Source organism: Roseovarius indicus, from assembly GCF_008728195.1.
Lineage (GTDB): Bacteria > Pseudomonadota > Alphaproteobacteria > Rhodobacterales > Rhodobacteraceae > Roseovarius > Roseovarius indicus.
The window spans coordinates 2,639,628-2,690,882 of sequence record NZ_CP031598.1; the positions used below are offsets into that span (position 1 = coordinate 2,639,628).

Annotated in this window: 75 protein-coding genes and 5 tRNA genes (1 of these 80 cut by a window edge); 54 read left to right on the plus strand and 26 right to left on the minus strand. The window is 59.3% G+C overall.

Features of this window, described 5'->3' with window-relative positions; all coding sequences use genetic code 11:
- From RIdsm_RS12375 to RIdsm_RS12385, 3 genes are all read right to left on the minus strand, one after another.
- A protein-coding gene (locus RIdsm_RS12375; protein WP_057816663.1) for an aromatic ring-hydroxylating oxygenase subunit alpha crosses the window boundary here: on the minus strand, positions 1-33 show its 5' end (the start). Its footprint begins 969 nt before the window's first position; 33 of the gene's 1,002 nt are visible here — the first part of the coding sequence; the start codon lies at positions 31-33; the stop codon falls past the left edge of the window.
- Positions 34-89: 56 nt separating this feature from the next.
- Complete coding sequence (locus tag RIdsm_RS12380; protein WP_057816739.1) at positions 90-548, minus strand: disulfide bond formation protein B; 459 nt, start codon at positions 546-548, stop codon at positions 90-92.
- Between the two features lie 93 nt (positions 549-641).
- Positions 642-1,256: an exopolysaccharide biosynthesis protein gene (locus RIdsm_RS12385; protein WP_057816664.1), complete on the minus strand. Its 615-nt coding sequence runs from the start codon at positions 1,254-1,256 to the stop codon at positions 642-644.
- Between the two features lie 130 nt (positions 1,257-1,386).
- Here RIdsm_RS12385 and RIdsm_RS12390 point away from each other — a divergent pair.
- Positions 1,387-1,472: transfer RNA gene (locus RIdsm_RS12390), tRNA-Leu, on the plus strand.
- Between the two features lie 142 nt (positions 1,473-1,614).
- Positions 1,615-2,577: a tyrosine-type recombinase/integrase gene (locus RIdsm_RS12395; RefSeq protein WP_057816665.1), complete on the plus strand. Its 963-nt coding sequence runs from the start codon at positions 1,615-1,617 to the stop codon at positions 2,575-2,577.
- Here the strand turns inward: RIdsm_RS12395 and RIdsm_RS12400 are convergent.
- The 16 genes from RIdsm_RS12400 to RIdsm_RS12470 form a co-directional block, all read right to left on the minus strand.
- Positions 2,574-2,798 carry a helix-turn-helix domain-containing protein gene (locus RIdsm_RS12400; protein ID WP_057816666.1) on the minus strand — a complete coding sequence of 75 codons (225 nt, stop codon included), beginning with the start codon at positions 2,796-2,798 and terminating at the stop codon, positions 2,574-2,576. The two genes, RIdsm_RS12395 and RIdsm_RS12400, sit on opposite strands and share 4 nt — an antisense overlap.
- 36 nt (positions 2,799-2,834) lie before the next feature.
- Positions 2,835-3,089 carry a hypothetical protein gene (locus tag RIdsm_RS12405; protein WP_057816667.1) on the minus strand — a complete coding sequence of 85 codons (255 nt, stop codon included), beginning with the start codon at positions 3,087-3,089 and terminating at the stop codon, positions 2,835-2,837.
- Between the two features lie 154 nt (positions 3,090-3,243).
- Positions 3,244-3,567, minus strand: a complete 324-nt coding sequence (locus RIdsm_RS12410; protein ID WP_057816668.1) for a hypothetical protein — start codon at positions 3,565-3,567, stop codon at positions 3,244-3,246.
- Complete coding sequence (locus RIdsm_RS12415) at positions 3,560-4,150, minus strand: hypothetical protein (RefSeq protein WP_057816669.1); 591 nt, start codon at positions 4,148-4,150, stop codon at positions 3,560-3,562. Before RIdsm_RS12415 ends, RIdsm_RS12410 begins: the two co-directional genes overlap by 8 nt.
- A complete protein-coding gene (locus RIdsm_RS12420; protein ID WP_057816670.1) occupies positions 4,147-4,473 on the minus strand; it encodes a DUF968 domain-containing protein in 327 nt (108 codons plus the stop codon). Before RIdsm_RS12420 ends, RIdsm_RS12415 begins: the two co-directional genes overlap by 4 nt.
- Complete coding sequence (locus RIdsm_RS12425) at positions 4,470-4,859, minus strand: recombination protein NinB (protein WP_057816671.1); 390 nt, start codon at positions 4,857-4,859, stop codon at positions 4,470-4,472. Before RIdsm_RS12425 ends, RIdsm_RS12420 begins: the two co-directional genes overlap by 4 nt.
- Positions 4,860-5,186: 327 nt before the next feature.
- Positions 5,187-5,882 carry a hypothetical protein gene (locus RIdsm_RS12430; protein WP_057816672.1) on the minus strand — a complete coding sequence of 232 codons (696 nt, stop codon included), beginning with the start codon at positions 5,880-5,882 and terminating at the stop codon, positions 5,187-5,189.
- A gap of 11 nt (positions 5,883-5,893) precedes the next feature.
- Positions 5,894-6,637 (minus strand): hypothetical protein, encoded by a 744-nt coding sequence (locus RIdsm_RS12435; RefSeq protein ID WP_057816673.1) that lies wholly within the window; start codon positions 6,635-6,637, stop codon positions 5,894-5,896.
- A 138-nt stretch (positions 6,638-6,775) separates the two neighbouring features.
- On the minus strand, positions 6,776-7,024 hold the full coding sequence (locus RIdsm_RS12440; protein WP_057816674.1) for a hypothetical protein: 249 nt from the start codon (positions 7,022-7,024) through the stop codon (positions 6,776-6,778).
- Complete coding sequence (locus tag RIdsm_RS12445; protein WP_143100352.1) at positions 7,024-7,356, minus strand: hypothetical protein; 333 nt, start codon at positions 7,354-7,356, stop codon at positions 7,024-7,026. The genes RIdsm_RS12440 and RIdsm_RS12445 overlap by 1 nt, the downstream gene beginning before the upstream one ends.
- Entirely contained in the window at positions 7,353-7,703 is a 351-nt protein-coding gene (locus RIdsm_RS12450; RefSeq protein WP_143100351.1) for a hypothetical protein, read from the minus strand. The genes RIdsm_RS12445 and RIdsm_RS12450 overlap by 4 nt, the downstream gene beginning before the upstream one ends.
- Positions 7,704-7,714: 11 nt before the next feature.
- On the minus strand, positions 7,715-7,864 hold the full coding sequence (locus RIdsm_RS30115; protein WP_160325848.1) for a hypothetical protein: 150 nt from the start codon (positions 7,862-7,864) through the stop codon (positions 7,715-7,717).
- Positions 7,865-7,952: 88 nt separating this feature from the next.
- Positions 7,953-8,237: a hypothetical protein gene (locus RIdsm_RS12455; protein WP_057816677.1), complete on the minus strand. Its 285-nt coding sequence runs from the start codon at positions 8,235-8,237 to the stop codon at positions 7,953-7,955.
- Entirely contained in the window at positions 8,234-8,467 is a 234-nt protein-coding gene (locus RIdsm_RS12460) for a hypothetical protein (protein WP_057816678.1), read from the minus strand. The genes RIdsm_RS12455 and RIdsm_RS12460 overlap by 4 nt, the downstream gene beginning before the upstream one ends.
- A gap of 14 nt (positions 8,468-8,481) precedes the next feature.
- Positions 8,482-8,766: a hypothetical protein gene (locus RIdsm_RS12465; RefSeq protein ID WP_057816679.1), complete on the minus strand. Its 285-nt coding sequence runs from the start codon at positions 8,764-8,766 to the stop codon at positions 8,482-8,484.
- A gap of 214 nt (positions 8,767-8,980) precedes the next feature.
- A complete protein-coding gene (locus tag RIdsm_RS12470) occupies positions 8,981-9,382 on the minus strand; it encodes a helix-turn-helix domain-containing protein (RefSeq protein WP_143100350.1) in 402 nt (133 codons plus the stop codon).
- Positions 9,383-9,396: 14 nt separating this feature from the next.
- Here RIdsm_RS12470 and RIdsm_RS12475 point away from each other — a divergent pair, with 14 nt between their 5' ends.
- The 28 genes from RIdsm_RS12475 to RIdsm_RS12595 all read left to right on the plus strand — a co-directional run bounded on the left by RIdsm_RS12475 (position 9,397) and on the right by RIdsm_RS12595 (position 30,609).
- Entirely contained in the window at positions 9,397-9,603 is a 207-nt protein-coding gene (locus RIdsm_RS12475) for a hypothetical protein (RefSeq protein WP_057816681.1), read from the plus strand.
- Positions 9,604-9,706: 103 nt separating this feature from the next.
- Positions 9,707-10,177 carry a hypothetical protein gene (locus RIdsm_RS12480; RefSeq protein ID WP_143100349.1) on the plus strand — a complete coding sequence of 157 codons (471 nt, stop codon included), beginning with the start codon at positions 9,707-9,709 and terminating at the stop codon, positions 10,175-10,177.
- A complete protein-coding gene (locus RIdsm_RS30120) occupies positions 10,174-10,341 on the plus strand; it encodes a hypothetical protein (protein ID WP_160325851.1) in 168 nt (55 codons plus the stop codon). Before RIdsm_RS12480 ends, RIdsm_RS30120 begins: the two co-directional genes overlap by 4 nt.
- The gene (locus RIdsm_RS12485) at positions 10,342-11,508 is read left to right on the plus strand and encodes a DNA-methyltransferase (protein WP_057816683.1); all 1,167 of its coding nucleotides are present in this window, start codon (positions 10,342-10,344) and stop codon (positions 11,506-11,508) included.
- Entirely contained in the window at positions 11,505-11,633 is a 129-nt protein-coding gene (locus tag RIdsm_RS30715; RefSeq protein ID WP_268874589.1) for a hypothetical protein, read from the plus strand. The genes RIdsm_RS12485 and RIdsm_RS30715 overlap by 4 nt, the downstream gene beginning before the upstream one ends.
- Positions 11,634-11,648: 15 nt before the next feature.
- Complete coding sequence (locus RIdsm_RS12490; protein ID WP_143100348.1) at positions 11,649-11,972, plus strand: hypothetical protein; 324 nt, start codon at positions 11,649-11,651, stop codon at positions 11,970-11,972.
- Positions 11,969-13,024: a DNA polymerase III subunit beta gene (locus tag RIdsm_RS12495; protein WP_057816685.1), complete on the plus strand. Its 1,056-nt coding sequence runs from the start codon at positions 11,969-11,971 to the stop codon at positions 13,022-13,024. The genes RIdsm_RS12490 and RIdsm_RS12495 overlap by 4 nt, the downstream gene beginning before the upstream one ends.
- Before the next feature lie 154 nt (positions 13,025-13,178).
- Complete coding sequence (locus RIdsm_RS12500; protein ID WP_082647401.1) at positions 13,179-14,357, plus strand: DNA cytosine methyltransferase; 1,179 nt, start codon at positions 13,179-13,181, stop codon at positions 14,355-14,357.
- Entirely contained in the window at positions 14,354-14,791 is a 438-nt protein-coding gene (locus RIdsm_RS12505; protein WP_057816687.1) for a VRR-NUC domain-containing protein, read from the plus strand. Before RIdsm_RS12500 ends, RIdsm_RS12505 begins: the two co-directional genes overlap by 4 nt.
- Entirely contained in the window at positions 14,784-15,161 is a 378-nt protein-coding gene (locus RIdsm_RS12510) for a hypothetical protein (protein ID WP_057816688.1), read from the plus strand. The genes RIdsm_RS12505 and RIdsm_RS12510 overlap by 8 nt, the downstream gene beginning before the upstream one ends.
- Positions 15,158-15,616: a helix-turn-helix domain-containing protein gene (locus RIdsm_RS12515; protein WP_057816689.1), complete on the plus strand. Its 459-nt coding sequence runs from the start codon at positions 15,158-15,160 to the stop codon at positions 15,614-15,616. The genes RIdsm_RS12510 and RIdsm_RS12515 overlap by 4 nt, the downstream gene beginning before the upstream one ends.
- Complete coding sequence (locus RIdsm_RS12520; RefSeq protein ID WP_074939773.1) at positions 15,609-18,023, plus strand: DEAD/DEAH box helicase family protein; 2,415 nt, start codon at positions 15,609-15,611, stop codon at positions 18,021-18,023. Before RIdsm_RS12515 ends, RIdsm_RS12520 begins: the two co-directional genes overlap by 8 nt.
- A complete protein-coding gene (locus RIdsm_RS12525) occupies positions 18,010-18,945 on the plus strand; it encodes a DUF7146 domain-containing protein (RefSeq protein WP_074939770.1) in 936 nt (311 codons plus the stop codon). Before RIdsm_RS12520 ends, RIdsm_RS12525 begins: the two co-directional genes overlap by 14 nt.
- A gap of 167 nt (positions 18,946-19,112) precedes the next feature.
- Positions 19,113-19,247, plus strand: a complete 135-nt coding sequence (locus tag RIdsm_RS30720) for a hypothetical protein (RefSeq protein ID WP_276509279.1) — start codon at positions 19,113-19,115, stop codon at positions 19,245-19,247.
- Between the two features lie 76 nt (positions 19,248-19,323).
- Positions 19,324-19,896: a transcription termination/antitermination protein NusG gene (gene nusG / locus RIdsm_RS12530; RefSeq protein WP_057816692.1), complete on the plus strand. Its 573-nt coding sequence runs from the start codon at positions 19,324-19,326 to the stop codon at positions 19,894-19,896.
- Between the two features lie 736 nt (positions 19,897-20,632).
- A tRNA-Gly gene (locus RIdsm_RS12535) sits at positions 20,633-20,708 on the plus strand.
- Positions 20,709-21,401: 693 nt separating this feature from the next.
- Positions 21,402-21,737: a P27 family phage terminase small subunit gene (locus RIdsm_RS12540; protein WP_143100346.1), complete on the plus strand. Its 336-nt coding sequence runs from the start codon at positions 21,402-21,404 to the stop codon at positions 21,735-21,737.
- Complete coding sequence (locus tag RIdsm_RS12545; RefSeq protein WP_057816694.1) at positions 21,715-23,481, plus strand: terminase large subunit; 1,767 nt, start codon at positions 21,715-21,717, stop codon at positions 23,479-23,481. The genes RIdsm_RS12540 and RIdsm_RS12545 overlap by 23 nt, the downstream gene beginning before the upstream one ends.
- Positions 23,482-23,490: 9 nt before the next feature.
- Entirely contained in the window at positions 23,491-25,455 is a 1,965-nt protein-coding gene (locus RIdsm_RS12550; protein WP_057816695.1) for a phage major capsid protein, read from the plus strand.
- A gap of 81 nt (positions 25,456-25,536) precedes the next feature.
- The gene (locus tag RIdsm_RS12555) at positions 25,537-25,734 is read left to right on the plus strand and encodes a hypothetical protein (protein ID WP_201455570.1); all 198 of its coding nucleotides are present in this window, start codon (positions 25,537-25,539) and stop codon (positions 25,732-25,734) included.
- Positions 25,734-27,071, plus strand: a complete 1,338-nt coding sequence (locus RIdsm_RS12560) for a phage portal protein (RefSeq protein ID WP_057816697.1) — start codon at positions 25,734-25,736, stop codon at positions 27,069-27,071. Before RIdsm_RS12555 ends, RIdsm_RS12560 begins: the two co-directional genes overlap by 1 nt.
- Entirely contained in the window at positions 27,068-27,922 is an 855-nt protein-coding gene (locus tag RIdsm_RS12565) for a hypothetical protein (RefSeq protein WP_057816698.1), read from the plus strand. The genes RIdsm_RS12560 and RIdsm_RS12565 overlap by 4 nt, the downstream gene beginning before the upstream one ends.
- The gene (locus RIdsm_RS12570) at positions 27,922-28,248 is read left to right on the plus strand and encodes a head-tail connector protein (RefSeq protein WP_057816699.1); all 327 of its coding nucleotides are present in this window, start codon (positions 27,922-27,924) and stop codon (positions 28,246-28,248) included. Before RIdsm_RS12565 ends, RIdsm_RS12570 begins: the two co-directional genes overlap by 1 nt.
- The gene (locus RIdsm_RS12575) at positions 28,163-28,846 is read left to right on the plus strand and encodes a hypothetical protein (RefSeq protein ID WP_217625293.1); all 684 of its coding nucleotides are present in this window, start codon (positions 28,163-28,165) and stop codon (positions 28,844-28,846) included. The genes RIdsm_RS12570 and RIdsm_RS12575 overlap by 86 nt, the downstream gene beginning before the upstream one ends.
- A 35-nt stretch (positions 28,847-28,881) precedes the next feature.
- Positions 28,882-29,454, plus strand: coding sequence for a hypothetical protein (locus RIdsm_RS12580; RefSeq protein ID WP_057816701.1), 573 nt, complete (start codon positions 28,882-28,884; stop codon positions 29,452-29,454).
- The gene (locus RIdsm_RS12585; RefSeq protein ID WP_074939767.1) at positions 29,451-29,780 is read left to right on the plus strand and encodes a phage head completion protein; all 330 of its coding nucleotides are present in this window, start codon (positions 29,451-29,453) and stop codon (positions 29,778-29,780) included. Before RIdsm_RS12580 ends, RIdsm_RS12585 begins: the two co-directional genes overlap by 4 nt.
- The gene (locus tag RIdsm_RS12590; protein WP_057816703.1) at positions 29,777-30,190 is read left to right on the plus strand and encodes a DUF3168 domain-containing protein; all 414 of its coding nucleotides are present in this window, start codon (positions 29,777-29,779) and stop codon (positions 30,188-30,190) included. Before RIdsm_RS12585 ends, RIdsm_RS12590 begins: the two co-directional genes overlap by 4 nt.
- Positions 30,190-30,609: a hypothetical protein gene (locus tag RIdsm_RS12595; protein ID WP_057816704.1), complete on the plus strand. Its 420-nt coding sequence runs from the start codon at positions 30,190-30,192 to the stop codon at positions 30,607-30,609. The genes RIdsm_RS12590 and RIdsm_RS12595 overlap by 1 nt, the downstream gene beginning before the upstream one ends.
- On the opposite strand, the gene RIdsm_RS12600 is transcribed toward RIdsm_RS12595, so the two are convergent.
- Positions 30,606-30,872 (minus strand): hypothetical protein, encoded by a 267-nt coding sequence (locus RIdsm_RS12600; RefSeq protein ID WP_057816705.1) that lies wholly within the window; start codon positions 30,870-30,872, stop codon positions 30,606-30,608. The genes RIdsm_RS12595 and RIdsm_RS12600 overlap by 4 nt on opposite strands.
- Positions 30,873-30,881: 9 nt before the next feature.
- On the opposite strand from RIdsm_RS12600, the gene RIdsm_RS30125 reads away from it, so the two are divergent.
- The 19 genes from RIdsm_RS30125 to RIdsm_RS12690 all read left to right on the plus strand — a co-directional run bounded on the left by RIdsm_RS30125 (position 30,882) and on the right by RIdsm_RS12690 (position 46,540).
- Positions 30,882-31,055, plus strand: a complete 174-nt coding sequence (locus RIdsm_RS30125) for a hypothetical protein (RefSeq protein ID WP_160325852.1) — start codon at positions 30,882-30,884, stop codon at positions 31,053-31,055.
- 3 nt (positions 31,056-31,058) lie between these two features.
- Positions 31,059-31,502, plus strand: coding sequence for a phage tail tube protein (locus tag RIdsm_RS12605; protein ID WP_057816706.1), 444 nt, complete (start codon positions 31,059-31,061; stop codon positions 31,500-31,502).
- Complete coding sequence (locus RIdsm_RS12610) at positions 31,502-32,041, plus strand: gene transfer agent family protein (protein ID WP_057816707.1); 540 nt, start codon at positions 31,502-31,504, stop codon at positions 32,039-32,041. Before RIdsm_RS12605 ends, RIdsm_RS12610 begins: the two co-directional genes overlap by 1 nt.
- Before the next feature lie 32 nt (positions 32,042-32,073).
- Positions 32,074-34,302, plus strand: a complete 2,229-nt coding sequence (locus RIdsm_RS12615) for a phage tail tape measure protein (protein ID WP_160325853.1) — start codon at positions 32,074-32,076, stop codon at positions 34,300-34,302.
- Entirely contained in the window at positions 34,299-34,919 is a 621-nt protein-coding gene (locus RIdsm_RS12620) for a hypothetical protein (protein ID WP_143100345.1), read from the plus strand. Before RIdsm_RS12615 ends, RIdsm_RS12620 begins: the two co-directional genes overlap by 4 nt.
- A complete protein-coding gene (locus RIdsm_RS12625) occupies positions 34,916-35,428 on the plus strand; it encodes a DUF1833 family protein (RefSeq protein WP_057816710.1) in 513 nt (170 codons plus the stop codon). The genes RIdsm_RS12620 and RIdsm_RS12625 overlap by 4 nt, the downstream gene beginning before the upstream one ends.
- Positions 35,429-35,502: 74 nt before the next feature.
- Positions 35,503-35,829, plus strand: a complete 327-nt coding sequence (locus RIdsm_RS12630) for a hypothetical protein (RefSeq protein ID WP_236553236.1) — start codon at positions 35,503-35,505, stop codon at positions 35,827-35,829.
- Positions 35,829-38,495: a phage tail protein gene (locus tag RIdsm_RS12635; protein WP_143100343.1), complete on the plus strand. Its 2,667-nt coding sequence runs from the start codon at positions 35,829-35,831 to the stop codon at positions 38,493-38,495. Before RIdsm_RS12630 ends, RIdsm_RS12635 begins: the two co-directional genes overlap by 1 nt.
- Before the next feature lie 54 nt (positions 38,496-38,549).
- A complete protein-coding gene (locus RIdsm_RS12640) occupies positions 38,550-39,374 on the plus strand; it encodes a hypothetical protein (protein ID WP_143100342.1) in 825 nt (274 codons plus the stop codon).
- Positions 39,374-39,802: a hypothetical protein gene (locus RIdsm_RS12645; protein ID WP_057816714.1), complete on the plus strand. Its 429-nt coding sequence runs from the start codon at positions 39,374-39,376 to the stop codon at positions 39,800-39,802. The genes RIdsm_RS12640 and RIdsm_RS12645 overlap by 1 nt, the downstream gene beginning before the upstream one ends.
- An 8-nt stretch (positions 39,803-39,810) precedes the next feature.
- On the plus strand, positions 39,811-42,348 hold the full coding sequence (locus RIdsm_RS12650; protein WP_143100341.1) for a hypothetical protein: 2,538 nt from the start codon (positions 39,811-39,813) through the stop codon (positions 42,346-42,348).
- A 12-nt stretch (positions 42,349-42,360) separates the two neighbouring features.
- Positions 42,361-43,179 (plus strand): hypothetical protein, encoded by an 819-nt coding sequence (locus RIdsm_RS12655; RefSeq protein ID WP_057816716.1) that lies wholly within the window; start codon positions 42,361-42,363, stop codon positions 43,177-43,179.
- Positions 43,180-43,246: 67 nt separating this feature from the next.
- Complete coding sequence (locus RIdsm_RS12660; RefSeq protein ID WP_057816717.1) at positions 43,247-43,561, plus strand: hypothetical protein; 315 nt, start codon at positions 43,247-43,249, stop codon at positions 43,559-43,561.
- The gene (locus tag RIdsm_RS12665) at positions 43,558-43,836 is read left to right on the plus strand and encodes a hypothetical protein (RefSeq protein ID WP_057816718.1); all 279 of its coding nucleotides are present in this window, start codon (positions 43,558-43,560) and stop codon (positions 43,834-43,836) included. The genes RIdsm_RS12660 and RIdsm_RS12665 overlap by 4 nt, the downstream gene beginning before the upstream one ends.
- A 49-nt stretch (positions 43,837-43,885) precedes the next feature.
- Complete coding sequence (locus RIdsm_RS12670) at positions 43,886-44,497, plus strand: holin-associated N-acetylmuramidase (protein ID WP_057816719.1); 612 nt, start codon at positions 43,886-43,888, stop codon at positions 44,495-44,497.
- On the plus strand, positions 44,488-44,919 hold the full coding sequence (locus RIdsm_RS12675; RefSeq protein ID WP_057816720.1) for a hypothetical protein: 432 nt from the start codon (positions 44,488-44,490) through the stop codon (positions 44,917-44,919). The genes RIdsm_RS12670 and RIdsm_RS12675 overlap by 10 nt, the downstream gene beginning before the upstream one ends.
- Positions 44,906-45,505: a holin family protein gene (locus tag RIdsm_RS12680; protein ID WP_057816721.1), complete on the plus strand. Its 600-nt coding sequence runs from the start codon at positions 44,906-44,908 to the stop codon at positions 45,503-45,505. Before RIdsm_RS12675 ends, RIdsm_RS12680 begins: the two co-directional genes overlap by 14 nt.
- Positions 45,502-45,810, plus strand: a complete 309-nt coding sequence (locus tag RIdsm_RS12685) for a hypothetical protein (protein WP_143100340.1) — start codon at positions 45,502-45,504, stop codon at positions 45,808-45,810. Before RIdsm_RS12680 ends, RIdsm_RS12685 begins: the two co-directional genes overlap by 4 nt.
- Before the next feature lie 106 nt (positions 45,811-45,916).
- A complete protein-coding gene (locus RIdsm_RS12690; RefSeq protein ID WP_143100339.1) occupies positions 45,917-46,540 on the plus strand; it encodes a hypothetical protein in 624 nt (207 codons plus the stop codon).
- 100 nt (positions 46,541-46,640) lie between these two features.
- On the opposite strand, the gene RIdsm_RS12695 is transcribed toward RIdsm_RS12690, so the two are convergent.
- Together RIdsm_RS12695 and RIdsm_RS12700 are read right to left on the minus strand one after the other, a co-directional pair.
- Positions 46,641-47,489, minus strand: a complete 849-nt coding sequence (locus tag RIdsm_RS12695; RefSeq protein WP_057816724.1) for a DHHA1 domain-containing protein — start codon at positions 47,487-47,489, stop codon at positions 46,641-46,643.
- A gap of 13 nt (positions 47,490-47,502) precedes the next feature.
- Positions 47,503-47,685 carry a hypothetical protein gene (locus RIdsm_RS12700; RefSeq protein ID WP_057816725.1) on the minus strand — a complete coding sequence of 61 codons (183 nt, stop codon included), beginning with the start codon at positions 47,683-47,685 and terminating at the stop codon, positions 47,503-47,505.
- A gap of 146 nt (positions 47,686-47,831) precedes the next feature.
- Between RIdsm_RS12700 and RIdsm_RS12705 the strand changes: the two genes are divergently transcribed.
- From RIdsm_RS12705 to RIdsm_RS30135, 4 genes are all read left to right on the plus strand, one after another.
- On the plus strand, positions 47,832-48,299 hold the full coding sequence (locus RIdsm_RS12705; RefSeq protein WP_057816726.1) for a hypothetical protein: 468 nt from the start codon (positions 47,832-47,834) through the stop codon (positions 48,297-48,299).
- An 8-nt stretch (positions 48,300-48,307) separates the two neighbouring features.
- Entirely contained in the window at positions 48,308-48,469 is a 162-nt protein-coding gene (locus tag RIdsm_RS30130; protein ID WP_177228374.1) for a hypothetical protein, read from the plus strand.
- A 13-nt stretch (positions 48,470-48,482) separates the two neighbouring features.
- Positions 48,483-48,686, plus strand: a complete 204-nt coding sequence (locus RIdsm_RS12710) for a hypothetical protein (protein WP_057822136.1) — start codon at positions 48,483-48,485, stop codon at positions 48,684-48,686.
- 358 nt (positions 48,687-49,044) lie between these two features.
- Positions 49,045-49,206 carry a hypothetical protein gene (locus tag RIdsm_RS30135; RefSeq protein ID WP_177228374.1) on the plus strand — a complete coding sequence of 54 codons (162 nt, stop codon included), beginning with the start codon at positions 49,045-49,047 and terminating at the stop codon, positions 49,204-49,206.
- 107 nt (positions 49,207-49,313) lie between these two features.
- Here RIdsm_RS30135 and RIdsm_RS12715 read toward each other — a convergent pair.
- From RIdsm_RS12715 to RIdsm_RS12730, 4 genes are all read right to left on the minus strand, one after another.
- Positions 49,314-49,387 (minus strand) — tRNA-Gln (locus tag RIdsm_RS12715).
- A 1-nt stretch (position 49,388) separates the two neighbouring features.
- A tRNA-Asn gene (locus RIdsm_RS12720) sits at positions 49,389-49,464 on the minus strand.
- 1 nt (position 49,465) lies between these two features.
- A tRNA-Trp gene (locus RIdsm_RS12725) sits at positions 49,466-49,539 on the minus strand.
- A gap of 268 nt (positions 49,540-49,807) precedes the next feature.
- Positions 49,808-50,278 carry a hypothetical protein gene (locus RIdsm_RS12730; RefSeq protein WP_057822123.1) on the minus strand — a complete coding sequence of 157 codons (471 nt, stop codon included), beginning with the start codon at positions 50,276-50,278 and terminating at the stop codon, positions 49,808-49,810.
- Positions 50,279-50,759: 481 nt separating this feature from the next.
- On the opposite strand from RIdsm_RS12730, the gene RIdsm_RS12735 reads away from it, so the two are divergent.
- Positions 50,760-51,107 carry a hypothetical protein gene (locus RIdsm_RS12735; protein ID WP_143100337.1) on the plus strand — a complete coding sequence of 116 codons (348 nt, stop codon included), beginning with the start codon at positions 50,760-50,762 and terminating at the stop codon, positions 51,105-51,107.
- Positions 51,108-51,255 lie beyond the last annotated feature (148 nt).

A 51,255-nucleotide genomic window follows, 5' to 3' on the forward strand; every position in this document is an offset into this window, starting at 1 on the left:
GGATGTGTAATGAACAGGGTCGAGGTTGCGCACGGACTGGTCCCTTTGTTGACGGTCATCCGAACGCTAAGGCCGCGCCGAGTGAAAGGTCAAGCGCGCCGCGCGGCCATGGCCCAGATCACGGCAAGTGCCAAAGAAATAAGCATGTTCCAGCTTGCCATCGACAGGCTGAACAACTCCCACGGTACTTCGTCACAGCGTACCAGAGGGGCATTCATGATCTGATCGAAAAGCTCATCCGTCGACACATCCGCGGCCGAAGACGAGGTGCAGGTCGTCGGCCCTTGCCACCAACCGCGCTCGACGCCGGTATGATAGGCGCCGATCCCGGCAGAGGTCAGCGCGGCAAGGCCGCCCAAGACCGGCAGAAGCCGGCCCGGCAGGAACAGCGCCACAAGGCCGATGGCGATGGCAATGCCATGAGGCCAGCGTTGCCAGATGCACAGTTTGCAGGGCGCCAGACCACCCAGATGCTGAAACGCCAACGCGCCGAGCAGAAGTGCGGCCGAGCCGCCGGCAGCAAGGATTACAAGGGAGTTTCGTGTCACGATTGCCTCGAACGATAGGTGTTGGGAGAAGGCGATACGGGGGGCAGGGCCAGGCATTCTCTCATCTTGCAGCGCGCTTTCCGAGCTTTCGCATCACAGGCCGATCCATGTCTTGATCAGGCTGGCGAGGGACGCGCCGGCGAAAATCAGCGTGGCGATCCACGCGGTGCCAAGCAAGGCTCCAAGCAGAACAAGAACGCCATCGCGTTGCAACAGCCCCATTGCCACCACGACCACGGCAAAGCCCGGCACGGTATTGGTGGCGGGAAGGGGCACGAGGATCGAGGCGCTGAACAGCACCAGCGCCGCACCGACAATGTGATCGAGCGGCGTGCGGGTCAGAAAGCCAAGGCGCGGTTTGCTGATCGCCTCGATCCGGCGCAGCCACGGGCCCGCGCGCAGCGACAACCCGCGCAGCCCTTCTGTCGAGACATTGCGCGCGGCCAGTTTGGCCGGCAGCCAGGGCACCCGACGACCGATCAGGATCTGGACCGAGATGAACATCAGCGGCAGGGCCACGATCTGAGGCACGCCGTAAAGGAAGGGGATGCAACAGGGCAGGGCCAGGATCAGCAGAAAAAGACCGAAGGCACGTTCATGAAGCTGATCGAGGATCCAGCCGAGCGACACCTGATCGCCCTCGGCGCGGGCCACCAGTTGGTCAAGCCGGTCCGAGATCGCAAGATCTTCCGGGGTGATCGCAGTCATGCTTTGGGGTCCCTGGTCAACGTGTCGGGAAGTGTCGACGTGTCTCCGGTAGCAAATCACTTCGACCGATGCCAGCGCCAGTTATGCTATTGTCCTTGTCTGAACAGTTGAGTAGAAGCGCAAGGCGCGTGCCCAAGTGGCGGAATGGTAGACGCAGGGGATTCAAAATCCCCCGGTAGCAATACCGTGTCGGTTCGAGTCCGACCTTGGGCACCATACCTATATCCCAACCAATCACACACAGTACCAAATCGTCGCGACTATAGGGGTTATCCCCAACTTATCGCGACTGCGTGATTGCCAGCAACACGCATAATCGCGCATGGTTCCCCTCACGAATCCCTCATGCGTGAGTGAAATGGCTTCTATCATCAAACACAAGAAGGGCTGGCGGGCGCTGATCGACCGGCGCGGGATTCGCAAATCAAAGGTTTTCCCGTCTCGGCAGGAAGCGAAAGATTGGGCCTCGCGGGAAGAATACCGGATCCTGCACGGCGACAAGGTGGCGGCGGCGATGAAGCTTACCGACTTGCTGGACCGATACGCTAGGGAGGTATCGCCAGGAAAGCGCGGCCACCGCTGGGAGGTTGTCAGGCTTGAAATGTTCCAGCGCTTCGCGGTCGCGCGGGTGAGCCTCGGTGATCTGTCGGCGAAGGACTTCGCGGCTTGGCGTGACGCTCGCTTGCGCGAGGTGTCGCCGGGCACGGTGCGACGGGAAATGGTTCTCATGTCGTCTGTGCTGACGCAGGCTCGCAAAGAGTGGGGCCTGATTCCGGCCAACCCGATGCAGGACGTGCGCAAACCTTCTTCGCCACCAGCGCGGGACAGGCTGCCAACTGGCGGCGAAATCGAGAAGATGCGCCATGTGGCAGGCGATGACCTGACGCTACAAGTTGCCCGCGCCTTCCATGCCTTTCTGTTCGCCTGTGAGACGGGCATGAGGGCGGGTGAGATTGTCGGGATGGAGTGGGGCCGCGTAGACCTTGAGAGGCGCGTTGTGCGGCTTCCTGAGACGAAGAACGGCACCGCAAGGGATGTTCCCCTATCCGGCGAGGCTGTGCGGCTCCTGCGGGCGCTGCCAGAGCATGACCCTGTGTTCGGCCTGTCCAGCCAGCAACTCGATGTGCAGTGGCGGAAGGTGCGGGACAAATCGGGGGTTGAGGGGCTGACCTTCCACGATGCTCGACACGCGGCCATCACGAAGCTTTCCAAGAAGCTGGACGTTCTGGCGCTGGCGCGGGCTGTTGGCCATCGGGATATCAGGATGTTGCAGACCTACTACAATGAAAGCGCGGAGGATATAGCGCGGCGGCTGGACTAAACCCGGATTCGCCGCGCCTTGCCTTTCCCTTTCGTCTCGACGGAGCCTTCGTCAATCCAGCGGTAGAGCGTGGACGCGGAAACGTCGAAATGATTCTCGGCCTCTTTGACCGTCAGCCATTCCTTCGGCGGGTCCAGCTTGGCCCGGAGGTCGCGGATTTCCCGAGCGAGGGGCGCGACTGCCTCAGCCACGGCTTCACGAATTGCGGCGTCTATGGTCATCTCAACTCCTCATGTCGGGGGTGTAGGGGCGGGCGGTCATTGGTGGTCCGATCCGAATAGAGGCATTGCCGCAGCCTCGCGTTCCTTTGCCTTCTTCGTACGAGGCTGGTATCCATAGCGGACTAAGTAGTCTCGTCGTGCAGCCTGCCACGCTTTGCGAGGCCAACTACAACCACCCCAATGAGGGCGCGCGGCGTCGACCACCTTCATGCGCTCTTTCAGCGGCGTATCCTCGGGCAGGTCACGGGTTGCATCCGCGATGATCTTCGCGGCTTCTTCGCGCCAGGTCATCTACTCCCCCTCCGCTATCAGTGCCTTGAGGATTCTAATTTGCCGCTCTAGTATGCGGTCAATCTGTGGGACGGGGTCGACTTCTCCGTTATAGCCTATCCACAAGTTCCTAGTCTGACTTTCGGCGTCATCTAGCAGCTCTCTCAGTGCGTCTCTATCCATTGTCGTCTCCTTGGAGGGCGGGCAGAACGTTGCATATGTCGGCGAGCATCATGGACATATTGGCCACGTCGGCGCTGTATTCTGCGACCCCCTCCGCGTCTCCGTTTTTTGCCGCTTTTTGGAGTTTCGCGAGGTGATAGTATATCTCCAGCAACGCCGTTTTGACGTCCATCGCCAGCCATCCTGGGCGATCGCCCTTACCGGAATTCGCGTGAAGTTCTGCTTCCATCATAGACACGAACGGGATCAGAACATCGTCGTACTTCCCGCCCCATCTCAGCCGGGTCTCAATCGGCTGCCATGCGTCTCTATCCATTGTCGTCTCCCAAGGCGGCTTCAGCTATAGCTTCCATGCTTTCCATCGTGTGACGAACTTCGCTATCTTCGCCCCACGTCATTTCGGATGGCTTGTCGGCAATCTGCACCAGCGCCTCTTTCAGCCTGTCCCTCTCTGCCTCCGCCTTTAGCTGTGCTTCATATGCGTCTTGGGCTTGGCCTAGGGTGGTGAGGATTTGAAGCGCCTGCTCCCGGTTCTCTGCCTGTAGGGCTTCGATGCGACTGTCCGCGTCTTTTCGCTCGGCTTCCATTGCATTAGCATAGCCACGCTGCTCGGCCTCCGCTCTCACGGCGTCAAGGGCGGCTTGGGCGTCGGTGTCGATGAGGGCGAGGATGTCTTCCCGAGCAAGGCGGACCATGCCCTTCGCGGCTTTTTGGACGCGCATAGGCTCATACGTTTTACCGTCCGGCTTCATCACGTCGTAGTTTTTGATAACGTAGGTGCAAGCCTCCGCCGCCTCGTGCAGCTTCGCGGCGACGAGGGCTTTGCATTGATCCAATGCCTCTCGGTTCCCGTGACGGGCTTCCTCGTTGGCGGCGTGTTCGTGTTCGGTTAGGGTCATCGCGTCATCCTCTCAATCTTGTCTCTCGTGGCGTCGATCCAGTCCGTATCCAGACCGTACTTCTCAGCCCATGTTTCCTTCCCCCGATGGATGGCCAGCTTGGAGTTGTCGAACGTGCCTTGGTGGTGTCCATCACACAGGGGAATGGCCGTATTGTCCGGCGCCTTGGCAAAGCTGAACCTGCCGTGAATGGGGTGATGCGCCGTGGTTGGCGACATCTGCATTTCCCCGAACGCCTCGCAGATGCAGCAACCAAGCTCCCGGACCTTCGCCAGATACGCCGGGTCTTTCTTGGCCTTGGGGGGCTTGAAGTTGGCGGTCATGCGGCCTCCTCCGGTTCTGTCCATCTGACGTTGTGGCGGTCGCCGTACTCGGCTATGAACGTGATCAGATCCGCCATCTGTGACTTGCTCAGGCGAGACGACCGAAAACCAACCGGGAATGGCTCGCCGTTCAGACCCATCTCAAAGCGCGTCTCGTGGCCCAGAGCGTGCATGAACAACGCCTTCCAGGTTTCCGGCGTATGGGTGCGCCCCTCGGGCTTCGAGCGCGACACGTCCGACAGCATGGCCCACATGCGCGCGTTCTGATCCGTGGTGCGCTTGGCCTCTCGTATGTTCAGAACCGCCTCGGCCGGCGCGCGGTCTACAAGCTCCTTGGCAAACCGGCGCTGTGCTGGGCCGTGAAGTATGAGGGTCTGGCCGGTCATTGCGCCCTCGCCACAAACTTCGTATCGAACCCCCGGCGCATAGCCGCGTGGTGAATGCATACAGGCGCTACCCCGTATTTCTCCGCCATCTCTTCAACCGTGGTGCGCGAGTACCAAAGGCGCTTGAATTCCTCGCTGTCGTATTCTGCTCGGCGTGGTGCGGGCATTATCCTGCCTCCATTCTCTTCTTCATTGCGTCCTTCATGTCGCGGATTACCTCGTCTCTCTGATACTCCACTGAGAGGGCCTCCCAGACGGCTCTAAGCCCGTTCAGGTCTGGCGCGTCAGCAAGACGCATGAGGGCGTATGAGCGGCCTTCTGGGGTCATCAAAACGCTTCTTTCTCGGACCACACATTGACGCCATCGATCTTCCTGTCCTTGAAGTTCCGACGAACGTATTCCTCGATGAAGGCGGTGATGGCGTCACGGTCGTTTGCCGCAATGTCATGCAGCGCCGCCCGGTAGTCGGTAATCTCGTATTTCATTACCGTGCGAAGGCCCTTCACGGTGTCCTTGTTCGCGGCGCTCGCGGCCTTCTTGGCGTCGACGGCCTCTTGCTTGAGGCGCGCGGCTTCGGAGGATTCCTCGTAATTCGCGGCGTCGGCCTTTGCGGCGGCTTCTTCAGCGGCACGTTCCTTGGCGCGGGCTTCCTCGTAGGCCTTGCGCTTGGCGGCCTCCTTTTCCTCGGCCAGCTTGCGCTTGAAGGGATCGACCACGGCGGCGAGGCCCTTCAGGCGGCGCTCGATATCATCCTCGGTCGGCTTCCAGCGGGCGATTTCCGCTTTCCACGCATCGTGCAGCGGCGCGGTCGCGCTCTTCTTGGCCTTGGCCAGATCCGACTTTGCCGAACGGATATGCTTGATCAGCATGTCAACGGCGTGCATCTGGTCTTCGTTCTCAACGGGCGATCCGTCCAGCCAATTTTCTGCCTCGGTGATGGCGTCACCGTATGGGGCAAGTGCCTCGTCAATGGGATCGGGCGGCTGGTTGTGGCCAAGTTCTGCGGTTGCTGATTGGGGCATAATGGTTCCTCTCAATAGGGGATTTCGTCGCCGATCATCTCGCCGACACTCTCTTGCGGTCTTTCGAGTGCCGCTTTACGCTTGTCCTTCGCCTCGATAACGGCAGGCACGTGCTGGACGGGCTTCGGAAGTTCGGACCAGATGGCACGGAGCCGGTCGAGCGTGTCGGCGTTGCTGAGGCTGGTCGTTGCCGTCTCAATGTCATCCTTGGATGGGCCGTTGTGTTCCGACTTCGGATCTTCCTTCTCAGGCTCATCTTCGGCGGCGTGAAGGTCGCCCTTGTGCCAGAGGTCGAGGGCCGCACCGAAGCGCATGGCGGCGTTGCGCAATGCATCCCCGATGACTTCCTTGATGGCGTCCCCGCCGCGCTTCCCGTCCGGGTGGCCATACCCAAGGCGGGTTTGGTTGCAGACGGTAAGCTTGATCCACATCCCGCCATTGTCGTCCATGAGCGGCGTACCGGCTTCACTGAAAGCCATAGGCTCCCAATTCCAATTCGGATCACAATCAAGCAGCCGATCGGTCAGGGCGGCATGGCCCACGTAGTCAAGGTGAACCACTTGCGGATGATGCCATTGACCGCACTCCTTGCAGCGGATACCCTTCTTGAAGTCGGCCCGAACCTCGTCGGTTTGTCGCTTCGTAGGCTTCGGCAGTTTGGAGATCTGGTTGGCCGGGAAGGGCTCGCGGAGAAGGTCAAGACCTGTCGGCGCCTCAACCTTTTTCTCAGCCTTGATCTTCGACTGTGCAGTCATCTCAACCTCCGTGAAACAGTGACAGTGTGCAGGCCATGACCATAGCCACAGGAAGGCCTATGATCGTGGCGTAGACGTACCCGTGGCGCTTGGCCTGCTTGCGGGGCATGTGCTTCCAGGTGGTGGTGCTGTGGTGGGTCATTGGGCTACCCTTTCGATGTGGTCGGAGTGCATCCAGCGGATCCAGTTCTTGTCATCGCCGCGAACGTCGGTCAGGCTTTCCCACTCAATAAGGAGTGTTCCATGCCCGTGCTCTTGAGTGAATTTCGGAACCTCTCGCACCATTCCGAAGCGAGGCTTGGACAGCTTCTCGGCCCAATGGGTGCCGTCGTACAGATGCGCTAGTTCGGGCTTATTTCTCACTCTGTCGCCAGCCATCCAGTCCATCACTGCACCTCCACCGGATCGGGATGCACGGTTGCGGCGTCCCAGACCTCTGTAAAATGCACGGCCAGCGTTCCGAACAGCAGCACCACGAAGGCGATTTGCAAGGCGGTGGCGGCGCGGTTGGACCACCGTTCCGCACGGCTCAGGCCGTCATCAATCCAGTCGTAATGCTCCGGTTCAGGTGCATCGCAGAGCGTTGGAAAGGCCATCCTGGCGCGCGAGCCGGGGCGGGGGGTTGAGGATGAAAAACCCCGGCCCGCGCTGTCCCCGTTCCGTGAGTGGTCGGGGAGGTCTGTGTAAAAGCCGCAGCCTTCGTCCGTTGGGTAGGTCATGCCGAGCCCCCTTCGGCCCAAGCGTGGGCTTTGTCATCGCCAGCCATTTCATGCATTTCCTGCTGACGATCTGCCTCTGCTCTGGTACAGTTTTCGCAGAGATATGAGCCCTGAAACTCGGTAAGGTCGTCGCTGCTGTCGCCACATTCTGAGCAGGTGTCGTCGTCAACCTCGACAAGCTTCAGGCCGAGGAGGTCAGCTATTCGTTCGAGATTTTTGCGCATATCCTTGCGAAGGTGATCAGCGCCAACATCACTGCACTCAAGCCAATATGCAGCATTGGCGTTTTGGCTCATTGAGGAGGCGTGATATGCCACGCTGCACAGTTCAATATTGCTCGGTTTCATCTCAGAATCCCTCATTCGCTCAAAACTTCAGACCACGGGTTCGTGGCGTTGCGGCTGGAAACCTCGTGCTGTGCTTGCTCGCGGATTTCCTCGACGGTGCCGGTCAAGACGATGCTGTCTTCGGTGCCGTCCGGCCATGTGAAGTGAATGCGTGCAGTCATCTCATATCCTTTCTAAAAAGCCCGGCGGGGCGAAGGGGGTCTGGGGATGGCCCCGCCGGGAAGTTGCGGCAGATACCGCAGGGAGAAATCAGTAGGCCTCCGCCAGCCACTCCGGCATTTCGTGGTATCCGGGGCGGCAGCGAATGCGGGCGGCAATGCGAAGGTTGGCGTCGTCGGTCACGTCCGACATGCTGCCGGCCATCTTCCCAACCGGGGGCTGTACGAGGAACACGACGGCGTCTTCGTACCTCTCCATGTGCTCTGAATACGCATCGCAGGCGTCGTCAAAGCTGTGCAGCGGATCGCTTGTGGCAAGGCCGCAGGGCTCGCCAAGGTCAGCGGCCACTTGGTAGTATGTCGGGGGAAGGTTCATGCCGCTTTCTCCGCCGGATAGATGCGTGTGGCGGTCAGCCGGTTCGAAAGCTTCTCGCAGTCGTGAATGTCCGGAACGTACCCGTATTCGTCCACGACCCGCTCAGCGATGGCATGGGCGCCCCACTTGCTGCGGTGCTTGATGTCGACAACGCGATCCTCGCCGATCTTCAGCGTGACGCGGTAGTACTTGCCGAACCATGTGTCTGATTGCTTCTCTTGGTGGGTCATCGTGTCCTCCGGGGTTAGGCGGCGAGGTGCGGGTTCATCGACATGAAGAGCGATTGCGCCATACCCACACCCGTGGCGTGGAGGCAGATGCGGAAGTACTCCTCGTCAGTGAAGTCGGAATACTGCGACCGGCCCCCGCCCATATCGACCAGTTTCATGCGGTCGCTGTTGTAGCGGTTGAAGACCTCGCCGCGTTCACGGTCCCACCAGATATCATTGCTTTCATCGAGGTTGTCGGCCTCGCCTGCGATGACACGATCAACGCAGTGGAAAGTGACTGTACGGAAATGGCTTATCATGCGTTCCTCCATCGTTACCCGGTTAAGACTTCGTTAACCGGCCCTGAGTAGTCAGGGTATGGGAGGATACTATCGTGTGAAACATCACACCGTCAAGGCGAAATGTGAGAAAAATCACATTTGGCGCGCGTTCACAAATGTTCTACCGTGTGGGTACGGGAGGGCTGTATGAGAGATTTAACACATTTTCAGGAAGTCGCGGGTCTATTAGCCTTTAGGCGGAGTGCCGGGGAAACAGGTTCAATGCGGACAGAAGCTTTTCTTGCTCATCTTCGCTGTATTGAGAAAGAAATTCTGCAAGATCGGCCCGAACGCGCTCCCGAGGACCGATACCCATCATCTCGCCAGGATCCCTATTGAGCGCTTTCGCCAGCTTGAACACTGTTGATAGCTTGGGGCTTTTCACGCGCCCCTCACGCATATCTGTGACGGCGCGGCGATTAACGCCCGCCGCTTTAGACAGTCCGGCATCCGTCCAGTAGTCGCTCGCATCAACTGCGGCAATCAGGTTGCGGATAAAAGTTTCGCTCTCTGTCTCTTTCATAGTGGGAAACATACCGCACCCATCAACTGGGCGCGAATGTGAAATTTCCCGTTGCATGGTGTGATAAATCACACTAATATTCCCCTATGAGCATCACCGAACACCTGAAGTCTGAGATCGAGGCGACCGCCGCAAGTCTCGACATTGCCCCCAGCACGGTAGGCGAGCGCGCCGGACAGGGTGGCCAGTTTTATAAGCGCCTCTGTGATGGCAAGCGCGTTTGGCCGGAAACTGCGGAAGCGGTTCTTGCCCGCCTCGCGGACATGAAGGCCAAGGCCGGAGACGCCGCATGACGGCGGCAGCACCCACACATGGGGACGGTATAGGGCGCTGCCACCCGGAGAGGTCTCTGCTTTCTCCATGCCAGAAACATGCGCCCGACAGAAAGGTTTCGCCATGAGTAACAACCCACTTATCCCCCATGAACTTGCGGTAACGCGGCTCCAAGACGCTCTGCGCCTTCGCGTAGGGCGCGGCAAGCGGTACAGCGTGCAAGGGCTGGCAGATGCCGCCCGCATCAAGCCCCGCACCATCGAAAGCTATCTGTCCGGTGACGCAACGCCGGGGCTGAATGGCTTTATCAGCCTCTGCGCAGTTCTCGGGCCTGCTTTCACCTCTGACGTGCTTGCCGAAGCTGGACTAGTCGCCCGGTCCGCCGATGCAGACGAGCCGGAGCACATGCGCGCCATCAGCCTCATGTCGGAAGGCACTCGCATGATAGCTGACGCGTTAGCGGATGGCTATGTGGACCATCAGGAGCGGGCGAAGATCAAACCCCACGCTGACCGCATCATTGCCATCATGGAGCCTCTGGCACGGACCGGCGAGACCACCATCCCCCACCTCGGGGAGGTGAAGGCGAGATGACCCTCCTCCGCAACTACCGCCTCCGCCGCGCCTATCGCGCCATAGAAGCCGCCGAGAGGGCCTACACCGCCGCCTGCTCCCGCCGGGACACCCGCGCCATGCACGTGGCCCGAGCCACGCTCTACGCCGCCCGCCACAACGCTCTCAGGCTGGAGGTGATGTGAATGGCTGAGACTGTCACACTCCACCTCGGCGATTGCCTCGATGTCCTCCGCGCAATGCCGGGTAACTCCGTCGAGTCCGTCGTGACCGATCCGCCCTACGGTCTCTCCTTCATGGGCAAGGCGTGGGACGGAAGCGTGCCGGGCGCCGAGATGTGGGCGGAGGTTCTGCGCGTCTTGAAGCCTGGCGGTCACCTTCTCGCCTTCGCTGGAACCAGAACGCAGCACCGCATGGCGTGCGCCATCGAGGATGCCGGTTTCGAGATCCGTGACATGATCGGCTGGGCCTATGGATCCGGCTTCCCGAAGTCGCATGACGTGGGCAAAAAGCTTGACGAGTGGCAGGGTTGGGGTACGGCTCTTAAGCCTGCATGGGAGCCGATCACGGTTGCCCGCAAGCCGCTGGAAGGGACGGTCGTAAAGAACGTGCTGGCCCACGGCACCGGTGCCCTGAACATCGACGGGTGTCGGATTGATGCGTTGGACAACACCACTAAGGCATGGCGCGGCGCTGGGGGTCGGCGCCGGGATGAGTATCGCACCGGCACCAGTGGCGCCTCCGTCCCGACCGATCTCGGCCGCTGGCCAGCGAACATCATCCATGACGGCAGCGACGAGGTTCTCGCCGCATTTCCGGACGCGAAGGGTCAGGCGGGCGCCGTTGGGCCACAACACGGCGATCGGACAAGCGTCAACTGCTATGGCGACTATGGCCCGCGTCCCCACACGCCGCCTCGGGTCGAGATAGAGAAAAGCGCCGCCCGGTTCTTCTACTGCGCTAAGGCGAGCAAGGCTGATCGAGATCATGGACTCGACCACCTAGAAGAACAGCAATTCGTCCAGTGGCAGACCGGGAACGGCGCCAGCGGTAAGCCGTCCAGCATGTCAGAGGGGCGGGATACACGCCGCAAGAACACGCACCCCACGGTCAAGCCAACAGACCTCATGCGTTATCTCTGCCGTCTCGTGACGCCGCCCGGCGGTGTGGTTCTGGACCCGTTCATGGGAAGCGGCTCAACCGGTCGCGGCGCGGTTTTGGAGGGCTTCCGGTTCATCGGCATCGAGATGGACGAGCAATACGTCGAGATCGCTCGCGCCCGTATTGAAGCCGCACGCGATGAGGCTGCAGCCGCATCTCAGCAATCCGATTTGTTCGAGGGCACCGCATGACCACACCCCTCCACAAGAAGCTCATCCCCTACCTAGAAACAATCGCCCGCACGCAATCCATCGCGGAAGCGCAGCGGGAAGCCATGAAGGCGCGGGAACTGATCTGCCGGGAAACCGGCGAGTAACCACAGGAGATACCCATGCTCGACATTATCGAACGCAGCCCGTCAGTCGGAAGCCTTCGTTGCGACCCTATGACCACAGACGAGATCGACGCACACCCTGATCGCGACCGCATCTGGGCGACCATTTCGGCAATGTCCGGCCACATCGAGAGTGAGCGTCACGAGGGATACGAGGAAGGTGCAGCGGAAGTCAAGGATGCCGTCGAGGAGGAAACGGACCGCTGCGAAGAAGAACTGGATCGCTGGATTGAGAAGTTGGCTGATGATGCGGAGGGCATGACCAAAGAATGGCTGGTCGACCAGCTCATAACGGCGAGCGCCAAGGAAATCCTGTCATGAGATTCCAGGTTGAAGCCCCACAAATCCGCGCCGCCGTCGAAGCCGCATCGATACCGCTTCGCCGGGGACATGTACCCATCCTCGATTGTCTGCACGTGATCGCTGACGGCGGGCGCCTGCGCTTCATCGGCACCAACATGGACGTAGAGGCGCAGGCGACGTGCGAAGCCTCTGTTTCTGATGAAGGTAGCTGCAACGTCAACGCTGCCGATCTGGCGCGCGTGGTTAAGTCGTCCAGCGGTGTGATCTCCGCCCATGTCGATGATATATACCTCCGACTGGAATCCGCCGGATCGAACGTCGCCCTGCCGGCCCTCGATCAGGAATTTCCCCGCCTCAAGAAGCCCGAGGATCACGAGGAGATCGAAGACGCTGAGCGCGCCTTTCGCGGACTGACACCCTTCATGCTCAAGGATGAACACAACGCCATGGGCGGCGTCTGTCTGGATGAGGGTAACGCCGTCGCCACCACCGGAAAGAGGTTGGCCCGGTTCGGCATCACGGGCGGCAAGGGTCAGGTAATCCCCGGCGCAGCTATCCCCGCCATCTGCAAGGCCATGAAGCCCGGCGCGCGTCTGTTCGTGGGCGAACGGACATGGCGCGTGGAAGCGGAGAATATGGCGCTTGCGGGTAAGCTGGTGGAGGCCAAGTTCCCGCCGTGGCGGCGTATCGTGATCGAGCGCAGCCCCATCTGCTCGTTCGATGCGGATGAAATGCTGGTGGCAATCGACCGGGCGACCATCGGGCAAGCGCGCGACTTGTTCGTTCAGGTAGCAGGCGGAACCGCCACGCTGACGGGGGAGAAGTGGCCGGCTCAGCATATCGACGCGAAGGCGACGATACGGTGCGATGATGGCGATATCGACTTCGTATGTCTGACCTCCGACCTGATCGAGTGCATCAAGCCATTTTCGGGGTCCGTGGTTGATATCTCCGCCACGCCAAATGCCTATCGGTTTTCGGCCAGTGAAAGGCCAGACGACTTTACGATGATGGGGGCGGTCACAGACCACCGCAACAGGCTTCCGCAAGCGACGGAGGCCACAGCATGACCCCCACCAGATCCCGTAGCTCTGCCGGGCAAAGCAGAGTCTCACCAACCATGAAAGGCCGTGACGCCAGCAGAGGCGGTAAAGGTCCGGTTGGAGAGTCCCTCCTCCCTACTACCCCGGCCCTCGTGGTCGGGGGCTTTTCGGCGATGGTGGCATGATCGGAATGACTGTCTGCTCTGGCATTGGCGCTCCTGAACTTTCCGCGCCGTGGATCGACTGGAAATACCAGTCGGAGACAGAGCCTTTCCCGGCAGCGGTTCTCGCCCATCGCTTTCCGGACGCCATCAACCTGGGCGACATGACAAAATTCGAGGAGTGGCCCGATGCAAATGTCGATGTTCTCTGCGGAGGAACACCGTGCCAGTCGTTCTCCGTCGCGGGACTTCGCAAGGGACTTGATGACCCGCGCGGAAACCTCATGCTCACCTATCTTGCCATCGCTCGACGCTATCAGCCCAAGTGGCTGGTTTGGGAGAACGTCCCCGGCGTCCTGTCAAGCAACGGAGGACGGGATTTTGGTGCCCTTCTCCGGGGCTTGGGGGAACTCGGGTATGGGTTCGCCTACCGAGTGCTTGACGCTCAGTACGTGCGAACATGCGGCTTCGAGCTCGCTGTCCCGCAGAGACGCCGTCGTGTGTTCGTTGTCGGATATCTTGGAGACTGGCGACGTGCCGCAGCGGTACTTTTTGACGGCGAAAGCCTGTCGGGGAATCCTCCGCCGCGCCGAGAAGAGGGGGAAAGACCTGCCCCCACAATTAGCGCGCGCACTAAAGGCGGTGGCGGACTTGGAACCGACTTCGATTGCGACGGAGGGCTGATCCCGCAGGTTTCTCCAGCAATGAAGGCACGTGACGCCAAGGGGCCTAGTAGCGATGGCGATGGCGATGGCTTGCCACTCGTTCCGGTCGCCATCCAAGAGCGCGCCGTAAGCGAGAACCCAGAGAACGGCCCGCAAGGTTCCGGTGTACGTCAGGACGGCAGCGCCTATACGCTGGAGGCGCGCAACAAGGTGCAGGCCGTAGCCTTCGACACCACCCAGATCACCAGCCCCGGCAATTACAGCCAGCCCAAGCCAGGTGATGCGTGTCACCCGCTCGCAGCCGGGGCGCATCCGCCTGCCATCGCCCGACCGTGGGCAGTGCGCCGTTTGACGCCCACAGAATGCCACCGCCTTCAGGGATTCCCCGACGACTGGTGCCGCATCCCTTGGCGCGGGAAGCCCGCAGACCAATGCCCGGACGGGCCGCAGTACAAGTGCCTCGGCAATAGCTGGGCGATCAATTGCGGGGAGTGGATTTTCGACAGGATCAAGATGGTGGAGGCCGCTGCATGAACCGCGTCGATAGGGAATCCCCGATACAGATCCAGATCGTTGAGTACCTACGGTCTGTCCTTCCCGCAGGGTGCATGGTCCATCACTGCAAGAACGAAATCAACAAGCGCGGCAAGGGTATCGCGATTGAGCTCGCCAAAGCCAAACGCAAGGGCGCCATCACCGGGTTCCCTGACTTGCTGGTGCTGAACTACGCCAACGTAGGCCCGTGTTTTTTCGAGGTCAAGGCAGAGGGCAACTACGCCACCGATACCCAGAAGGAAGTCCACGAGCAGCTTAGGGCACTCGGATATCGGGTGGCTGTCGTGCGGTCTGTCGAGGACGTGCGGGAGAGCCTGCGGAAGTGGGCCGTTGGAACGCGCGAGATAACGAGCAATTGGCGGTCTGTCGGAGAGATTGCCGCCGAAATGGTCAAGGGGCAAAAAGATGAGTGAACAGTGGCTCGACAGCAAGGAAATAAAGAAAGCCTTGGTCGAGGACGGCTGGCGCTCACCGGACACCTATGACAACTTCTACTGTACCGCGCCGTTATCGCCAGCCGTTTATTTGTTCTTGCTGCACGACGTGGAGAAAGAGTTCTACAGTAAGGCTCTTGTTGCCTACGTCGGCATGTCTGTTCAACTGGCATGCAGGTGGCATGGCCACGAGATTCTGAACGAAATCAGCGTGCCAGGATACTGGCCGATGCGATGGTTTAAGCCCACGCCCGAGCGCAAGCTTCGACAAGTCGAGCGGAAGTATATCCAGAAATTTGACCCAGCATGGAACGTCATCGGGCGCACGCGCGGGGTGGCATTGCAATGAGTATACGCGCCATGAAGTGGGCATACGGGCTTTTTGAGGTGTTAGATATCCCACCAGCGGAGCGTTCGGTGTTGCTGGCAATCTGCTGGTGGCACAAAGAGAAATCCGACGAGTGCGCGCCTGCGCAAGCCGAACTAGCTAAGATGACTGGATACCGTCGCCAGAGAGTGAATGAAGCGATTTCCAGCCTTGAAGGGTACGGCCTCATAAAGAGGGAGAAAACCAAAAGGTGCGGGCAATACACCTCATGCAGCTACCGACTTTTTGGCTCGATGAAGCGCCCAGCCATGTCCGGACGGGGGGACACGGCCATGTCCAAAAAAAAGGACACGGCGCCCATGTCCGGACGGGGGGACACTATAAGGGGGAATATAAAAGGGGACTGCGACGAAAGTTTTAACGTTTTGGAATTTCCTGGCCAAGAAATGTTGAAAGCTGGTGGCCGCAATGTTTGACCTTTTCGCCAAACCCGAGCCCCGCACCCCTCGCAAGCACCAGCGTCAGTCTATCGACCGGCTTCGTCAATCTCTGGCTAGGGGATGTTCCCGTCCTTGCCTCCAGCTTCCGACAGGCGCGGGAAAAACCTTCGTCGCCTCGATGATCGTCAACGGGGCGCTGGCAAAGGGCAACCGGGTGGTGTTCACCGTTCCCGCCTTGAGCCTCATCAACCAGACGGTCGAGGCATTCGAGGCGGAGGGCGTTACGCAGATCGGGGTAATCCAAGCTGACCATCCCCGCACCGATTGGACCGCGCCAGTTCAAGTCGCGTCGGTTCAAACTCTTGCCCGGAGGGACCGTCCGGATTGCGAGGTGGTGGTGGTCGATGAGTGCCATATCGGTAGCAAGGTCATCTCCGAGTGGATGGCGGAATGCCCGGATGTCCCGTTCATCGGCCTGTCAGCTACGCCTTGGCGTCAGGGCATGTCCTCGGAATACGACGACCTGATCATCGGCGCCACGATGCAGGAGCTGATTGATGCGGGATTTCTATCTTCGTTCCGGGTTTTTGCCCCCGCGCACCCCGACCTTTCCGGCGTCAAGACGACCGCTGGCGACTTCAACCAGGGTCAACTTGGGGAGGTCATGGGCGAGGGCCAGATGGTGGCCGATGTGGTCAGCACGTGGCTTGAGAAGGGCGAGGCGAGGCCGACGCTTTGCTTCGCCGTGGACCGGGCGCACGCCAAGAAGCTGCAAGCCGATTTCGAGCGGTCTGGAGTGCCCACGGGCTACGTTGACGCCTACACCGACGAGGTAGAGCGGGCACTAGTGGCCCGGCGTTTCGAGCGTGGGGAAATCAAGGTTGTCTGCAATGTCGGTTGCCTGACCACGGGTGTTGATTGGGATGTGCGTTGTATCATTCTGGCGCGGCCAACCAAATCCGAAATGCTTTACGTCCAGATGATTGGTCGGGGCCTTCGGACAGCAGATGGCAAGAACGACTGCTTAGCATCTGGGACGCAAATTTTAACACAACGTGGGCCAGTACCGATTGAGAAAGTTTTGCTTTCTGATAAGCTATGGGACGGACAACAATGGGTCAGTCACCAAGGTGTAATCAGCAAGGGAAAGCGACATGTCATCACGTACCAAGGGCTCACAGGGACGCCCGATCACAAAGTCTGGACGGAGAAAGGGTGGCGCACCCTTGGGGAATGTGAACGCGAGAAAATCGCCATCATCCAGACCGGACTTGGTGGGCGTGAAATTCGGCTCCGTCCGGGTGATCTCCCCGGAACTGGAGTGGAGGGGCAAGCCTGGGGCGCGCCGGATATTTGTTCAAACCCGTTGCGATGGGTGTGGAGCAGAGCGGTCAATCTCTCTAGGAAATTTGGAGCGTGGGCGCACGAAAGGCTGTCGATCCTGCAATCAGCCTGTGCGTTTCCCAAAGTGGCTCTATCGGCGGATGCAGGCTGCGGAGCAGCGTTGCTGCAATCCGAGCAACGGTCGTTTTGCGGACTATGGGGGCAGAGGCGTTACTTTCGATTTTTCTTCTCCGGCGGAAGCGGCGCTTTGGGTTCAGTCGAACCTTGGTTTGCCGGAAAGCCCGAAAGCAGTGGAGATCGACAGAATCGACAACGACAAGGGCTATGCGCCGGGGAATCTTCGTTGGTCCACAGCGCGGCACAACAAGCTCAATCAGCGATCACAGTTGACGGCAAACATGCATCGCTTTCGAAGCGAGTATCCGGAAGTCAAGTATGCGGACGCTACGTTGAAGCGGATGATTGGGTTGGGAATGACCGATCAGCAGATATTAGAGCAGTGGGCAAAGCCTTCGGCGAAACCGAAAGGGAAGTATGGGACATTCTCAACGCCGGACCCCGAAATTGTTTCACTGCTGAAGGACTCCTAGTCCACAACTGCCTCATCCTCGACCATGCCGACAACACGCTTCGGCTCGGGTTCGTAACGGATATTCACCACACCCGGTTGAAGGGCGGCAAGTGCGAGGAGAGAGCCGCACGGGAGAGGCAGGAGCCTTTGCCGAAGGAGTGCGCGGCCTGCGGGTACGTGAAGCCCGCCAAGGTTGCCAAGTGCCCATCCTGTGGGTTCAAGCCGGAACGTCAAACCGATGTGGAAATGGGTGATGGTGAGCTGATCGAGGTCAGGGGCGCCAAGCACCAGCCGACAAAGCAGGAAAAGCAAGACTTCTGGTCCGGCCTTTTGTGGATCGCCAAAGAGCGTGGCCGAAAGAAGGGTTGGGCTTCACACGCCTACAAGGAGAAATTCAAGGTTTGGCCGCGAGGCCTGGACGACAACCCGCAACGCCCGTCTCAACAGGTCAAGAATTGGGTGAAGGCGAAAGACATTCGTTTCGCCAAAAGCAAGCAACGTCAGGAGGTGCGGCGTGCGGCAACGTGATGACATTAGGGATTATGTCACGGGCAAGTGGCGCGGCATTCTGGCGAGTCTTGGCGTGCCGGATAGCGCTCTGAAAGACCAGCACGGGCCATGCCCGATGTGCGGCGGGCGTGATCGGTTCCGGTTCGACAACAAGGAAGGTCGGGGAACGTATTTCTGCAACCAGTGCGGCTCTGGAGACGGCTGGAACCTCCTGATGAATTTCCGCGGCTGGAATTTTGCCGAGGCGGCTGACGAGGTAAGGGCTGTATGCGGCAGGGTAAACCCCGAGCCCATACGCCAGGAGGCTAGCGACGAGCAGAAGCGCGAGCGACTGCGGGAATTGTGGAAAGCCAGCGTCCCCGTACAGAGGGGGGATGTTGTCGATCGGTATTTCCAATCCCGTGGGATTGATGAGCTGTCCTACCCTGAAAGCCTGCGGTTCTGCCCGAGTTGTTGGTATGCAGGGGACAAGCACTATCCCGCATTGATCGGCGTTGTGTCAGACGCTGACGGCAAGCCAGTGACGCTCCACAGGACATGGCTTGCGCCGGATGGGAGTGGGAAAGCGCCCGAGGATGAAGTGCGCCGCATCATGCCGGGCAAGATCCCGGACGGTGCCGCAATCAGGCTTGGTGAGGCGGGTTACGCTCTTGGAATAGCCGAGGGCATAGAAACCGCGCTGTCTGCCATGCAGATGTATGAATTGCCTGTGTGGGCGGTAATCAACTCAACGATGATGGAGAAGTGGGAGCCGCCTGCATCTGTCGAGGAACTGACCATCTTCGCCGACAATGACGCGAAATTCGGAGGTCAGAAGGCGGCTTATGCGCTGGCGCACAGGCTGTCCGTGAAGGGCCTATCGGTGGCGGTGAAGGTGCCCGGCGATGTTGGCACAGATTTTAACGACATGCTCAAGCTTAAAGAAAGGCTGGTGGCCTAATGCGACAGACACGAAACAGAACCCCACACGCCCAAGAGCGCGCTTCTTTGGAGGATCGGTCAAAGATCCTAGCCGCAATCGCCAAGGCAAACCACACTCTCGGCCCGACCCATATCAACGCCATCGGTCGCCGCTTGAAGATGTGCCACACCCGCGTCAGTAGGGCCATGACCCATCTGCACCATGCCGAGATGGTCTTCCATGACCCGAACCCGGAAGACAGCAACTGGCATTTGACCGAAAAGGGCTGGGCTGCCGTTGGCCAGACCCCGCCGATATGGAAGCGGGAGGTAGCGTCATGACCCCCGACCAGCGCGACCAGATGACACGTAAAAACGACAGCAAAACATAGCACCACAGGCAAAGAGAGGGCAGGATATGATGGAATACCGCATAGGCCAAATCGTCCCATTCGAGCAGAGCAGGGGCGTCACGGGCGGGAGGCTGGCAAGGCCCCGATGGCATGCGTTGACAGTTCGATCGGGGAAGGAGCGCGCTACCTGCGAGCACCTCAAGCAGAAGGGCGTTCATGCCTGCTTCCCAGAGAGGGAAAAGTCATGGGTGATCCGCGGCAAGCGCCATCAGCGGAAGTATCCCGTCATTGCAGGGATCGTCTACGCCAAATTCAAGCATGAGCCGAATTGGGATATCCTTAAAGCACGCAACCTGATCACGGGCGTTTTCAGTTATGGCGTCACGCCGATTGCTTTGCCGGATGCAATCGTTCGCGCCGTTATGGGGCTGCCCAGCCGGGAAGAGGAGTTGGCACAGGCACGGGCGGATCTTCTCAGGGTTCGTGTCGGGGATAGGGCGGAGGTTGCGTCAGGCCCGCTGGCGGGCGCCGTTGTCGATGTTCGCAAGGTGGAAAAGGGCAGGGTGTGGTTTGAAACCCTCACCGGAATAAAAGGCGAGACATCCCTGCCTAGACTGGTGCGGAAAGATGTTGATTGATCCGATGGCATGCGGTAGGGTCTTCGCAACCCGGCGGGCACATAACCGCCGAAGGGGAAGGCCCATCGCTCGAACCGAGTTGAGAGCCGATGTTGGGTCGGGCGCCCGAAAGGCCAAATTCGCGCTGAAGGCAAGAGCCAAAAAATTGCGCGAAGTCGTAGGGATTATTACGAGAAAAGCAATGCGGGAAGGTGTTCCATCACCATTCCCGCATCTATCCACCTATGAACATGTGAGGTTCAAAGATGGCTGGGAAAACTCTAGCAGGACAATGGATGTCTGAAAATGGCATCAAGTGGAAAAAACACGGGCGTTGGCCAAAAACCAGAGATCCCAACAATCCGAGCAGCAAAACAAAGCGGTGTAGGCGCGGAAAGATACTTGGCGAAAGGGTGAAGTGCCCAATTCGAGTATTTGTAGAAGAAAACAGACATGCTGCACGCGTGGAGTGTATATTCGTACCAGCCGCGCAAAGAGATGTTCCCGCCCAGATGCCTTTCTGTGGCAGGAGTATCAGTGCAGCAAGATACATGCTGCTTTTGACGAGAGGGGCGCCTAAGTCGGACGGAATGGTAACCCGCCACCTTTGCGGCAATGGGCATCTTTCGTGTGTGAACCCCAGTCACCTCGTTTGGGGCACGACCGGCGACAATATATCAGACGCCAACAAGCACCGGAAAGCCGGTGATGACGCTCAGGATCGTATTAACGCGATCGACTGACGACAGCAGGTTCAGCGGATAAGCTTGCGGGACAAGTCCGGGGCCCTCCAAGCCTTCGTGAGCAGGGTTCGATTCCCTCTATCCGCTCCACAATACCCGTTGCACCCCTCTCCCTCGCAGGACAAGCCCGTATCCTCTAGCGCTGCCATGCGCGAAAGCGTCAACACCGTTGGGGTGCAGACTTCAAGGCAAAGCGGTGAATGGCAGAGGCGGGCGCAACACATGACAAAGGCTCATCCATTCAGCACGAGAAAGGGCAGGGCGCTTCGTCAATCCATTCTCGAGCGTGACCTATTCACCTGCTGTATGTGCGGCGCCATTCTGACAGACGGAAGACACAGCCAGAAATCGGCAGTGGTCGACCATGCGGAGCCACTGGATCTTGCACCAGACAAAGCGCTGGACCCTGACAACCTCCGCACCTGTTGCAAGTCGTGTGACCACCAAGTGAACCGCACTATAGAGAACAGGGCCAGACGATCCGGCTTATGGAACGCAAGAGGAGCGCAGTGGATAGCCTCTGAGAAGCGAAGATACCGCTTCGTCGGGGTGGATGGCTCGACCATCTGACGCACCCCAGCGGCTACTGCACGGTATGCCGGGTGTGGCCAGCCGGGGGGGGTATGCAGCGATCTGGGAGCCTGTGGGACGGAAACCCGGCGCCCACCATCATTTTCACACAGATCACCCCGAAAACAGGGGTGGGGGTTATAGTATAACATGCGGAAGCCAGTTTACAGCCGGATCTACGCCAACGCCCCAGATGGAGACGCGCGGGCCAGTATGGCGGATTCCGAGTGGAAGGCGCTGATTGAGGACGTCGACGGACGCGGGCAACTCACAGAACAGCGGAAGCGGATTATCGATCGGCTGGTACGTGAGCGGGTCGAGTATGAATTCCTTTATCCGACCGTTGCGGAGCAGGGCGCGATCAAGGAAGGCCCGAACGGCGGCGATGTGTTCAACTTTCATTGGTCGGCGCTGCAGAAGATCAAGGACCAGATTACGAAGCTTGAGGAGCAGTTGAAAATTCCGGTTGAGCGCGCGGCGCCGGCGGGTGCTCCGAAGCCTGCGCAGACAAAAGCGGATAAATTCCTTGAGCGACTTGGACCCCACTAGCGAATATGCGCGTCGGGTTCTAGATGGCGAAATCGTTGCCGGCAAGTTCGTGCGCTTGGCGTGCGAGCGTCATTTCGAGGACTTGGAATCCGGCGCTCCGCGCGGTCTTTATTTCGATGCGGATAAGGCCCAGGAAGCGATAGATTTCTTCCCGGCGATGTTTACCATCACGGATGGGCCGCTGGCTGGTGAGCCATTCGAGTTGCTGGAATGGCATAAATTCGTGGTCGGGTCTTTGTTCGGCTGGCACAAGTCAGGTCGTCTAAGGTTCCGAAACCTCTGGATAGAGACAGGCAAGGGGCAGGCAAAATCGCCGCTGATGGGCGGCATCTCGCTTTACGTCGCGGGGTTCATGGGGATCAGGCGGGCGCAGTGCTATGCGATCGCGTCCAAGCTGGATCAGGCAAAGATACCGTTCAAGGATGCCGCGGCGCTGTGCCGGGCTGAGGTGCCCGGCCACGGTGAAAGCCTCGAGGATAAAGGCATCGTTTTCGTCTCCGGGAAGGGCGAGAACGCTTGGCGAATAGAATTTGTGGGCTCCGGGTCGTTCTTTGAGGCGAAAGCCACGACGGACACGCTTTCAGGCCCGCGGCCGGACGTGGTGATCGGGGACGAGATCCACGAGTTTGCGACGAACAGGCCGATTGAGCTTTGGTCAGCCGGCATCGCAAAAAAGGCCGGGTCAGCCTTCATGATCCTCGGCACAAACACCCCGGCAATTGACCAGATCGTCGGGACGGAACAGTCGGAATACTACCAGCGCATGCTGGAAAAGGTGTTCGATGACGACGAGGCTTTTGCGTTCATCGCTCGGGTCGACGAGGAAGACGATCCATTCAATGACGAGTCTTGCTGGGTAAAGTCTCTGCCGGCACTCGGCAAGACATTCGGCCATGAGAACTTGCGCGGCGAAGTAAACCGCGCCAAGAACGACGAAGGGAGGCGGCTTTCGGTTTCCCGCCTCTATTTCGGGATTCCGGTCGGCTCGTCCGGTTTCTGGGTTGACGAGGCGGCTTGGCGGGCATGTATCGGCAAGTTCGAGCCCGAGAAGGTCGAAGGCCAGAAATGCTTCCTGTCGCTCGACCTGTCGGAAAAGAACGACCTTACAGCGCTCGGTGCCGTCTGGAAGGGTGATGCGGACTACCTTACGGCGAGGTGCTGGTATTGGACGACGCCGGCGGGCCTTGAGCGCCGATCGGCCTTGGACCGCATCCCGTACAAGACATACGTTGAAAAAGGTGAGTTGAGCGTCACGCAGTCGGCGGTGATCGACTATGAATTCGTCGCGATGCAGGTGAAGTCCCTGGTTGCGGAAAACGATGTCGACAGCCTGACAATCGACCCGAGTTTCTGGGAGAAGTTTCGGGACGCATGCGAGGCGATCGGGCTGGCGGTTTGGGTTTATGAGGGGCCAGAGAAGCCGGAAGGTGATGGGTTAAAGGTTGTCCGGCACTCGCAAGGCACGAAGGTAGCGTTTGGCGAGCGCAATCTCTGCATGCCGCACAGCATCACGCGCTTCACTGACAAGGTTCTGGAAGGCGAAATCCTCATCGAAGAGAACCGGTTGACGCAATACTGCGCGGCCAACACGGTCATCAAGACGGACGCCATCGGAAACCAGATGTTTGACAAGTCGCGCCAGCGCGGCCGGATGGACGGCATGATCGCACTGGCGATGGCCGTTGGGGCGTCTGAGGGCGTCAGGGGTGAAGCGGAGCCCGAATATCAATTCATAACCATTTAGGAGGCCGACATGGATCGTGCCTACGCAACCCTTGAAATCAAGGAAATGGATGAGGATTCCGGCACGATTACCGGCATCGCATCGACACCTGCGACTGACCGCATGGACGATATCGTTCTGCCGGAGGGCGCGAAGTACCAACTGCCTATCCCATTGCTTTGGCAGCACAATCACGGTGACCCGATTGGTCAAGTGACAGAGGCCAAGGTAACGAAAAAGGGTATTGAGATTGTCGCCAACGTTTCGCGTGGGGTGACAGACGAGATCGACAGGTATTGGAAACTGATCAAGGCCGGTTTGGTTCGGGGTTTGAGTATCGGTTTCCGAGGGTTGGAGGTCGAGCAGATCGAGGGATCTTGGGGTGTTCGCTTCAAGGAATGGGAATGGCTGGAATTGTCAGCCGTCACAATTCCCGCAAATGCGGAGGCGAATATCGCCACCGTGAAGGAATACGCAGCCAAGCCAGCCGCGACAGGCACCGGCAAGGATGCGGACAGCGCCAAGGGCGCAAAATCTCCCGGCGTCACGGGAAATCAACGAAAACCAATCTCACTGACGCCCAAGGAGGGCAGAAACATGAAGACCATTGCAGAGCAGATCGCCGCTTTCGAGGCGAAACGCGCGGCATCGCAGGCCCGGATGGAAGAAATCCAGGATGCGGCCGTTGAACGTGGCGAGTCCAAGACCGCCGAGGAAAAAGAGGAATTCGACAACCTCAAGGCCGAGGTCAAGGAGATCGACGGAGAACTCGGCGATCTTCGCGACCTTGAGGCCACCAAAGCCAAGGCAGCCAAGGTTGTCACCGGCGACAAGTCGGACGATGCTTCTCAGTCTCGCGACTACCGCGCTCCTGTGCGGGTGAAGGCTGCGAAATCGGCACCCGGTGTTGAGTTCGCCCGGCTTGCTCGTGCCAAGGCAATCAGCCGCCTTGACTCGGAGCCAGCGCGCGAGGTTGCCAAGCGCCTTTATGGCGAGGACTCGCCGGTAACTGGCATCTTGACCAAAGCCACGGTCGTCGGTGGTGAATCCACGTCGAGCAACTGGGCCGCCGATCTGGTAGGTGACGAAACCTCGGTTTATGCCGATTTCGTTGAATACCTACGCCCGATGACGATCGTTGGGAAGTTCGGCGCTGATGGCGTGCCGGCACTTCGGACGGTTCCGTTCCGCACCCCGCTTATCAGCCAAACCGCTGGGGGTTCGGCATACTGGGTCGGTGAAGGTGCGCCCAAGCCGCTGACCGCGCTGGATTTCAGCCGCACCACTCTGGACGAACTGAAAGTCGCGACCATCTCGGTTGTGACCGAGGAACTTCTACGGAAGTCCAGCCCGTCTGCTGATGCTGTCCTGCGTGACAGTCTCGCAGCCGCGGTTGCCGAGAAGATCGACCAGACGTTCATTGACCCGGCGGTTTCGGCATCGGCGGGTGTTTCGCCGGCTTCGATCACCAACGGCGTCAGCGCGACCACCTCGACCGGCAACGATGCGGACGCGATCCGCGAGGACATCCGGGCGCTGTGGGCGACCTTCGTCGCGGCCAACAACCCGCCGACGACCGCGGCTTATGTCATGTCGTCTTCGACGGCACTGGCTCTGTCGCTGATGCAGAACCCGCTCGGCCAGCCTGAGTTCACCGGCATCAACATGCGCGGTGGCACTCTCCTGGGTGTTCCGGTCATCGCATCGGAATATCTGTCGGCGGTTTCCGCTGGCGGTTATGTGGCTCTGGTCAACGCCTCGGATATCTACTTCGGTGATGAAGGCGGCGTGAACGTCGATATGTCCCGCGAGGCATCGCTGCAGATGCTGGACAACCCGACGAACAACGTGGACGGCACCGCAACCTCTATGGTGTCCATGTTCCAGACCAACTCGGTTGCATTCCGCGCCGAGCGCATCCTGAACTGGTCCAAGCGCCGCTCGTCGGCTGTGGCCCTTCTGGATGAGGTCAACTGGGGCCTGCCGACCCCGTAACCTGAATGGGCGGGCCAATAAGGCCCGCCCTAACCGTTTTGGAGAGGCAGCAGCATGAAACAGAATTACATTGATCGCGCCATGCGCGCGCGCGACCCGCGTTTCGCCAAGATTGTCGATCGCCTGGGGTACAAGCGCCGCGATATGGTCGCAGAAGAACCGGCAGACCCGATTTCCGCCTTGCGGGAGGAATATGAGCGCGTGGTTGGCAAACGGCCGTTCATGGGCTGGGATGCTGACAAGCTGCGCGAGAAGATCGCCGCGGCGAAGGCCGGTTGATGAAACTTCCCCGGCTATTCAGGAGCCGTGAGAAGGCGATTTCGCCCGTCGCGCAGTCGCGCGGATCGTGGTATCCCGTCTTCGAAAGCTATTCCGGCGCATGGCAGAGCAATGTCGTCGTCTCGCTGGATAGCGTCCTATCGAATCCCTACATTTTCGCCTGTCAAACGCTTATCGCGCGGGATATCGCGAAGCTTCGCGTTAGGTTGATCGAGCGCGAAGGAAAGGTGTGGAAAGAAGTAAGCAAGCCTTCGTTCTCGCCTGTTCTGCGCAAGCCGAACGCCTTCCAGACGCGCAACCAGTTTTGGGAAAGCTGGATGCTGTCCAAGCTTTCGCGCGGCAACACATACGTTCTCAAACAGCGCGATCAACGCGGTGTCGTGGTCGGGATGTATGTTCTTGACCCTACGCGGGTTACGCCTTTGGTTGCTGACGACGGGTCGGTGTTCTACGATCTGTCGGTCGACAACATCTCGGGCATCGAGGAACAGTTGGTTGTCCCGGCGCGTGAGGTCATTCACGACCGCTGGAATACGCTCTTTCACCCGCTGGTCGGTCTGTCGCCGATTTTTGCAAATGGGGTTGCAGCCACCCAAGGGCTCCGAATTCAGGATAATTCGGCGACGTTCTTTGGCAATCAGTCCAACCCGAGCGGCATTCTTTCTGCGCCCGGAAAGATCAGCGATGAAACGGCAGGGCGCCTGAAAACAAGCTGGGAAGCGAACTATACCGGTGCGAACGCCGGAAAGGTTGCCGTTCTGGGTGATGGTCTGGCATTCCAGCAAATGGCCGTATCTGCAGAAGATTCCCAGATGGTCGAGCAGTTGAAATGGACGGCAGAAGCTATCGCCGCAACATATCATGTTCCGCTCTACAAGATCGGCGCGGGGCCGGTTCCAACCGCCGGCAACGTCCAGACCCTGAATCTCGAGTATTACAGCCAGTGCCTGCAATCGTTGATCGAGGATGCGGAGAGTCTTCTGAATGAAGGTCTCGGCCTCGACGGGCACAGCATCGGCACCGAGTTCGATACCGAAAACCTTCTGCGAATGGACAGCAAGACGCAGATGGAGACCTTGGCGCTTGGCACAGGCGCGGGGATCATCGCCCCGGACGAGGCGCGCGAGCGTGTGAACCGTGGTCCGGTTCCTGGCGGCGGTATGCCCTACCTGCAGCAGCAGAACTACAGTCTCGAGGCGTTGGCCAAGAGGGACGCGCGGGAAGACCCGTGGGCTGGTCCTGCCACGCCGGAGCCGCCAACTGATGAAGAGCCGGATCTACCCCCAGAAGAGCGCAGAAGCGCTATTTGGGCAGAACTGAGGAGAGCGGCCGTATGAAGCATTCCGAGATAAAGATGCTGGCCGAAGAAATCGGACCGGTGGTCCGTAGCCTAATAGACGACGCGACTTCCCCCCTTAAGCAGGAAATTTCCCACCTAAAAGAAATCCTGTCGCAACGGTCAGAGGGTTTTTCTGATGTTTCAAAGTCGGTTGACCGTCTGGAGCAACAGTTAAACAAGGCCAAGGAATACGTAGAGGCGGAAAAAAAGGCAGTAAGCGACCGTTTCGACGCTATAGAAGCTATGGAGCCGCCCAAGCCGCCGGAACTACCTGATATTGCCTCTATGGTAGCCGAAGAGGTTGCAAAATCGATTGCGAAATTACCGGAACCAAATCCTGGTATGGATGGGGCACCGGGAAAAGATGGTAAGACCGGCGAAAAGGGTGAGCCAGGCAAAGATGGTGTCGGCCTCGCCGGTGCCTTCATTGACCGTGCCGGCGAGTTGACGGTGACGCTAACCAACGGCGAAACGCGCTCCCTTGGCGTGATCGTGGGCAAGGACGGTGCTCCGGGCAAAGATGGCGAAGACGGGATCGGGTTTGAGGACATGGATATTGTCCACGATGGAGAGCGCGGGTTTACATTCCGGTTTCAGCGCGGCGCGAAGATCGTTGAACGGGCATTCACCCTGCCGGTGATGCTCGATCGTGGCGTTTTCTCCGAAGGCAAGGGTTATGCCGCGGGCGATGTGGTCAGTTTTGGCGGTTCTATGTGGGTGGCGCAAAAAGACACAGAAGAGCGCCCCGGCGATGGCGATGGCTGGCGGCTGTCCGTCAAGAGGGGCCGCGACGGCAAGGATGGGGTTATGAAACCCGCGCCGGAGCCCAAGACCGTAAAGGTTAAGTGATGGTCGCGCTGGTCCAGTTGGAAGAGACGAAATTGGCGCTGCGTGTCTGGCATGACGATGACGACATCGACCTGTCCGGTATCATCGAGGCGGCTTCGGAGGCGGTGATTGACTACCTCGACACGCGGGCGGAATCATATCTCACATTCGACAGCGGTGGCGACATCGCCAGCGAGTCATCTGTGCCGGAGAAAATCAAGCGGGCGACCATGATTGTCTGCCAACACCTGTACGAACCAGATGACGATGCGAAAATGGGGCCGGGCGGGTTACCGCATCGCGCCGAAATGCTTCTTTACCGCCTTGCCGACCCACCGCTTGCCTGAATGGTGGCCCTCATGGGAGGGCGAGACCCTCGTGATCGTTGCAAGTGGGCCGTCTGCGGGGGGTGTGCCGATTGAGATGGCGAGAGGCCGCGCCAAGGTTATCGCGATCAACAATTCTTGGGAATTGGCGCCTTGGGCTGACATTCTGTTCGCCTGCGATGCGAAGTGGTGGGATAGGCACCAGGGCTGCCCGGATTTCGAGGGCCTGAAACTGTGTATCGAAAAGCCGGCGTGTAAAAGATGGGGAGTTGGCCACGTTACATGCATGAAGCCGGATGACCGTTTCTTTCATGAGCCGAAGGGCACAGTGGGGTGGGGCGGGAACAGCGGCTTTCACTGCCTGAACCTTGGGGTTCAGTTCGGCGTAAAGCGAATTTTGCTGGTCGGCTATGATATGCATATCAAAAACGGGCTGCATTGGCACGGATCGCATTTGTCGGGACTGAATAACCCGACAGCCGGAAATGCCGAACGGTGGCGAAAATCGCTGGACGCTGCACACAAGGAAATTGCCAAGACAGGTGTTGAGGTTTTGAATTGCTCGCCAATTTCCGCGTTGCAGAAATATCCTAAAGCGGTCTTTGAGGACGTCATTTGACGGGTGTTCGCGGGCATCGCAATAGGGTGAGGATCATGACTGTCCTCCGCAGCGGCGGGGAATATGAAGAGTGCCACGTCGACCGGTTGAGGGAGCAATGCGAGAAACACGCTCCGGATACCGAGTTCGTCTGCCTTTCCGACATTGGCGGCACCGCGCTACTGCATGACTGGCCGGGATGGTGGGCAAAGATCGAGGTGTTCCGCTTCCAAGGGCCAATCCTTTTCGTGGATCTGGATACGACAATTCGAGGTGACTTGAGGCCAATTCTGGACGCTGCAGCCTGCCATGAATTCATCGCCTTGGAGGACTTCAACCCAAGGCTTCGGAAAATGGGGTCTGGTCTTATGGCATGGGGAGGCAGCATGTCTCACATCTACGAGACGTTTTGCGCAAACCCAGATGCGCATATGGCGAAGTGTACGACGCGCCGGCATTTTGGGGATCAGGGTTTTATCGAGCCTCTGACGGAAGGGCGGACGTACTGGCAGGATATTCTTCCGGGATCAGTCGTGAGTTGGAAGAAGCATTGCAAGTCTGGGGTTCCAGATGATGCGAAAATCGTTTGCTTTCACGGCAAGCCTAGACCTTGGGATGTTGGCCAATGAAGGGATCGGATCTTTTCGAGTCTGTCACTTTCGACCGGCCAACTTTCGATGCTCACGGGGTGCAAACAGGTTGGAGCGAAGGTGTCTATTCAAGCCGGGCGCACTTCCGATATTTGCGCGGTTCAGAGAGCGTTATGGCGGCGCGCTTAGATGGCAAACAGCCAGTTGTTGCGACGATCCGGCGAAGCGCGGTTGCGGAAACGATCAATAGCGAATGGGTGATGAGAGACGTCAGGCGCGGGACGACCTACAATATCCGTACCGTAGTGCCAAGTGACGACCGGAGGTTTCTGGAAATCACTGCGGAGAGCGGGGTGGCGACATGAGTGCTTCCGAGGAGGTTCAAAACCTAATCCAGACTACGCTTCGCGCCGATGCGGAAGTTGGTTCTATTGTTGGGGATAGGATTTATGATCAGGCACCGCCGGGGACCAGCCGAATCTACCCCGATATAACCTTTGGGCCTAGCGACTATGCCCCGGAAAACCTGCAGTGCCTAACATCTAGGGAGGAAACCTTTCAACTGGACTGTTGGACACGTGATCACGGCAGGCTGGCTTCGTGCCGCGTTTTGGTCGATGCGGTCAAGGATGCATTGCATAATGCGGACTTATCGCTTTCGACCAATGCGCTGGTTTTGATACAGGTTGAGCAAGTTCGAGTATTTCGCGACCCTGATGGTTTAACCGGTCATGGCGTTATCCAAGTCACGGCATCCGTTGAAGAGGCTGCTTGATGGTGCAGGGGCTTTCTCAGTTCAATCGCCGTTGGACGGCAATTCCGAAAGCGGTCAGACAGGCTGCGATCGACACGCTAGAGCAGAATGCCGCCGAGATCGTTGCGGATATGAACCGGAACAAACCTCTGGTAGAGATCGAAATCGGCTGGAGCTGGGGGCAGGCACCGAATGGAGCGATGAGCCTTGGAACGGTCGGCTCGACCGAGCGGGGTTTGCTGATCACGATCTGGGCGCGCGGGGATGATTTTAGCGCGGCGTGGTTCGAATTCGGCACTGCGCCGCGCCAACACAAATCCGGAAAATCCACGGGTCAGATACAGGCCAGTCCGTTTTTCTGGCCAGTCTGGCGGGCGCGGCGGCGGCGCGTGAAGTCACGCCTTACCCGCAACATCAACAAGGCAATCAAGAACGCTTAGCGCAGGGTTTCGCATAAGTCGGAAAGCCTCTGGATATAGTCGTTGACGGAGAATCTGGCGGCCATCGCTTCATCTTGAGCTATTTTGGCTGTCTCTCGTTGGTCTGTGCCATCAATCCGCGCATTGCGAAGACGCTGGGATGTTTCCCATAGCGCGGCCTTCGCTTCGTAAGCGTCCATTTGGAGTTTCACGCACGCTGCGTGATCCATCGCCACCGCAGGAGATGTGGCGAGAAGAGCGGCGAAAAAAGCAAGTCGGAACATGGGGCCTCCATGAAGATAAAGATGAATAGCGATGCTCACCATCGCATTAGCTCGGCCGTGACGCAATCGTTCAAGGCAGGGCAAACATATTCGGTGCCCAAGGCAACCGGAAATGCGCTGATCAAGCGCAAGGTGGCGGAAATGGCCACTGCCAAAGAACCGTCCAGCGAAAAGGAGAATTGAGCTATGGGCACGGGCAATCAGACCACTCGACTGGTCATCCAACTGGGCGACGGGGCATCCCCGGAAGTGTTCGCCCACACATGCGGGGCAAACGCATTCGGTATCACGCTGACCAACAATCTCGGTGAGAACACGGTTCTCGACTGCGACAGCCCTCTTGATGTGCCGGCTGCTATCGTTCGGCACCTTCAAAGCCAGGATACCAGCGCCACAATGAGCGGCATGGTGACAACGGAGGCGTGGCCGACATGGTTAGCTTGGGCCGACGATGGCGACGAGAAGAACATCAAGATTTTCCTTGATGAGAGCGCAGCGAATAATGGTGGCTATTGGACGCTTCCCGCTTATCTCCAGACGCTAGAACTCAGCAAGGAGAACAGCGGCAAGGTGACATTCACCGCCACTATCTCGGGCGCTGGCCAGCGCGTCTGGACTGACGCAACCTGATGGCTGACGTGATTTTGGAGTGGGCCGGAAAAGATCGTCTTTTCCGGCTCGACTTCGGCGGCGTTCTCGATCTGGAGGAGGCTTGCGGAAAAGACCCCATTGGCGCGATATTTCTGCGTATTTCATCCGGTAAGTTTTACGCCAGCGACATTTGGCACACGATACGGCTGGCTCTCATCGGCGGCGGTGAAAACAAGGTTGAAGCAAAGCGGCTTATGGAAAACCACTTTGATCGAACGCCATATACTGAAAACGCTTCAATTGCCGGAGAAATCCTTATCGCCCTGATGATGGGGATTGAGGATGGCGGCGCCAATGGTGAAGCCACGGAGCCGGAGCCGATCCGCTTTTCTGAGGTTTCTCAGATCTGCCGGACATTCAATATGTCGCCGCATGACCTTCGGGCGCTGACATATGCGGACTTTGTGAATCTTGTTCGCGGTTTCAACTCTTCGCAAGGCCCGAAACTTGAACCGCCGAGCGAAGAAGAATTTGAGGAAATCCTCGCGAAGTACGAGCCGGAGGCTCTTCAGAAATGAACACAGCAGTCGAGACATCTCTTGTCCTCCGCATGGAGGCCACGCTCGCCAAGTTCGAGAAGCAGATGGCTCGCGCGAAGAAGGCCGGCACTGATACATCAAAGGGGCTTGAGGCGCAGTTTGCCAACAGCAACAAGAAGATGGCTCAAAGTGCCGAAACAAGCGCCATTGCCATCGGAAAAGAGATGGATCGACTGCGGGCTAAGTATGACCCGATGTTTGCGGCATCGAAGCGTTATGAGGCGGCTCTTGAGGAGTTGAATAGGGCGCAGAAGGTAGGGGCGCTCAATACCCGGCAATACGAGGACGCGCTAGAGCGATTGAACGCTGACTATGCGCAAGCCACAAACCGGGCGCGACGGCTCGCGGGAGCGAGCGCCGATGTGGGGCGAACCACCCGAGGCATGGGTGGAGGGCTCCAGAACGTCGCCTTTCAGGTCGGCGATTTTGCGACACAGGTCGGCGCCGGAACTTCGGCTTCTGTCGCCCTCGGGCAGCAGCTTCCGCAGTTGCTTGGCGGGTTTGGCGCTTTAGGCGCCGTCATGGGGGCGGCGGTCGCGATCGGCGTCCCGCTCGCAGCCAATTTCATTGATTTGGGTGATAGCGCAGAGGGGGCGGCCGACAAGGTAGATACCTTGGAAGAAAGCGTGGATCGACTTGAGTCGTCCATTAAGGCTGCATCTTCGGCTGGTCGCGATGATCTTGTCGAAAGTTTCGGGGCCGTCACCTCGGCTGTGTTGGCATTGGTCGACGCTGAAAAGCAGCTTTCGCTTCTTGAGGCGGCAAAGAACCTGCGGGAGACTCGGGAGGCGCTTGCGGGGTTCACTGACGTTGGGTGGCTCGATTCCCTGCGGGGGTTTTCGGACACCGCCGAGGGGACGCTCCGCAAGGTTCAGCATGAATTCGGGCTCACAGAAGAGCAAGCTAAGCAACTTTTGGGTGCGTTTGAGCAGTTGGCGGCTGCTGAGGGGCCAAGGAATATTGCGGATGCATTCGCGAGGGTTCGCGGTGAGCTTCTGGATGCGGTCGGCGGATACGAAAAACTTAATATGGAGCAGATCGCCTTTCTTGAGAGCCTGAAGGATGCTGAAAGGGCGGCTCGGGAAATGGCAAAGCAGCTTGATGATGCTGAAACAAACCTTCTGGACGTTGCCGAGGCGGCCTACGCCGCAGCGCGGGGTTTCGCGGCGGCGCTTCCGAATGTTGATACCTTGCTGGGCCGTGTTCAGGATCTCGCCAAGGCGGCGTGGGATTACGCCGGTGCGATGGGCGCGGCAGAGATCCATTCCAGCGAACAGGGGCGGCGCGGTGCGAGAGACCCTCGTGAGTTCGGCGGCAGCGCCTTTGACTGGCAGGTTCGCGAAGGCACTGAGTTTCTTGATAACTACACCCCGCCCAGGTCATTGCGTTCCGGTTCTGGGCGATCGAAAAAGCGGGACGACCCTTTTGGTGCTGAGGAGGAAATTGCCGCTCTTGATCGCAAAATTCAGATGATCGGGAAAGAAACCGCCGAGATTGCGAAACTTGAAACCAAGTACGCTCTTTTGGATGAAGCCAAGCGGCGCGGAATTGACCTTGACTCGCGCCAAACGGAAACCGGCGAAACGGTTCGTGAGCAGATTGAGCGTCAGGCGGATTCAGTCGGGAAACTGACGGAGAAATATGAGCAGGCGAAGGAGCGGGCCGAGTTTTTCGATGATGCGCAACAACAACTGAAAGACGGTATTATTGACGCTATCATCGAGGGCGAAAACCTTGCTGGCGTTCTTGAGAATTTGGCAAAAGCATTCGCCAAAGCCGCTTTGGAGGCAGCGCTATTTGGCAGTGGTCCCTTCGGTGGCTCTGGTGGTGGTCTGCTAGGCGGTTTTGTCGGTGGCATTTTCAATGCGAATGGCAATGCGATTCAAGGTGGTCGGGTCGTGCCTTTTGCGTCGGGTGGTGTCGTTTCGTCACCAACGGCCTTCCCGATGGCAGGCCGAAAAGTCGGGGTTATGGGCGAATCCGGGCCGGAGGGCATCATGCCTTTGACCAGAATGGCCAACGGAAAACTTGGCGTTCAGTCGAGAGGTGGCGGAAGCGATATGAACGTCGTGATCAACAATTACGACGCTGGCAATAATGAAATGCGTCAGACGCACCGTCAGGGGCCGAATGGTGAGGAACTGGTCATCGACGTGGTGAACCGCGGAGTTGCGCGCGGGGACATGGATAAATCCTTCGGCAGCCGATACGGCGCCAAGTCGAAGAAGGTTTCGCGATGAGCGTCCCGTTTTGGCCCACCTCATTGCCGCAAAATCCACTTACCAGTTATGCAGGCGGGTTTGTGGATAACCGTGCCTCATTTCAAGCGGATGCCGGCGAGCCGATGGAGCGGCCTCTAACGACAGCGGCGCCGGAAGTGTTCAACGTCACCTTTCGAGTCTTGACGCTGGATCAGTATGCCACATTCAAAACGTGGTATGAGACCGACCTTCGGTTTGGCGTAAACCGTTTCATCTTTCGCGATCCTTTGGTTCGCAGGCCGGTCTGGTTCAAGATGCTGGGAGGTGACCCGCCATTTCAGGTCAGCGCCTCGGGTGGAAAGTACGTAAACTTGCAAGCGCGGCTAATGCGCCTTCCAGGCGTGCCGTGGTTCTCTGACTACATCCCGAGTGGTGTTTGCCGGGTGCCCTACTTCGTGGCCGACTACGCCGAGGGGGTCTACGGCATCGACGGGCAAACGGTGGCGGCTTCGGCCCTGCCGACCATTGCCGGCACCTATTGGGTGCAGCGCACGACCACGACCTCGATCACCGAGGCGCAGGAAACGCTGGTTGCGACTGATATTCCGGCAACCGCACCGGCGGGCACCACGAAAATTCTTGGGTTCGAGATATGACGGAACGCAGCGTCCCGACATCGGTGATGGCGGAACTGGAGCGCGCGGAAAGCCCCGACGCGCTGATCTGGTTCCTGACAATCACGCACCCGGACATCGGCGAGCCGATCCGCATTGTTTCGGATGTGTTCGATTACGTGCTGGGTGGCGAGACCTACACCGCCATGCCGTTCGATGGGCGCCCGCTGACCGACAACGACCAGATGCCGGCGGCGGAGCTGGTGGTTTCCAACGTTGATCGGCGGGTCGGTTTTGCCCTGGAGCGATCGACGGAGCGAGCCATCATCGACCTTGCCGTTTATTCATCGGCGGACTTCGACTTGAGCGCCGATCCACGTACAGAAATTGGTACAGCATCGCGGGTCTATGGCTTCGGGCGGTTCGAGTTGAGCGACGTGGAGGTGACGGTGACGCAGATCCGGGGCCGGGTCACGCTGCCAGACTATACGCAGGAGCCTTGGCCCTACATGCGGGCCACTCAGGACCGGTTTCCGGGGCTGTTCGTGTGACCTGGGCCGGGCGTTACATCGGCCTGCCGTTCATCGACGGCGGGCGCGGACCGGAGGCGGTTGATTGCTGGGGCTTGTGTAAGCTCGTGTACGCGCAGGAATTGGGCATCAACCTCCCCACCTACGGCGAGATCGGGGCCAGCGAGTTGCGCCGCGTAGCTCAAGCCATCGGCACTGGCCAGTCACAGGCAACGTGGACGCAGGCGGAGGCGCCGCAGGCGTTCGACGTGGCGGTCATGCGAAGCGGCGGCAAGTGGTTGCCCTGCCATGTCGGCGTGATGGTTGATGCTGGCACGGTCCTGCATGTCGAAAAGGCGTCGAGCGCCTGTCTCGAGCCGATCACAGGCCAGTTAATGAAACACCGGATCGTCGGGTTCTGGCGGCACAGGGGGCTTGCGTAGTGAAGACTGTCGCAATCCATCGCGATCTGTTCGCCATGCAGCCGCATGTCTTCCATCTGCCGGAGGGTATGTCACTGGCGGACATGGCCGAGCGGGTGAAGTCGCTTCCAGATGGCTGGCCGCGCCATGACGGGGATGCGATCTGCATCAACGGGCAACCCGTGCCCCGCGGCGTCTGGCACATGGTCAAGCCCAAGCCGCAAGCGGGCGGCGTGCCGATCGAAGTGACATTCCATGCCCCGCCGATGGGCGGCGGAGGCGACAACAAGAACATTCTCGGGCTTGTGGCGTCCATCGGGCTTGTCGTCCTGACCGGCGCCGTTGTGAGCGGTCAGCTATTCGGTGGCCTCACAGGGGCAACGTCCGCCGCCGCCACGACAGGCTCGCGTCTCTTGGGTGGCGCCATAGCCGCGCTTGGATCTGCGGCCCTGAGTGCCCTTGCACCGCCCCCTGTGCCAGAGGCTAGCGCACCGGACGCACCGGAGCAGCCCGGAACGGCAGGAGCAGAGGGCAACCCGCTGTCGCCCAACATGCCGCTTTGGCGCGTGGTCGGGACGCACAGGCTGTCTCTGCCGCTCGTGACAAAGCCGCTGGTCTACTTTGAAGGGCAGGACGAGATTGTCGAGATTGTCGGCGCGCTGGCCGGGCCGCACACTCTCACAGAGCCGCGCATGGGCGGGGCGAGCCTAGATGACGTGGATGGTGTTGAATATGAGACCGTGACGGGATGGGCGGGCTACACACCGCTCACGCTGTTCAACAGGTACGGCCGGTCGGATTCGGTGCGTAGCGAGTTGATCGGCCATACCGTCGATCAGGAAAACGGGCGCCGAATTGAAATCCCGCCGGGCGGTGAATTGGAAGACGCTCTTCCGCAGCGCAAGATGATGGCAACGGGGCAGTCCCCGGATCAGGTCTGGATCGATCTCGTGTTTCCGCAAGGCCTGTTCAACCAGGGCTCAGAGGATACCGAGTATCGGGTCGCACTTCGCGCCCGCATGAGGCTACGCGGCGAAGAGACATGGGTCGATCTGCCGGAACTGCATTACCTCAGCTCGCAGATCGGGGAAAAGCGGTTCGCACTGCATCTGGAATGGATCGACGGCGCGCTCGATGACGCCAGCGTCTCGGGTCAATACGGCTGGGTCGAGGCCCGGATCAACTCGCCTGGGCAGAACATTGCGGTGGGGCCGACCACTGCGGATTGGGACGCAAACGGCTACTTCGACGCTGGAAGCGGGGATGACTACATCGCCGCCGGCAATCGCGACACGACAGCGGTTAGGAACGTCATTCTGAGCGAGCACAAGGCGACGATCTACCTAGATGAAGGGACGTTCCCGAAGGGCGAGTACGAGATCGACATAAAGCGGAGCTATGCCTTCCGTGACAACGACTACAACCCGGCAACCTACAATGTCGGCGGCGGCAACCGGGATTTGTTCGGCTACCAGGGCGGCGGCGCGCCGGCCATCTTCCAGACCCGTCAAGGTATCAGCGACAAGCTTTACCTCGTGCGGTGCTCGAGCGTCTGGGATCAGCCCCCGGCACCGCTTGGGCATGCCGCGCTCTTGGCCATCAAGGCCCGCAACGTGAACCTCGACCCGGTGTCGGTGCTGGCGAGCGGCCTTGTGCGCGATTGGGATGGTTCGGGGTGGACAAACTGGATCACGACCAGCAACCCGGCGAGCCACATTCGGGATATCTATGGCGGAACGATGAACGCCATTCCGGTGCCCGAAGAGGTTATCGACGACCCCGGAATTGTTAATTTTCGGGCGTATTGCCCGACGAAAGGTTACGAGGTCAACGCCATAATCAAGGATGCTTCGGTGGCAGGTGCTGCGCAAATCTGCGCCGGTGTGGCCTATGCCAAGACCTACCAGTCGGACGTGTTCGGGGTCACGCGCGATTATGATCGATCGGCGGAAGACCCGGTTCAATACTTCTCGCCGCGGAACATGGCGAATTTCTCTTGGACCAAGGGCTACCCGAAGCGTCCGGACGGGCTCCGGGTCACGTTCTACGACAAGGACAGAGAATACAAGCAACGCCAGATCACGCACCCCGAGGGATCGGGCCTGACGGAACAGATCACCTATGACGGGCTTGTCACGGAGGCGGAGGTGCGCGCCAGGGCGCAGTACGATCTGGACGTCCTGAAATATCGCACGGCCTTCTATTCATGGGATGCCCCGGCGCTCGCGATCAAATGCCGCCGCGGCTCGCTTGTGGGGGTCAGCACCGATTTCCTGCTCAAGTGGGCGGGCTCGGGGCGGATCACCAAGATCGAATACGATGGCAGCGGAGACGTGACGGCGATCACGCTGGACAGCGAGCCGACATTGCTCGGTGGGGATGATTGGGACGACCTCGACACCTTCGCCGACGACTTCGATCTCGGCCGCATCGGCAAGACCAGCGGGGCTGTCCTGCATCGTGCCGGCGGCACGGTCACGACGCACGAGTTGGACGCCACGAGCGATGGGGCGCGTCTGGTGTTCGCAGCCGCGGTTACCCCTAACGGGCTGGAGGTCGGAGATCATGTCATCGTCGGTGATCTCGGCAATGAAATCAGGCGCCTCGTGATTCTCGATATGGCGCCGCGGGACCGTCTGACATGGACGATTACCGCAGTCGCGGAAGCCCCCGAAATCTGGAGTTGATCTATGGTTGATCGCACGGTCCCGACCTCGGCATCGCCGGGGACGTATGAGGATATGCTCGACAAGTACGCGGCGCTCTGGGCTCTCGCTTTGGCCGCCGCTGTGCTTCCCCTCACGAATGTCGGCGGGACGGCAAACGCCGTAACTGCTGACGTTGACCCGGAAATCCCGGCCGCTGGCTTTTCTGCCGGCATGGTGTTTTCGATCACGTGGGGCGCAACCAATACCTCTTCTGGCGTGACGATCGCGATTGGCAGCGAGAGTGCTGTCGATATCGTGGACGCGGACGGCACAACGCTTGAAGTTGGGCAGATCGAAGACGGGCGCACCGACGTCCTGATCTATGACGGGACCGATTTTCGCCTGCTCACTGGTGGCGCGGAGATCGATAATGGCTCCGCCTCTATCACGACTTACACCACCTCCGACACCTGGGTGAACAGCGCCGCTGAAAACACAATCGTCATGGTCGAGTTGTGGGGTGGCGGCGCCGACGGGACCACCACCAACGGGGGCGATGGCGGCGAATACAACCGGGCATTCTTCAAGGCTGGCGACCTGACCTCAACAGTTGCCATCGGCGTTGGTGCCGGCGGCGGAAACGACAGCACTTTTGGCTCGTACCTCACGGCCCGCGGCGGACAGGGCGAAGCCCCGGCAGGCGCATGGCTTGGCGGCGCAGGCGGAGCGAATGGAGAGGGCGGCACGGACGCGATGTGGGGCGGCGGCGGCGGCTCTGGATCTGGCGGGCCTGGCGGTGGCTCCAGTGAGTACGGCGGGGCAGGGGGCTCAGCAGGCAACGACGGGGCAGCGCCCGCAGGTGGCGGCGGAGCGAACGGCTCGGGAGCCCGCGGTGAAGCCCGGATTACGGTGTTCTGATGGAGACGATGATGCGGAAAGCAAAAATCGAGGACGGCGTCGTCGTGAATGTCGAGGCCGTCAATCCGGACAGCATTCCGGACCACGCACGGGGATGGCCGGAATGCCCGAAATGGGTCCGTAAGGGCTGCGCCTACGACGACGAGACGTTTTCGGAGCCGGAGCCGGAGCCGGTGACGGCGGACATGATCGAAGACGAGGCCGAGCGCCGGGTGAACATGGTCGCAAGCGACCGGATGCAAGGCCGCCTGTTGGCGGAGCGCCAGGCGCTGTCCGCCAAGGCCGACAAGACATTCGATGAGCAAGCGCGGGCCGACGAAATCGACGGAGCTTTCGCGGACATCGCGGCCATTTGGGCGGCGTCCGACGCGCTGATTGAGCAAGACCCAATCCCGCAGGACTTCCAAGACGACAAACACTGGCCTTGAGGTAGGAAATGGCAACATCGACGGTAAATGTCACCGGCACCATCACGGCGCCGGGCGGAAGCGCTCTGACCAGTGGCACCGTGTACTTCACGCTCACCAAGTGGGACGTGGACACGAACCAAGACGAGCTTCTTTGGAAATCGACGGTTTCCGCTGTCATCAACGCCAGTGGTGAAATCGACGTGGACCTTTGGCCTAACAGCCGGGGAGGTACAGCTTCTCGGTACTATGTCGAGATTGCTGGAGAGACTGTGGCGGGAAGTTTCCGTCTGCCGCTTGGGTACATTTCGATCCCTCAGGCCGGCGCGCCTCACAACCTTGAGGATCTTCTCCTGGCAGGAGAGCCAGCGCCATCGGCTGTTTATGTCGGGATCATCACTGAGGCGCAATATGATGATATACGCACGGCAGTTGAAGAGGCCGAGTTAGCGCGCAACGACGCGCAGGAGGCCCAAGCGTTGGCGGAGGCCGCGCGCGATGCCGCCATTCTTGGTGTTCCGGATGTTTATGAAGACACGACAGCCGGCCTTGCGGGCACGTCGGACGGGGACTATTTCACCATCCCTTCGACCGACCCCGATGGATATCTCGACCTCTATCTGAACGATGGTGGTTCCGCCGTTCTTCAGCGTTCCTACGCAACGCTGACAGGCGCAGAGATCAAGACGGCGCTGTTTGCCGAAGACAACACCAACAACTTTGACGACGACTACCGCGAAAAGCTGGACAGCGCGACCTTCAACGCCACGGTGCCGCGATTTGCGTATCTCGATGCTAAAAAGGTGGTGGTCGATGAGGATGGCTATGTCATCGAGATCGTCCGGGACTATTACATCGAAGATGCTGACGGTGCGAGGGATCGCAACCCGGTCGATGCAATCACGCTCCCAAGGTTCGGCTTCTCGGACGCCGAAGAGGTAACGCTCGGCTCCGATGGCGAGGTGTTGCGGGTGTCTCGGACGTACACTGTCGAGACGTCAGATGGTCAGAGACAGCTCGGCTATGTCTACACGATCCCGCGCGCTGTTTACGCGGATGCGGAGGCCATTGAAGTCGGGTCCGATGGCGCCATCGTGAAGATCGACAGGCCTTTTGTCTCGGAAACCGCCGAGGGTGTTCGCGACCGACGTCTCACGGTGGTAGTCCCGGCGTTGGGTTATCCTGACGCGGAGGCCGTGGAGGTAGACGCTGACGGAAACATCGTTGCGATCAACCGTGGCCGTGTGGACTGGCGCGGCGCCTCATATATCGGGCGCAATGCCTATCCCGAGATGCAGTTCGACGGCACCGGAGATATCGGCTGGTACGACCCGGACGACGTGCTGCTTGTCTTTCCTATCTGGGGGCAGTCGAAAGCCAAGGGAATTAACGGCGATGCCGATGCGCTGATTTCCACGACGGCGACCTATTCAGGGTCGGCGCTCATGCCCAGCTACGGCGTCCATGTCGAGGGGCGGCGTTTCGCGGGGGTGGCCGATCTGGTCGAGACCGCCGAATATGGTTGCCGCGAGACGCCACTGTCGGCCCTGGTCAACCACTACATTCGCGACGTGAATGCGGCGGTGAGCGTAGAGCCGCAGGTGCTTGGCTTCATCGCGGCTCAAACCGCGCAGCCGTACTCGAACATCAAGCGAGGCTCGGCGGTGGGTGTCGATCTTCTGAACGGCCTTCGCGATGCGCAGCGCTACGCAGCGAGCATCGGCAAGGTTGCCATCTGCCCGTCGCTGTTCATAAACCACGGCCAGAATGCGACTGACGGGCAGGGCGGCATTGATCGGTATATCGCGGCCATGAAGCAGGCGCAAAAATGGTTCGCGGGCGCCTGTCGCAATATTCTCGGACAGGCCGACGAGCCAACTTTCATCATGACGCAGATCGACGCGGGCAACATCCGCGACATCGGTGATGCCAATTTCTACCTGGACAGCACCAGCCGGGCGCAGCGGCTTCTGGCGCGCACTCCCGGCTTCACGCTTGCGCTGAATGAAGGGCACCTGCCGCTCGGCACCGATGGTCTGCACTGCACAAATGAGGGGTACTACCTGCAAGGAATGTCATGGGCGCGCGCTGCGTTTCGGGAGATCAATGGGATCGGCAACCAAGCGATGATCGTGACCGACGCGCAGTGGCGCTCGACCACCATCCTCGACCTTGAGGTGCACGTGCCTGACGAGGGCGATGTAGAAATAGATGCGTCGGACATTTCACCCGCCTTTGCTGCGTCGATCGATACACAATCGGGGATTATGGTTGCGGACAGCTCGGGGTCTATCGCCAAGGCAAACTTTTCCGTCTCCATTATCGATCCAAGTGCAACTGGTCCCGCAAACGGGACGGTAAACGGCCGTTGGATCCGGATAACGTTTTCCAGCGCCCCGGCCGACATAGTGCAGTGGACGACATCCATGCGCGGTGACGCAAATGGGCTCGGGCGCTCGCACATTGCGTCGGTCAACACCTTCACGCCCATTCACACTTTGCCATCAGGTTTCGATGACCGCGATTGGCTCTGCGCCGATCATGGCGTCCTTCCGGCACTCACCTAAAGGAGATCTAAGATGCCGCTTCAAACAACCACAATGACCGGCGTTCGTGGCGGGCAGACCCCTGTGCCGAACGCGCCTTCCGGCTATGTACCGCAGATCATGCAGTATGAGGCCGATCTACTAACGGCACTCGCTGCCGATGTGGATGACATCGAGCTTTGGCTGCAAGCTGGCGGCATAAAGTCTGCGGACGTAGCTGGAGCCATTACCGAAATCGACGCGGCAGGGACCGGCACGTGGACTGCGGGCAACACGTCGCTGACACGCGATGTTCAGTCCGCCGTAATGGGCGGCCGGAAGCGCTGGAAAACGACGTCGAATAGCGCGGAGGGGTTGAGGGGGTCACTGTCCAGCAACATGAGCACTTGGGCAGGCTACACGATCATTGTGCCCTGCCTTGAGCCGATTTCGACGGCGGCCAACAACTGCATTTTCTCGGTGGGCACGTCCGGCGCCGGGACCCGTATGACAGCTTTTGTCGTCGCCAGCGGCAATCTTTCGCTTAACAACGGAACCTCTGGATCAAGTGACTCGTTTGCCGCCGGTCTGGTTGCTGGCAACAGATACTCGGTCATGATGACGTATGACGATTCCGACGGATCGACAGATGCGTTCCTCAACAGTGCGACATCGCTCGGGGCCGGGGGTGCCGGTGCGATTGATCAGTCCCCGCCGGCTGAGACGGACGCCGGTATACTTGGTTCCGCAGACGATCTTGTAGAGAGCGAGGTCTACATGGATCAGATTATTGTTCTGCGGAAGGCGATCACCAGCACCTCTACCATCGAGGCAATCATGGCGGCCTGTGCGAATATCCGGACGTTCGCGTGATGTGCGTTCCGGCTGCTTTAGCCTAAAGCAGCCGGCCATCTGATCCTGAGTAACGGCAGGAGGCCGCATGCTACTTCAATACCTGCGCGACCTGTTTGGAAACATGCCCGAGCAGGTCAGCGCCCTCCTGCTGTCAGGTGCTGCCGGAGCTTACGTGCGGGCCGTGTTTGCGCCAGAGGCCAGTTGGCGTCGACGGATCTTAGAAGGCTTGGCGGGGGCCTTCAGCGCCGTCTTCCTGGGTGGGCTCGTCGGGCACGTCCTGCAGGATATCACAGGCGGCGGAACATGGGCCTATCTCGCTGCCGGGTTCATCATGGGCGAGGGCGGTATCGCCGCGGTGCGCGGATTTCGGAAGTTCCTATTCAAGGGAGATCCCAAATGAACTGGGTACTGATCGCAAGCAACATGACCTCAGTGTCGCTTTCTCTGGTCTGCTGGTGGCTGGCGCACCTTTATGGCAGGTGCAAGCCACCGGGGCGCAGCATCGCCGGCTGCTACGCACTGGTCGGCTTTACCGTGCTACTGACGATGCTGGTGCGCAACCTGGGCGTCGATCTGCGCCCGGTCGTGCCCTGGCTGATCGTGATTACAAAGACGGTTCTGACCGTGACGTTTCTGTTGGTAATCGTTCGCCGGTACAAGCTCGGCGACCGGTAGACCATTTCCCGGCGGTCGCTGCCGCCCTTTCCTACCAAGGATATCTACGATGCAAACTGTTGAAGATCTGGCCCGCGCCATCGTGGCGCGCGAGGGCGGATTCGTGAACGATCCGGATGATCCGGGCGGCGCCACGAATTTCGGCGTCACCATTCACACCATGCGCCGTCTCGGCCTTGATCTCGATCGCGACGGCGATGTCGATGTCGCGGACGTGCGGCGCCTGTCGCGGTCGCAGGCCGAGGACATCTTCGTCGACCACTACTACCGCCGGCCGCGCATCGATCAGCTGCCCGAGGCGCTGCGCGCGTCGGTGTTCGATATGTATGTCAACGCCGGCGGGAACGCGGTGAAGATCCTGCAGCGCCTCTTGCGCCGGTTGGGCCACGAGATCGCCGTCGACGGCGCTATCGGGCCGCAAACCATCGGCGCGGCAAGGGCTGCGTATGAGGTCGCTCCGGAGCACCTCGCCGATGCCTACGGGATCGCCCGGCGGAATTACTACTTCCGGCTCGCCGACGCGCGCCCGGCATCGCGGAAATACGCCCGCACCCGTGCCGGCGGCAAGGGCGGCTGGATCCGGCGGGCCGAGGAGTTCATCTCGCCCCGCTATCACATGACCGAGGCCGAGTTTCAGAGGAGGGTGGCGAAATGGGGTTGAGCGACGAAACATTCACATGCGGCTCACCTTCGCCGCGTTTCACGCCGGGACCGGATACCTGGATCCGGTGCCCGAACGGCGACCGGGTCTGCTCGTTCTGCGGTTCGTTGCATCCGGAGGATTTCGAGCGGCTGGCAAAGGAAGCGGCCGATAAGGATAGCTCCACGTTCATCGACCCGACCACCAAGCAGTACAAGTGGTACGTGCGCCGCGACGAAGTTCCGAACGCGAGCGCTGGCGGCATCAAGTTCTATTCGTGGCACGCCCCGACGGATGAGGTCAGGAATCGGATAAATGCCGTCCTGCCGGAGGCTGTCCGCGTTTCGCTGGTGAAGATCGATATCCGAGCGCAGGACGCACTTGAGGAAATGGCGCGGCGCGATGGCCGTCTGCCCGAGGGAGGGAACGATGGGACTGATTGAAAAACTTCTATCTACCGTGTTCGGCGGTGGCCGCAACGCGATCGCCGAGACGGCCGAGGTATTTCGAGTCAACGCCGACGCCTCGGATGCGCGCGACGCGGATGTGCAGAGCGCGGCACTCGCGCAGCTTGCGGCCGAGTTCGCGCGGCCGCGTAAGGGTTTGTTCGACCGCCTGATCGACGGCTTGAACCGCGTTCCGCGGCCGGCGCTGGCGCTCGGCACGCTGGCGCTGTTCATGGCGGCGATGATCGATCCCGTCTGGTTTTCGGAACGCATGCAGGGGATCTCGCTTGTGCCGGAGCCGCTTTGGTGGCTCCTGGGCGCGATCGTCAGCTTCTACTTCGGTGCCCGGCATCAGGCCAAGGGGCAGGAGTTCCAGCAGTCGCTGGCGGCAACCGTGGCCCGTGCGCCGAAGGTAATGCAGAACCTCGCCGCGCTCGATGCGTTGCGATCGGGTGCGGGCACGCCGCGCGTAGCCGATACCGGGACCGATGCAGAGGTCGAGTTGCAGGTAGCTGAGGGGGCCGGGGATCCAAACCCGGCGCTCGAGGCGATCCAGCGCCACAACGGGGCGGCTGAGCGATGACTGGGCGACTGATGGCGGCAATCGCCGCGCTGGCCCTGTGGGTGCTTCTCCGCGCCGCTGCGCCGGCTTTCGCCGGCGAGTGCACGACCTACGATATCCTGTCAAAGCGCCTCGCCGAGCGTGAAGGGCAGGTGCTCGCCTTCGGCGGTCTCATTACCGACACATCGATGTTGCAGATCTGGCGCGATGTTCGGTCGGGCCGGTGGACGGCGCTCGAGGTTCTGGTCGACGGCACGACTTGCATCGTGCGCGTCGGGGAATACTGGCAGGACTGGCATGCCGAGGCGCCCGGGGTGCCGGGATAGGAATGGCAATAGGCTTGACTAGCAATGGAGAATCGCAAGATGAATGATGAAGAGCTCGTATTAATTTGGCCGATGCGTGGAACGGAACCGGCCTTCGGGATCACTGATGACGTCGATCTATGCACCCGTCTCAACATTCCCTTTAAGCCATCCAGCGCGGGGCAGGGTGACGAGGTCGTTTGGCCTTGGGAAGATGGTCAAGGTGAAATACGATCCGATGCTTCCCAACAGCATGTGCTATTGGAATGTAAATAAGCTTGTAAAATCCGAAGGCGGCAAACTGCTGTTCTGCTGGCAAATCTTGCAATGGCCAGGACTTTACGTGGAAGCACACCATCATGCGATTTGGCAATCATCGCAGGGTAAGCTGATTGATATTACTACAAAGGACCCGAGCGATCATCGACTATTTTCGGTCGTAATTTTGGATACATCAAACGCAATTGACATCACGTGGCCGCCGAACATTGAAAACAGGTACGTAAAACTCAAAGAATGTCCGGAGGTCGACGAGTACATTGCCGCAAACCATGAGCAAATTCGGCACCGGCAAAGGATGACTGAGACTGCAAAGCGCCTTGGTTGTCAATTTGACCCCGAAAGAGGGATTTCGGGCAAGAAATCGTCGGAGAAAGCTCTTAAAGGCGAGATTGAGGAAGAGAGGCGGCTGCAAATTAGGATGGGTGACGCTATTAAAGCGTGCGCTGCGATTGATCGAAAAACCGTATAGTCAGGCTTGGTCTGAAGATCCCATTTTACCTTGGACCGAAAGAATCTCTCCAGCAGCGTGGTTGATGGTTGGCATCGGGACCGTCCTCTACTGGGTTGGTTTAGGCGGCCACGCGGAAGCCTGCCGCATTGCGGTGCCCGCCGCCGCCGTTGTCTTTGGCAATCTCAGATACGTCCATCCGATCATCCATTGAGCGCAGCGAGTACGTCACGCCGTCATAGGTTCTGACCACGCACGCGGCGAAAGGTGCTTCCGGGTTGCGGTTAAGCAGCTCGTGCGCGACTTCGGAAACAAAGTCATAGGAGCAGGCTGCAACAGGCACCCGATGTCCGGCGACATCTTCCTCGAAGGCCGTGTCGCAGATGTTGCTGACGATCATGTCGACATAGCGACGAATGGCGACGCCCTCATTTGCAAGCCGCTCGGCTGTGAACATGTCCCACAGCTCAAAGTCGCGCGGCATGGAGCGGATCGCGATGCAGATTTCCTTGGTTCCTCTAAGGTCGAACCGCCATAGGTCGCGATCCTCGACGGCAGCGAACCAGTCTGGCATTGGCTCGTTACCAAAGCAGTATTCCCAAGCGAGACGGCACCCTGATTTTTCCATGTCAAAACAGACGCCAACGCCTGACATCATGCGGTCCGCATAGCGCTTCTCAAACGGGCCGCCCGCGCATTCCAATTTCATGAAGCCCTCCAATTCGGCTTCGGCGGTCTTATGGTGATCGAGAACGATGACCCGTTTGGCCGCGTCGGCAATCTCGTTCATGACATCTTTCTTGAATGAGAAATCCACGATGAGCACGTCTTTCCCGGTCACGTCGGGAGTGTCCTGGCCATACTGGCAAGGCACGTACTCCACGGCATCACCGAACCGCTTCCACACGGCATAGGCGGCGGCAAAGCCATCGTCGCAATTGGCGTGATAAATACAAACGTCTGGTGTCATTTCGGATCGGTCCTTATCTGGCTTCCGTTTCGGGATCGTAGTAATCCACAGTGATGCGTGCACAGCGGTTATCGGCCATCGTAACTCCGCCGTAGACAATAGGATCCTGCGGGATGTCACCCGCCTCAACCGACCGAACGGCACGGAAGAGCGTTTCTTTCAGCGCTCGCATGATCTGATCCTTGTTATCTGCCATGTCTTTCGGTCCTTTCTTGGTTTCAACATTTTCAACACGAATATTGAGAATTGTCAACATATGCAAATCATAAAGTCAGCAGAAATGTTGACTATATCCAGAACGTGTGTTGAAGTGTTGAGAATTCACGGGCATACCCCGTCCTCATGCGTGTTGGATATGGCTACAAGTGCACCGATAACGATTTCGCCGCTGCCGATGTCGAGACCATCTGGATCGACCACCCTGGTAGTGAGCGGATGGAGCGTACTGTCATGCTGCAGCACGGTTTGCGCGAGGGCGATACGCTGGTTTTGCTGCGCGCCAGCGATCTGGGCGTTGGCGGTGAGCTGCCGAATATCCGCCGAGAGTTGGAGCGCAGGAACGTGAAGGTCGAAACGGTTCCTACTGACGCGAAACAGGAAAAGCCAAAGCGGCCGGTCGGAAACCCCGGCAAGTTTCATCTGTCAGACGAGGACATGCCGAAAGCGGAAAAGCTCTGGCATGGGCTACAGTGGAGCGGGCCTTATGTCCTGCGCCGCGTGCGAGAAATGAGCGGCTTCAAGGGAACGGATAGGCAGTTGCGGAACGCGCTCAACTATCGGTTCGGGCCGCGTGATAAGAACCAAGACTAGGAGGCCACATGAAGCGCATAGCAATCGCAGGATCAATGGCTGCCGCTCTGGCCCAGATGGTGACTGACCACCCGCCGGAGGTCGAGATACCTAAGCGGAAGCCGAGCGGAAAGGACCGCTCCAAAGTCAAAGCCGCGCGCAAGCAGCGACGCAAGAACAAACCCAAGTAGAGGAGGCCGACCGATGGCAAGTGTCGAGGCTATTAACAGGTCACTGCGCATCATTCTTCTTGATGATGGAAAGACTTATCCCATTACCAACTGGTTCGACATCAACGGTGATGATTGTGACCCGGACGAAGCGGAGTTCGCCGTCGCCGGGCCGGACAGCAATGGAAAGTGGTACACGATTGAACTTGGCGCATACAGCTTTTTGGGAGTGCATTGATGTCTGTCTGGCCTGAAATCACAGCGCCAGCGATGTACGATGATCCAGCGCCGGGATGGAAAGACCCCGGCTTGCCTGACTTCGCCTTGATCCACGCGGTTGCCCGCAAGCTGGGCTACGTGATCGGGCTGCACGGGTCGATGAGGCGGGACTGCGACCTTGTAGCGGTTCCTTGGACCTTTGCTGCCGGGTCAGACGAGTACCTAGTTGACGCTCTCTGCACTTGCCTGAGTGGCCGGGTGATCGGAGAACCAGAAGAAAAGCCGCACGGGCGACGTGCATGGATAATTCAGGTGGACGGGTGGGTGAAGAACATCGACCTGTCCGTAATGCCGAGAGTGTAACAGAAGGAGGCCACATGAAGCGCATAGCAATCGCAGGATCAATGGCTGCCGCTCTGGCCCAGATGGTGACTGACCACCCGCCGGAGGTCGAGATACCTAAGCGGAAGCCGAGCGGAAAGGACCGCTCCAAAGTCAAAGCCGCGCGCAAGCAGCGACGCAAGAACAAACCCAAGTAGAGGAGGGTGCCACGCGCTCATTTCCCCGCGTGGCACTTTCCCGATTTCACCAATGAAATCAGGCGTCCAAATTTGGTCTGGTAGGCCCGGAGGGACTCGCAGGGTGGTGGTTGCCCCTCGTGGATTCGAACCACGGTTTCCTGACTCAAAATCAGGCGTCCTGCCGCTAGACGAAGGGGCAATGGCAGCCTAGGCAGGGCTCGAACCTGCGACCCACAGATTAACAATCCGTCGCTCTGCCAACTGAGCTACTAGGCTATGGCATAGGCGGATGGAGTCGAACCAACATCTTCGGGTTTGGAAGCCGATGTTCTACCGTTGAACTACGCCCACACAAAGGGCGCGCGAAAGCACCCCTTGGTTAGAGGTAATTTCGCCAGTTCTGTCGGTCAGTGTACATCATGCCGCCCTTATACCCCACCTCGCAGCACATGCAAAGAACTTTCGGCCGTTCGCCCAGCTTTCAGCGCTTTTGGGCGCCCTAAAACGGACCTAAAACCTGAACAAATAGAGGAAATCGCGCGAACATCCGCCCTGACGCTGCCCTCCGAAGGCAGAGGTCTCAAGTGGGCCTGGAGGGATCGCACACCTGTTTCAAGATTCACGCTTCGTTTTCGCTTTGTCTTTGAAATGCAGGGGGTTTCCAAAATTCTGGCGAAGCCTTCAGGTCTAGTGTGGCGGGGTCTTCGCCGTTCAGCTTGCCGTCGCGTTGCTCCACGTACCACTTGTACCGTGGATATTCAAGTTTCTCGCGAACCGGCGGCAGGCGCTTCCGATTGAATTCCGGCCATTCATCGTGGATCGCTATATCCTCGGCCAATTCAGCCAAGGCCCGCGTCGGGAAAACCTCCACAGTCATCGTCAATGAATAGGCGTAGAATTCATCGCACCTCCAATGCGCCCGATCTCTTTCCATCAAATCATTCGTGATGCCGACATACAGCAATTCGTCATCCGCGCCAAAATACCTGTACAGGCAGGTGGCGCTTTCATACCTATGGTCATCTAGGTATCGCGCGTCGGCCCGCAAGTAGTCGCACAAATCGGTCGGTTTCTCAGGCTCTTCTTTCATAAATCCCTCACGTACTCTCGTAAGTATTTCACATTCCTATATTATCAGATGCCGACCTTGGGCACCAGGTTTCCTCCCAATCTCAATTGCTCCGATGCTCCTGCAACCTCGCCCGTCGTTTCGGCCGAGGGTTGGATGTCAGGCTGTCTTGGAACGTCTGACGACAGTGAAGGGTGGCCGAACCGGGCGACTGGCTCTCTCTTGACCTTGCAAGGTGTTGCCCCCGTGGCCGGGGCCGCGTCGCTTCGCGAAGGTCATCTGAAGGCCCGGGGCAATTTCGGAAACGCTGACGGCCCGCCATAACCTGCCTTGCCGGTTTAGGTGTCTGGCTGAACGTGTCCGAAATGTGGCGGAGGCTTGGGCGCGTGCATGTGCCAAGGCCGCGGTTCGGGATTATTGCGCCATGATTCGCCCCACGCCCCGCTATATTTGCCATTGAATTGGAAACAGTTTGCCCGGAATCGAGAAACTGATAACGCTCATGCGGCGTAAACGCCTGTCGTTTGACGATTTTTGGCGCCGGCCGAACTTGGGCAGGCGCGCCCGTCAATTGTATTTTTTTTCGAAACATATTCACGGCTTGACGATCTTGGCAGAGGTGGCGGCGACGCGGAAAGTTCGCAATGAAATATGGGTTTCGATCGATCCGATGTCGGCTTTTTCCGCGTTGGCCGTGCCAAGCATTGTGCCGAAATACGGAAACAATGACCTTTGGGACGCGGGGCGTTTGTGCCCGCCTTTTGCCACATTTCCGCCGGAATTACGGCACCTCTCGGACAAAAATGACTTTATTCAAATACGCCCGATCAGTAGCTTCATACTTGCCTGACTGGGGGGCGAAGATTTGGCTAGGGGCGGCCGACCTTGTGTCACGAGTGATATGCGTGACGTGTCGAGGGTCTGGTCGAACGGGTCTGTTTCTGACCATGGCTCACGCGATACGCCTTCCGGAGTGGAGGTATGTATGGCTGACCGGC

What these genes read in the sequence shown, in the direction of transcription:
- RIdsm_RS12385 (WP_057816664.1), bottom strand. Translation starts at nt 1,256, where the DNA reads ATGACTGCGATCACCCCGGAAGATCTTGCGATCTCGGACCGGCTTGAC.
- RIdsm_RS12395 (WP_057816665.1), top strand. Translation starts at nt 1,615, where the DNA reads ATGGCTTCTATCATCAAACACAAGAAGGGCTGGCGGGCGCTGATCGAC.
- RIdsm_RS12400 (WP_057816666.1), bottom strand. Translation starts at nt 2,798, where the DNA reads ATGACCATAGACGCCGCAATTCGTGAAGCCGTGGCTGAGGCAGTCGCG.
- RIdsm_RS12405 (WP_057816667.1), bottom strand. Translation starts at nt 3,089, where the DNA reads ATGACCTGGCGCGAAGAAGCCGCGAAGATCATCGCGGATGCAACCCGT.
- RIdsm_RS12410 (WP_057816668.1), bottom strand. Translation starts at nt 3,567, where the DNA reads ATGGATAGAGACGCATGGCAGCCGATTGAGACCCGGCTGAGATGGGGC.
- RIdsm_RS12415 (WP_057816669.1), bottom strand. Translation starts at nt 4,150, where the DNA reads ATGACCCTAACCGAACACGAACACGCCGCCAACGAGGAAGCCCGTCAC.
- RIdsm_RS12420 (WP_057816670.1), bottom strand. Translation starts at nt 4,473, where the DNA reads ATGACCGCCAACTTCAAGCCCCCCAAGGCCAAGAAAGACCCGGCGTAT.
- RIdsm_RS12425 (WP_057816671.1), bottom strand. Translation starts at nt 4,859, where the DNA reads ATGACCGGCCAGACCCTCATACTTCACGGCCCAGCACAGCGCCGGTTT.
- RIdsm_RS12430 (WP_057816672.1), bottom strand. Translation starts at nt 5,882, where the DNA reads ATGCCCCAATCAGCAACCGCAGAACTTGGCCACAACCAGCCGCCCGAT.
- RIdsm_RS12435 (WP_057816673.1), bottom strand. Translation starts at nt 6,637, where the DNA reads ATGACTGCACAGTCGAAGATCAAGGCTGAGAAAAAGGTTGAGGCGCCG.
- RIdsm_RS12440 (WP_057816674.1), bottom strand. Translation starts at nt 7,024, where the DNA reads ATGGACTGGATGGCTGGCGACAGAGTGAGAAATAAGCCCGAACTAGCG.
- RIdsm_RS12445 (WP_143100352.1), bottom strand. Translation starts at nt 7,356, where the DNA reads ATGACCTACCCAACGGACGAAGGCTGCGGCTTTTACACAGACCTCCCC.
- RIdsm_RS12450 (WP_143100351.1), bottom strand. Translation starts at nt 7,703, where the DNA reads ATGAAACCGAGCAATATTGAACTGTGCAGCGTGGCATATCACGCCTCC.
- RIdsm_RS30115 (WP_160325848.1), bottom strand. Translation starts at nt 7,864, where the DNA reads ATGACTGCACGCATTCACTTCACATGGCCGGACGGCACCGAAGACAGC.
- RIdsm_RS12455 (WP_057816677.1), bottom strand. Translation starts at nt 8,237, where the DNA reads ATGAACCTTCCCCCGACATACTACCAAGTGGCCGCTGACCTTGGCGAG.
- RIdsm_RS12460 (WP_057816678.1), bottom strand. Translation starts at nt 8,467, where the DNA reads ATGACCCACCAAGAGAAGCAATCAGACACATGGTTCGGCAAGTACTAC.
- RIdsm_RS12465 (WP_057816679.1), bottom strand. Translation starts at nt 8,766, where the DNA reads ATGATAAGCCATTTCCGTACAGTCACTTTCCACTGCGTTGATCGTGTC.
- RIdsm_RS12475 (WP_057816681.1), top strand. Translation starts at nt 9,397, where the DNA reads ATGAGCATCACCGAACACCTGAAGTCTGAGATCGAGGCGACCGCCGCA.
- RIdsm_RS12480 (WP_143100349.1), top strand. Translation starts at nt 9,707, where the DNA reads ATGAGTAACAACCCACTTATCCCCCATGAACTTGCGGTAACGCGGCTC.
- RIdsm_RS30120 (WP_160325851.1), top strand. Translation starts at nt 10,174, where the DNA reads ATGACCCTCCTCCGCAACTACCGCCTCCGCCGCGCCTATCGCGCCATA.
- RIdsm_RS12485 (WP_057816683.1), top strand. Translation starts at nt 10,342, where the DNA reads ATGGCTGAGACTGTCACACTCCACCTCGGCGATTGCCTCGATGTCCTC.
- RIdsm_RS30715 (WP_268874589.1), top strand. Translation starts at nt 11,505, where the DNA reads ATGACCACACCCCTCCACAAGAAGCTCATCCCCTACCTAGAAACAATC.
- RIdsm_RS12490 (WP_143100348.1), top strand. Translation starts at nt 11,649, where the DNA reads ATGCTCGACATTATCGAACGCAGCCCGTCAGTCGGAAGCCTTCGTTGC.
- RIdsm_RS12495 (WP_057816685.1), top strand. Translation starts at nt 11,969, where the DNA reads ATGAGATTCCAGGTTGAAGCCCCACAAATCCGCGCCGCCGTCGAAGCC.
- RIdsm_RS12500 (WP_082647401.1), top strand. Translation starts at nt 13,179, where the DNA reads ATGATCGGAATGACTGTCTGCTCTGGCATTGGCGCTCCTGAACTTTCC.
- RIdsm_RS12505 (WP_057816687.1), top strand. Translation starts at nt 14,354, where the DNA reads ATGAACCGCGTCGATAGGGAATCCCCGATACAGATCCAGATCGTTGAG.
- RIdsm_RS12510 (WP_057816688.1), top strand. Translation starts at nt 14,784, where the DNA reads ATGAGTGAACAGTGGCTCGACAGCAAGGAAATAAAGAAAGCCTTGGTC.
- RIdsm_RS12515 (WP_057816689.1), top strand. Translation starts at nt 15,158, where the DNA reads ATGAGTATACGCGCCATGAAGTGGGCATACGGGCTTTTTGAGGTGTTA.
- RIdsm_RS12520 (WP_074939773.1), top strand. Translation starts at nt 15,609, where the DNA reads ATGTTTGACCTTTTCGCCAAACCCGAGCCCCGCACCCCTCGCAAGCAC.
- RIdsm_RS30720 (WP_276509279.1), top strand. Translation starts at nt 19,113, where the DNA reads ATGACCCATCTGCACCATGCCGAGATGGTCTTCCATGACCCGAACCCG.
- nusG (WP_057816692.1), top strand. Translation starts at nt 19,324, where the DNA reads ATGATGGAATACCGCATAGGCCAAATCGTCCCATTCGAGCAGAGCAGG.
- RIdsm_RS12540 (WP_143100346.1), top strand. Translation starts at nt 21,402, where the DNA reads ATGGCGGATTCCGAGTGGAAGGCGCTGATTGAGGACGTCGACGGACGC.
- RIdsm_RS12550 (WP_057816695.1), top strand. Translation starts at nt 23,491, where the DNA reads ATGGATCGTGCCTACGCAACCCTTGAAATCAAGGAAATGGATGAGGAT.
- RIdsm_RS12555 (WP_201455570.1), top strand. Translation starts at nt 25,537, where the DNA reads ATGCGCGCGCGCGACCCGCGTTTCGCCAAGATTGTCGATCGCCTGGGG.
- RIdsm_RS12560 (WP_057816697.1), top strand. Translation starts at nt 25,734, where the DNA reads ATGAAACTTCCCCGGCTATTCAGGAGCCGTGAGAAGGCGATTTCGCCC.
- RIdsm_RS12565 (WP_057816698.1), top strand. Translation starts at nt 27,068, where the DNA reads ATGAAGCATTCCGAGATAAAGATGCTGGCCGAAGAAATCGGACCGGTG.
- RIdsm_RS12570 (WP_057816699.1), top strand. Translation starts at nt 27,922, where the DNA reads ATGGTCGCGCTGGTCCAGTTGGAAGAGACGAAATTGGCGCTGCGTGTC.
- RIdsm_RS12575 (WP_217625293.1), top strand. Translation starts at nt 28,163, where the DNA reads ATGACGATGCGAAAATGGGGCCGGGCGGGTTACCGCATCGCGCCGAAA.
- RIdsm_RS12580 (WP_057816701.1), top strand. Translation starts at nt 28,882, where the DNA reads ATGACTGTCCTCCGCAGCGGCGGGGAATATGAAGAGTGCCACGTCGAC.
- RIdsm_RS12585 (WP_074939767.1), top strand. Translation starts at nt 29,451, where the DNA reads ATGAAGGGATCGGATCTTTTCGAGTCTGTCACTTTCGACCGGCCAACT.
- RIdsm_RS12590 (WP_057816703.1), top strand. Translation starts at nt 29,777, where the DNA reads ATGAGTGCTTCCGAGGAGGTTCAAAACCTAATCCAGACTACGCTTCGC.
- RIdsm_RS12595 (WP_057816704.1), top strand. Translation starts at nt 30,190, where the DNA reads ATGGTGCAGGGGCTTTCTCAGTTCAATCGCCGTTGGACGGCAATTCCG.
- RIdsm_RS12600 (WP_057816705.1), bottom strand. Translation starts at nt 30,872, where the DNA reads ATGTTCCGACTTGCTTTTTTCGCCGCTCTTCTCGCCACATCTCCTGCG.
- RIdsm_RS30125 (WP_160325852.1), top strand. Translation starts at nt 30,882, where the DNA reads ATGAAGATAAAGATGAATAGCGATGCTCACCATCGCATTAGCTCGGCC.
- RIdsm_RS12605 (WP_057816706.1), top strand. Translation starts at nt 31,059, where the DNA reads ATGGGCACGGGCAATCAGACCACTCGACTGGTCATCCAACTGGGCGAC.
- RIdsm_RS12610 (WP_057816707.1), top strand. Translation starts at nt 31,502, where the DNA reads ATGGCTGACGTGATTTTGGAGTGGGCCGGAAAAGATCGTCTTTTCCGG.
- RIdsm_RS12615 (WP_160325853.1), top strand. Translation starts at nt 32,074, where the DNA reads ATGGAGGCCACGCTCGCCAAGTTCGAGAAGCAGATGGCTCGCGCGAAG.
- RIdsm_RS12620 (WP_143100345.1), top strand. Translation starts at nt 34,299, where the DNA reads ATGAGCGTCCCGTTTTGGCCCACCTCATTGCCGCAAAATCCACTTACC.
- RIdsm_RS12625 (WP_057816710.1), top strand. Translation starts at nt 34,916, where the DNA reads ATGACGGAACGCAGCGTCCCGACATCGGTGATGGCGGAACTGGAGCGC.
- RIdsm_RS12640 (WP_143100342.1), top strand. Translation starts at nt 38,550, where the DNA reads ATGCTCGACAAGTACGCGGCGCTCTGGGCTCTCGCTTTGGCCGCCGCT.
- RIdsm_RS12645 (WP_057816714.1), top strand. Translation starts at nt 39,374, where the DNA reads ATGGAGACGATGATGCGGAAAGCAAAAATCGAGGACGGCGTCGTCGTG.
- RIdsm_RS12650 (WP_143100341.1), top strand. Translation starts at nt 39,811, where the DNA reads ATGGCAACATCGACGGTAAATGTCACCGGCACCATCACGGCGCCGGGC.
- RIdsm_RS12655 (WP_057816716.1), top strand. Translation starts at nt 42,361, where the DNA reads ATGCCGCTTCAAACAACCACAATGACCGGCGTTCGTGGCGGGCAGACC.
- RIdsm_RS12660 (WP_057816717.1), top strand. Translation starts at nt 43,247, where the DNA reads ATGCTACTTCAATACCTGCGCGACCTGTTTGGAAACATGCCCGAGCAG.
- RIdsm_RS12665 (WP_057816718.1), top strand. Translation starts at nt 43,558, where the DNA reads ATGAACTGGGTACTGATCGCAAGCAACATGACCTCAGTGTCGCTTTCT.
- RIdsm_RS12670 (WP_057816719.1), top strand. Translation starts at nt 43,886, where the DNA reads ATGCAAACTGTTGAAGATCTGGCCCGCGCCATCGTGGCGCGCGAGGGC.
- RIdsm_RS12675 (WP_057816720.1), top strand. Translation starts at nt 44,488, where the DNA reads ATGGGGTTGAGCGACGAAACATTCACATGCGGCTCACCTTCGCCGCGT.
- RIdsm_RS12680 (WP_057816721.1), top strand. Translation starts at nt 44,906, where the DNA reads ATGGGACTGATTGAAAAACTTCTATCTACCGTGTTCGGCGGTGGCCGC.
- RIdsm_RS12685 (WP_143100340.1), top strand. Translation starts at nt 45,502, where the DNA reads ATGACTGGGCGACTGATGGCGGCAATCGCCGCGCTGGCCCTGTGGGTG.
- RIdsm_RS12690 (WP_143100339.1), top strand. Translation starts at nt 45,917, where the DNA reads ATGACGTCGATCTATGCACCCGTCTCAACATTCCCTTTAAGCCATCCA.
- RIdsm_RS12695 (WP_057816724.1), bottom strand. Translation starts at nt 47,489, where the DNA reads ATGACACCAGACGTTTGTATTTATCACGCCAATTGCGACGATGGCTTT.
- RIdsm_RS12700 (WP_057816725.1), bottom strand. Translation starts at nt 47,685, where the DNA reads ATGGCAGATAACAAGGATCAGATCATGCGAGCGCTGAAAGAAACGCTC.
- RIdsm_RS12705 (WP_057816726.1), top strand. Translation starts at nt 47,832, where the DNA reads ATGCGTGTTGGATATGGCTACAAGTGCACCGATAACGATTTCGCCGCT.
- RIdsm_RS30130 (WP_177228374.1), top strand. Translation starts at nt 48,308, where the DNA reads ATGAAGCGCATAGCAATCGCAGGATCAATGGCTGCCGCTCTGGCCCAG.
- RIdsm_RS12710 (WP_057822136.1), top strand. Translation starts at nt 48,483, where the DNA reads ATGGCAAGTGTCGAGGCTATTAACAGGTCACTGCGCATCATTCTTCTT.
- RIdsm_RS30135 (WP_177228374.1), top strand. Translation starts at nt 49,045, where the DNA reads ATGAAGCGCATAGCAATCGCAGGATCAATGGCTGCCGCTCTGGCCCAG.
- RIdsm_RS12730 (WP_057822123.1), bottom strand. Translation starts at nt 50,278, where the DNA reads ATGAAAGAAGAGCCTGAGAAACCGACCGATTTGTGCGACTACTTGCGG.
- RIdsm_RS12735 (WP_143100337.1), top strand. Translation starts at nt 50,760, where the DNA reads ATGCGGCGTAAACGCCTGTCGTTTGACGATTTTTGGCGCCGGCCGAAC.